The 55,122-nt window shown below is 70.3% G+C and carries 52 protein-coding genes, 3 pseudogenes and 1 riboswitch (2 of these 56 only partly in view); of the genes and pseudogenes, 24 read left to right on the top strand and 31 right to left on the bottom strand.

Annotation, left to right across the window (positions count from 1 at the left end; genetic code table 11):
* Positions 1 to 516, top strand: partial view of an inositol monophosphatase family protein gene (locus tag LDO11_RS05105; RefSeq protein ID WP_100322360.1) — the 3' portion only. Its footprint begins 345 nt before the window's first position; only the last 516 of its 861 coding nucleotides appear in the window; the start codon falls outside the window, past its left edge; the stop codon is at positions 514 to 516.
* A gap of 933 nt (positions 517 to 1,449) precedes the next feature.
* On the opposite strand, the gene secF is transcribed toward LDO11_RS05105, so the two are convergent.
* The 6 genes from secF to LDO11_RS05075 form a co-directional block, all read right to left on the bottom strand.
* Positions 1,450 to 2,415, bottom strand: a complete 966-nt coding sequence (gene secF / locus LDO11_RS05100) for a protein translocase subunit SecF (RefSeq protein ID WP_129136213.1) — start codon at positions 2,413 to 2,415, stop codon at positions 1,450 to 1,452.
* Positions 2,416 to 2,430: 15 nt separating this feature from the next.
* Positions 2,431 to 4,281, bottom strand: coding sequence for a protein translocase subunit SecD (secD, locus tag LDO11_RS05095; protein WP_232140591.1), 1,851 nt, complete (start codon positions 4,279 to 4,281; stop codon positions 2,431 to 2,433).
* Between the two features lie 143 nt (positions 4,282 to 4,424).
* Positions 4,425 to 4,763, bottom strand: a complete 339-nt coding sequence (gene yajC / locus LDO11_RS05090; RefSeq protein ID WP_232140590.1) for a preprotein translocase subunit YajC — start codon at positions 4,761 to 4,763, stop codon at positions 4,425 to 4,427.
* 105 nt (positions 4,764 to 4,868) lie between these two features.
* Positions 4,869 to 6,002: a tRNA guanosine(34) transglycosylase Tgt gene (gene tgt / locus LDO11_RS05085; protein ID WP_232140589.1), complete on the bottom strand. Its 1,134-nt coding sequence runs from the start codon at positions 6,000 to 6,002 to the stop codon at positions 4,869 to 4,871.
* 65 nt (positions 6,003 to 6,067) lie between these two features.
* Positions 6,068 to 7,132, bottom strand: coding sequence for a tRNA preQ1(34) S-adenosylmethionine ribosyltransferase-isomerase QueA (gene queA, locus LDO11_RS05080; RefSeq protein WP_232140588.1), 1,065 nt, complete (start codon positions 7,130 to 7,132; stop codon positions 6,068 to 6,070).
* A 270-nt stretch (positions 7,133 to 7,402) separates the two neighbouring features.
* Entirely contained in the window at positions 7,403 to 7,834 is a 432-nt protein-coding gene (locus LDO11_RS05075) for an Lrp/AsnC family transcriptional regulator (protein WP_232140587.1), read from the bottom strand.
* A gap of 117 nt (positions 7,835 to 7,951) precedes the next feature.
* Between LDO11_RS05075 and LDO11_RS05070 the strand changes: the two genes are divergently transcribed.
* Positions 7,952 to 9,448, top strand: coding sequence for an aminotransferase class III-fold pyridoxal phosphate-dependent enzyme (locus LDO11_RS05070; RefSeq protein ID WP_232140586.1), 1,497 nt, complete (start codon positions 7,952 to 7,954; stop codon positions 9,446 to 9,448).
* A gap of 40 nt (positions 9,449 to 9,488) precedes the next feature.
* On the opposite strand, the gene rlmKL is transcribed toward LDO11_RS05070, so the two are convergent.
* The 3 genes from rlmKL to LDO11_RS05055 all read right to left on the bottom strand — a co-directional run bounded on the left by rlmKL (position 9,489) and on the right by LDO11_RS05055 (position 12,757).
* A complete protein-coding gene (gene rlmKL / locus LDO11_RS05065; RefSeq protein WP_232140585.1) occupies positions 9,489 to 11,657 on the bottom strand; it encodes a bifunctional 23S rRNA (guanine(2069)-N(7))-methyltransferase RlmK/23S rRNA (guanine(2445)-N(2))-methyltransferase RlmL in 2,169 nt (722 codons plus the stop codon).
* 69 nt (positions 11,658 to 11,726) lie between these two features.
* Positions 11,727 to 12,257 (bottom strand): alpha/beta hydrolase, encoded by a 531-nt coding sequence (locus LDO11_RS05060; protein ID WP_129136221.1) that lies wholly within the window; start codon positions 12,255 to 12,257, stop codon positions 11,727 to 11,729.
* The gene (locus tag LDO11_RS05055; RefSeq protein WP_232140584.1) at positions 12,254 to 12,757 is read right to left on the bottom strand and encodes an MOSC domain-containing protein; all 504 of its coding nucleotides are present in this window, start codon (positions 12,755 to 12,757) and stop codon (positions 12,254 to 12,256) included. The genes LDO11_RS05060 and LDO11_RS05055 overlap by 4 nt, the downstream gene beginning before the upstream one ends.
* A 92-nt stretch (positions 12,758 to 12,849) precedes the next feature.
* On the opposite strand from LDO11_RS05055, the gene LDO11_RS05050 reads away from it, so the two are divergent.
* The 4 genes from LDO11_RS05050 (at position 12,850) to LDO11_RS05035 (ending at position 16,054) form a co-directional block, all read left to right on the top strand.
* Positions 12,850 to 13,428, top strand: coding sequence for an N-acetylmuramoyl-L-alanine amidase (locus LDO11_RS05050; RefSeq protein ID WP_232140583.1), 579 nt, complete (start codon positions 12,850 to 12,852; stop codon positions 13,426 to 13,428).
* Positions 13,429 to 13,498: 70 nt separating this feature from the next.
* Positions 13,499 to 14,398 carry an acyl-CoA thioesterase II gene (gene tesB / locus LDO11_RS05045; RefSeq protein WP_129136224.1) on the top strand — a complete coding sequence of 300 codons (900 nt, stop codon included), beginning with the start codon at positions 13,499 to 13,501 and terminating at the stop codon, positions 14,396 to 14,398.
* A 16-nt stretch (positions 14,399 to 14,414) separates the two neighbouring features.
* Positions 14,415 to 14,819: a DUF2007 domain-containing protein gene (locus tag LDO11_RS05040; protein ID WP_129136225.1), complete on the top strand. Its 405-nt coding sequence runs from the start codon at positions 14,415 to 14,417 to the stop codon at positions 14,817 to 14,819.
* Positions 14,820 to 14,917: 98 nt separating this feature from the next.
* On the top strand, positions 14,918 to 16,054 hold the full coding sequence (locus LDO11_RS05035) for an RNA polymerase sigma factor (RefSeq protein WP_129137301.1): 1,137 nt from the start codon (positions 14,918 to 14,920) through the stop codon (positions 16,052 to 16,054).
* Between the two features lie 106 nt (positions 16,055 to 16,160).
* On the opposite strand, the gene LDO11_RS05030 is transcribed toward LDO11_RS05035, so the two are convergent.
* Positions 16,161 to 16,871 carry an EF-hand domain-containing protein gene (locus tag LDO11_RS05030; protein WP_232140581.1) on the bottom strand — a complete coding sequence of 237 codons (711 nt, stop codon included), beginning with the start codon at positions 16,869 to 16,871 and terminating at the stop codon, positions 16,161 to 16,163.
* Between the two features lie 145 nt (positions 16,872 to 17,016).
* Between LDO11_RS05030 and LDO11_RS05025 the strand changes: the two genes are divergently transcribed.
* From LDO11_RS05025 to LDO11_RS05015, 3 genes are read left to right on the top strand one after another with little or no spacing between them, the layout of a single operon-like run.
* Positions 17,017 to 17,586, top strand: a complete 570-nt coding sequence (locus LDO11_RS05025) for a hypothetical protein (RefSeq protein ID WP_232140580.1) — start codon at positions 17,017 to 17,019, stop codon at positions 17,584 to 17,586.
* On the top strand, positions 17,571 to 18,311 hold the full coding sequence (locus LDO11_RS05020) for an arginyltransferase (RefSeq protein ID WP_129136227.1): 741 nt from the start codon (positions 17,571 to 17,573) through the stop codon (positions 18,309 to 18,311). The genes LDO11_RS05025 and LDO11_RS05020 overlap by 16 nt, the downstream gene beginning before the upstream one ends.
* Positions 18,308 to 19,522, top strand: a complete 1,215-nt coding sequence (locus LDO11_RS05015) for an endonuclease/exonuclease/phosphatase family protein (RefSeq protein WP_232140578.1) — start codon at positions 18,308 to 18,310, stop codon at positions 19,520 to 19,522. Before LDO11_RS05020 ends, LDO11_RS05015 begins: the two co-directional genes overlap by 4 nt.
* A gap of 58 nt (positions 19,523 to 19,580) precedes the next feature.
* Here LDO11_RS05015 and LDO11_RS05010 read toward each other — a convergent pair whose 3' ends face one another.
* From LDO11_RS05010 to purT, 3 genes are all read right to left on the bottom strand, one after another.
* A complete protein-coding gene (locus LDO11_RS05010; protein ID WP_232140577.1) occupies positions 19,581 to 20,057 on the bottom strand; it encodes a hypothetical protein in 477 nt (158 codons plus the stop codon).
* Position 20,058: 1 nt separating this feature from the next.
* Entirely contained in the window at positions 20,059 to 21,147 is a 1,089-nt protein-coding gene (locus LDO11_RS05005) for a VgrG-related protein (protein ID WP_232140576.1), read from the bottom strand.
* A 143-nt stretch (positions 21,148 to 21,290) separates the two neighbouring features.
* Positions 21,291 to 22,505 carry a formate-dependent phosphoribosylglycinamide formyltransferase gene (gene purT, locus LDO11_RS05000; protein WP_232140575.1) on the bottom strand — a complete coding sequence of 405 codons (1,215 nt, stop codon included), beginning with the start codon at positions 22,503 to 22,505 and terminating at the stop codon, positions 21,291 to 21,293.
* 113 nt (positions 22,506 to 22,618) lie between these two features.
* Here purT and LDO11_RS04995 point away from each other — a divergent pair, with 113 nt between their 5' ends.
* From LDO11_RS04995 to LDO11_RS04970, 6 genes are all read left to right on the top strand, one after another.
* Complete coding sequence (locus LDO11_RS04995; RefSeq protein WP_129136232.1) at positions 22,619 to 23,485, top strand: SPFH domain-containing protein; 867 nt, start codon at positions 22,619 to 22,621, stop codon at positions 23,483 to 23,485.
* A complete protein-coding gene (locus LDO11_RS04990; RefSeq protein ID WP_232140574.1) occupies positions 23,485 to 23,757 on the top strand; it encodes a hypothetical protein in 273 nt (90 codons plus the stop codon). The genes LDO11_RS04995 and LDO11_RS04990 overlap by 1 nt, the downstream gene beginning before the upstream one ends.
* The gene (locus LDO11_RS04985; RefSeq protein WP_129136234.1) at positions 23,754 to 23,942 is read left to right on the top strand and encodes a type II toxin-antitoxin system antitoxin; all 189 of its coding nucleotides are present in this window, start codon (positions 23,754 to 23,756) and stop codon (positions 23,940 to 23,942) included. The genes LDO11_RS04990 and LDO11_RS04985 overlap by 4 nt, the downstream gene beginning before the upstream one ends.
* The gene (locus tag LDO11_RS04980) at positions 23,935 to 24,078 is read left to right on the top strand and encodes a DUF4177 domain-containing protein (protein WP_232140573.1); all 144 of its coding nucleotides are present in this window, start codon (positions 23,935 to 23,937) and stop codon (positions 24,076 to 24,078) included. The genes LDO11_RS04985 and LDO11_RS04980 overlap by 8 nt, the downstream gene beginning before the upstream one ends.
* A 162-nt stretch (positions 24,079 to 24,240) precedes the next feature.
* A complete protein-coding gene (locus LDO11_RS04975; protein WP_232140572.1) occupies positions 24,241 to 24,627 on the top strand; it encodes a DUF3887 domain-containing protein in 387 nt (128 codons plus the stop codon).
* Between the two features lie 106 nt (positions 24,628 to 24,733).
* Entirely contained in the window at positions 24,734 to 25,540 is an 807-nt protein-coding gene (locus LDO11_RS04970; RefSeq protein WP_232140571.1) for a M15 family metallopeptidase, read from the top strand.
* Positions 25,541 to 25,615: 75 nt separating this feature from the next.
* On the opposite strand, the gene LDO11_RS04965 is transcribed toward LDO11_RS04970, so the two are convergent.
* From LDO11_RS04965 to LDO11_RS04940, 6 genes and pseudogenes are all read right to left on the bottom strand, one after another.
* Positions 25,616 to 26,290, bottom strand: a complete 675-nt coding sequence (locus tag LDO11_RS04965; RefSeq protein ID WP_232140570.1) for a DNA-3-methyladenine glycosylase family protein — start codon at positions 26,288 to 26,290, stop codon at positions 25,616 to 25,618.
* A 77-nt stretch (positions 26,291 to 26,367) separates the two neighbouring features.
* Positions 26,368 to 26,736, bottom strand: a complete 369-nt coding sequence (locus tag LDO11_RS04960) for a DUF423 domain-containing protein (RefSeq protein ID WP_232140569.1) — start codon at positions 26,734 to 26,736, stop codon at positions 26,368 to 26,370.
* A gap of 100 nt (positions 26,737 to 26,836) precedes the next feature.
* Complete coding sequence (locus tag LDO11_RS04955; protein ID WP_232140568.1) at positions 26,837 to 27,970, bottom strand: polyketide cyclase; 1,134 nt, start codon at positions 27,968 to 27,970, stop codon at positions 26,837 to 26,839.
* A gap of 148 nt (positions 27,971 to 28,118) precedes the next feature.
* Positions 28,119 to 28,187 (bottom strand): annotated as a pseudogene (locus tag LDO11_RS04950) (DNA-binding response regulator); the annotation flags it as partial.
* A gap of 84 nt (positions 28,188 to 28,271) precedes the next feature.
* A complete protein-coding gene (locus tag LDO11_RS04945) occupies positions 28,272 to 28,913 on the bottom strand; it encodes a response regulator (RefSeq protein WP_129136242.1) in 642 nt (213 codons plus the stop codon).
* Between the two features lie 88 nt (positions 28,914 to 29,001).
* Positions 29,002 to 30,201, bottom strand: a pseudogene (locus LDO11_RS04940) (sensor histidine kinase); the annotation flags it as partial.
* A gap of 140 nt (positions 30,202 to 30,341) precedes the next feature.
* Here LDO11_RS04940 and LDO11_RS04935 point away from each other — a divergent pair.
* The 7 genes from LDO11_RS04935 to LDO11_RS04905 all read left to right on the top strand — a co-directional run bounded on the left by LDO11_RS04935 (position 30,342) and on the right by LDO11_RS04905 (position 36,212).
* Positions 30,342 to 30,941, top strand: a complete 600-nt coding sequence (locus LDO11_RS04935; RefSeq protein WP_129136244.1) for a GNAT family N-acetyltransferase — start codon at positions 30,342 to 30,344, stop codon at positions 30,939 to 30,941.
* Between the two features lie 2 nt (positions 30,942 to 30,943).
* On the top strand, positions 30,944 to 31,714 hold the full coding sequence (minC, locus tag LDO11_RS04930; RefSeq protein ID WP_232140567.1) for a septum site-determining protein MinC: 771 nt from the start codon (positions 30,944 to 30,946) through the stop codon (positions 31,712 to 31,714).
* A 167-nt stretch (positions 31,715 to 31,881) separates the two neighbouring features.
* On the top strand, positions 31,882 to 32,691 hold the full coding sequence (gene minD, locus LDO11_RS04925; protein WP_129136246.1) for a septum site-determining protein MinD: 810 nt from the start codon (positions 31,882 to 31,884) through the stop codon (positions 32,689 to 32,691).
* Positions 32,692 to 32,693: 2 nt separating this feature from the next.
* The gene (gene minE / locus LDO11_RS04920; protein ID WP_100322326.1) at positions 32,694 to 32,957 is read left to right on the top strand and encodes a cell division topological specificity factor MinE; all 264 of its coding nucleotides are present in this window, start codon (positions 32,694 to 32,696) and stop codon (positions 32,955 to 32,957) included.
* 19 nt (positions 32,958 to 32,976) lie between these two features.
* Positions 32,977 to 33,492, top strand: a complete 516-nt coding sequence (locus LDO11_RS04915; RefSeq protein ID WP_232140566.1) for a hypothetical protein — start codon at positions 32,977 to 32,979, stop codon at positions 33,490 to 33,492.
* A 7-nt stretch (positions 33,493 to 33,499) separates the two neighbouring features.
* Positions 33,500 to 34,225 carry a YrbL family protein gene (locus tag LDO11_RS04910; RefSeq protein ID WP_206733304.1) on the top strand — a complete coding sequence of 242 codons (726 nt, stop codon included), beginning with the start codon at positions 33,500 to 33,502 and terminating at the stop codon, positions 34,223 to 34,225.
* Between the two features lie 34 nt (positions 34,226 to 34,259).
* Positions 34,260 to 36,212 carry a M2 family metallopeptidase gene (locus LDO11_RS04905; protein ID WP_232140565.1) on the top strand — a complete coding sequence of 651 codons (1,953 nt, stop codon included), beginning with the start codon at positions 34,260 to 34,262 and terminating at the stop codon, positions 36,210 to 36,212.
* A gap of 56 nt (positions 36,213 to 36,268) precedes the next feature.
* Here the strand turns inward: LDO11_RS04905 and LDO11_RS04900 are convergent, their stop codons facing one another.
* On the bottom strand, positions 36,269 to 37,525 hold the full coding sequence (locus LDO11_RS04900) for a multidrug effflux MFS transporter (RefSeq protein ID WP_232140564.1): 1,257 nt from the start codon (positions 37,523 to 37,525) through the stop codon (positions 36,269 to 36,271).
* A 248-nt stretch (positions 37,526 to 37,773) separates the two neighbouring features.
* Positions 37,774 to 37,875, top strand: a riboswitch (glycine riboswitch).
* A gap of 100 nt (positions 37,876 to 37,975) precedes the next feature.
* Between LDO11_RS04900 and gcvP the strand changes: the two genes are divergently transcribed.
* Complete coding sequence (gcvP, locus tag LDO11_RS04895) at positions 37,976 to 40,846, top strand: aminomethyl-transferring glycine dehydrogenase (RefSeq protein ID WP_232140563.1); 2,871 nt, start codon at positions 37,976 to 37,978, stop codon at positions 40,844 to 40,846.
* Between the two features lie 891 nt (positions 40,847 to 41,737).
* Complete coding sequence (locus tag LDO11_RS04890) at positions 41,738 to 42,286, top strand: NADPH-dependent FMN reductase (RefSeq protein ID WP_232140562.1); 549 nt, start codon at positions 41,738 to 41,740, stop codon at positions 42,284 to 42,286.
* A 263-nt stretch (positions 42,287 to 42,549) separates the two neighbouring features.
* Here LDO11_RS04890 and LDO11_RS04885 read toward each other — a convergent pair whose 3' ends face one another.
* The 11 genes and pseudogenes from LDO11_RS04885 to LDO11_RS04835 form a co-directional block, all read right to left on the bottom strand.
* Positions 42,550 to 43,122 (bottom strand): alpha-ketoglutarate-dependent dioxygenase AlkB, encoded by a 573-nt coding sequence (locus LDO11_RS04885; protein ID WP_232140561.1) that lies wholly within the window; start codon positions 43,120 to 43,122, stop codon positions 42,550 to 42,552.
* 3 nt (positions 43,123 to 43,125) lie between these two features.
* Positions 43,126 to 46,368, bottom strand: coding sequence for an error-prone DNA polymerase (locus tag LDO11_RS04880; protein ID WP_232140560.1), 3,243 nt, complete (start codon positions 46,366 to 46,368; stop codon positions 43,126 to 43,128).
* Positions 46,369 to 46,380: 12 nt separating this feature from the next.
* The gene (locus tag LDO11_RS04875) at positions 46,381 to 47,799 is read right to left on the bottom strand and encodes a Y-family DNA polymerase (RefSeq protein ID WP_232140559.1); all 1,419 of its coding nucleotides are present in this window, start codon (positions 47,797 to 47,799) and stop codon (positions 46,381 to 46,383) included.
* A gap of 9 nt (positions 47,800 to 47,808) precedes the next feature.
* Positions 47,809 to 48,441 (bottom strand): translesion DNA synthesis-associated protein ImuA, encoded by a 633-nt coding sequence (gene imuA, locus LDO11_RS04870; RefSeq protein ID WP_232140558.1) that lies wholly within the window; start codon positions 48,439 to 48,441, stop codon positions 47,809 to 47,811.
* 4 nt (positions 48,442 to 48,445) lie between these two features.
* The gene (lexA, locus tag LDO11_RS04865; RefSeq protein WP_129136255.1) at positions 48,446 to 49,051 is read right to left on the bottom strand and encodes a transcriptional repressor LexA; all 606 of its coding nucleotides are present in this window, start codon (positions 49,049 to 49,051) and stop codon (positions 48,446 to 48,448) included.
* A 254-nt stretch (positions 49,052 to 49,305) separates the two neighbouring features.
* A complete protein-coding gene (locus LDO11_RS04860; RefSeq protein WP_232140557.1) occupies positions 49,306 to 49,809 on the bottom strand; it encodes a DNA-binding protein in 504 nt (167 codons plus the stop codon).
* Between the two features lie 64 nt (positions 49,810 to 49,873).
* Positions 49,874 to 50,463 (bottom strand): annotated as a pseudogene (locus LDO11_RS04855) (GIY-YIG nuclease family protein).
* Positions 50,464 to 50,475: 12 nt separating this feature from the next.
* Positions 50,476 to 51,879 carry a DUF763 domain-containing protein gene (locus LDO11_RS04850; RefSeq protein ID WP_232140556.1) on the bottom strand — a complete coding sequence of 468 codons (1,404 nt, stop codon included), beginning with the start codon at positions 51,877 to 51,879 and terminating at the stop codon, positions 50,476 to 50,478.
* A 172-nt stretch (positions 51,880 to 52,051) separates the two neighbouring features.
* The gene (locus LDO11_RS04845; RefSeq protein ID WP_232140555.1) at positions 52,052 to 53,206 is read right to left on the bottom strand and encodes an amidohydrolase; all 1,155 of its coding nucleotides are present in this window, start codon (positions 53,204 to 53,206) and stop codon (positions 52,052 to 52,054) included.
* A gap of 189 nt (positions 53,207 to 53,395) precedes the next feature.
* On the bottom strand, positions 53,396 to 54,529 hold the full coding sequence (locus tag LDO11_RS04840) for a fatty acid desaturase family protein (RefSeq protein ID WP_129136260.1): 1,134 nt from the start codon (positions 54,527 to 54,529) through the stop codon (positions 53,396 to 53,398).
* Positions 54,530 to 54,542: 13 nt separating this feature from the next.
* A protein-coding gene (locus tag LDO11_RS04835) for a ferredoxin reductase (protein ID WP_232140554.1) crosses the window boundary here: on the bottom strand, positions 54,543 to 55,122 show its 3' portion. The gene runs 527 nt beyond the window's last position; 580 of the gene's 1,107 nt are visible here — the last part of the coding sequence; its start codon lies beyond the right edge, outside the window; it ends in the stop codon at positions 54,543 to 54,545.

The raw sequence follows: 55,122 nt of genomic DNA, 5'->3' as shown, positions 1-55,122 counted from the left end.
CACGCGGTGATCTTCGACCCGCTGCGCAACGAGCTGTTCACCGCGAGTCGCGGCTCCGGTACCCAGCTCAACGAGCGCCGCGTGCGCGTCGCCGAGCGCCGTGAACTTGCCGGGGCGATGCTCGCCACCGGATTCGCGCCGCGCGAGCGCGCGCGTGCAGGCGCGCAGCTGGAATGCATCCGCGAGCTGCTGCGCGACGCCGAGGACATCCGCCGCGGCGGTTCTGCGGCCCTCGATCTTGCCTACACCGCGGTGGGCCGTGTGGACGGTTACTTCGAGGCCGGGGTGAAGCCCTGGGATATCGCCGCCGGCGTCCTGCTGGTGCGCGAGGCCGGCGGCCGCGTGTCCGACTTCAAGGGCGCCCCCACCGGCCCGATGGACGCCCGCGGTACCGCCAGCCGGCAGATCCTGGCCTCGAACGTGCGCCTGATCGAGCCGCTGCAGAAGGCCATCGTCGCCTCGGGTTATGCCGCCACCTTCGGGTTGACCAGCGCATCGAGCGCGGCGTCCGGCTGACCGGCCGCCCCTTCCAGCAGCGAAGACCGATACGAAAGATCGCGCCGAAGCGCGGTCTTTTTGTTGTTTGGTCCATCTCCCAGCATCGGGGGAGGTCGTACGGCTGAAGTGCCCCGTGCGGCGCGGTGCCCGTCGTGCACACGAGCGCGTTGTCCTCGGTCTTCACGTGGCGGCGGTGGCGTAAAGCCGGAGTGCCGGTGCCGGTGCCAGTCCGGAGTTGGGGTGCCGGGGAGGCGCTTTCGTTCTGGGCTGCGCCGCCCGTCGCGCGCACCGGGGGTGTGCTCCCCCGGCCGGAGTCCGCGTCCAGCTACCACGGCCGGCCGCCGGCCATCCATGGCCGGCTGGGAGCACACCCCCCCGGTGCACGCCACGGGCACAGGCATTCGCTGGCTCCGGCACGGAAATCAACAGTGGTGGTGCAGGCGTCGCCTGCCGCTGACACGCCCGCCTCGTGCGTTCGGCAGTTCCGCTTGGAGGTCGGCAGGTGCGACATGGCCTCAACGCCGGTAGCGGCGGCAGCGGCGGCAATGGCGGCAATGGCGGCAATGGCGGTAGAAGCGGCAGGCCGAAAGTCGCCGCCACGACGGCCCTGGTTCTTCGCCGCTGAACTCTTCCGCAAACGCGACGACGGTTCGAAGCACGCTGCGGACGCAGGGGGATGTCCAGAGCCGGCCATGGATGGCCGGCGGCCGGATGTGGGAGCAGGACGCGGAGATATCCGGCTGGGCATCCCCCTGTGGCCGCGGCGGGCTGCCCGCGCCGCCGCCACCCGTGCTCCGGCTCCGGCTCCTGCTCCGGGTCGGCGCCTCGCTCGCAGACTTCGAGCTTGCTGGCTCAAGGCTCCGCTCTCGGACGGAACTCCCTCGACCGGCATAGGAACCAAAAAAAAGACCGCGCCGGAGCGCGGTCTCTTCATTTGGAGCCGACCACCAGTCAGGGCCGACGCGCGAGCGCCGCCTCGTCGCGCGCCTTGGGCAGCAGGTCCTGCTTGGTGACCCTGAGGAATCCGACGGTCAGCAGCGGGCAGGCCAGCAGGATCGACGACAGCGTGCCGACCACCGCACCACCCATCTGCGTCAACGCCAGCCCTTCCAGCGAGCCGCCGCCATACAGATACAGCGCGGCAACCGACAGGAAGAACACCGTCGAGGTGATGATCGTACGCGACAGCGTCTGGTTGATCGATCGGTTGAAGATCTCCAGCGGGTCGGCGCGCATGCTGCGGAAATTCTCGCGCACGCGGTCGAACACGATGATCTTGTCGTTGATCGAGAATCCCATCACCGACAGCAGGCCGGCCAGCACGGTGAGGTCGAATTCGCGCCCGGTCAGCGAGAAGAACGCCGCCACCACCAGCACGTCGAAGAGCGTGGTCGCGCTGGCCACCACCGCGAACTTCCACTCGAAGCGGAAGCCGATGTAAATGAGGAACCCGACGAGCACGAAGATCGCCGCCTCGACCGCACGTTCGGCGAGCTCGGCGGAAACCTGCGAACCGATCGACTCGCTGCTGAGCACGGCGGCCGGGTTGCCGGGCATGCTGGCGGTCTCGCGGACCTCCTGCACCAGGCCGGTGTTCTCGTCGACCGACAGCTGCTCACCCTCGGCCTGCAGGCGCACCAGCACGTCGGTGCCGGCACCGAAGGCCTGCACCTGCGCGTTGGCGTGCCCGCTGTCGGCCAGCCGCGAACGCACCGCCTCGATGTCGGCCGGCTGCTCGTAGCGCAGCGTGATGGCGGTACCGCCGGTGAAGTCCAGCGCGAAGTTGTAACCGTTGAGCGCGATGACCGCGATCGAGGACAGCAGCATCACGGCGCCGATCATGACCGCGACCAGGCGCACGCGCATGAAGTCGATGCGGGTGTCGTAGGGGATCAGCGAGAGCGGGAAGATTTTCATGGTCATGGTGTCCCGTCAGATCGCCAGGGTCTTCAGCTTCTTGCGGCGCGCGTAGATCAGCGTGGTGATGCCGCGGGTCACGGTGAGCGCGGTGAACATCGACGCGATGATGCCGACCACCAGGGTGATCGCGAAGCCGCGCAGCGGGCCGGTGCCGAAGGCGTAGAGCGCCACGCCGGCGAGGATGCCGGTCACGTTGGCGTCGAAGATCGATGTGGAGGCCTTGTCGTAACCGACCGCGATCGCCGCCCTGGGCGGCACCCCCAGCCGCAACTCCTCGCGTATGCGCTCGTTGATCAGCACGTTGGCGTCCACCGACAGACCGATCGAGAGTGCCAGGCCGGCGAAGCCGGGCAGCGTCATGGTGGCGCCGAAGATCGACATCACCGCCAGCACGATGACCAGGTTCAACAGCAGCGCGACCGAGGTGACCAGGCCGAACATGCGGTAGTACAGCATGAAGAACAACAGGGTGAACAGGAACGCGTAGGCCACCGCGGTGACGCCGCGCTCGACGTTCTCCTTGCCCAGGCTCGGGCCGATGATGCGTTCCTCGACGAAGTCCATCGGCGCCGCCAGCGAGCCGGAGCGCAGCAGGCGCGCGAGGTCGTCGGCTTCCTGCTTCTCCAGCCCGGTGGTCTGGAACTGGCGGCCGAACACCCCGTTGACGTTGGCCACCGAGATCACTTCCTCGCTGACCCGGAAGCTGCGCACTTCTTCGCCGTCGACCATGCGCACCTGCGGCACGCGCTCGACGTAGACCACCGCCATCGGCTTGCCGACGTTGGCGCTGGTGAAATCGAACATGCGCTTGCCGGCCGAGGCATTGAGGGTGACGCTCACCGCCGGCAGCCCGTTCTCGTCGTATGCGGACTGCGCGCTGACCATTTCCTCGCCGGTGGCGATGACGCGGCGGCTCAGCAGCACCGGGCCGCCGGTGCGGCGGTCGGTGTACAGGCGCGAGCCCGGCGGCACGATGCCGGTGCGCTGGGCCTCGACGGCATCGCCTTCGACCACCGCGTAATAGGCCAGCGTCGCGGTGGCGCCGATCATGCGCTTGGCCTCGGCGGTGTCCTGCACGCCGGGCAGCTGCACGACCACGCGGTCGGTGCCCTGGCGCTGGATCACCGGCTCGGACACGCCGATCTCGTCGATGCGGTTGCGCAGCGTGGTGATGTTCTGCTCGATCGCGTCGGCCGAGATCTGCTGCAGCTCGGAATCCGGCACGCGCACGGTGATGCGCGAACCGTCGACATTGCGGATCAGCGTCGGCTGGTCGGCAGCCAGCAGGGTGTTGGCGCGCGCGGCATCGGCTTCGGATTCCAGCACCGCGACGATCGCGCCGTCGGCGCGGCGGTCGACCGACTGGTAGCGGATGCGGTTGTCGCGCAGGATCGCGCGCGCTTCCTCGGCGTAGGCGTCCAGGCGCCGCTCCAGTGCGGCCTGCTGGTCGACCTGCATGACGAAGTGCACGCCGCCCTGGAGGTCGAGACCCAGCTGCATCGGCTTGGCGTTGAAGCGCGTCAGCCAGTCGGGCACAGTCGAGGCGAGATTGAGGGCGACCACGTAGTCCTCGCCCAGCGCGCTGCGCAGCGCGTCGGATGCGCGGGTCTGCGCGTCGAGGTCATCCAGGCGCACCAGCATGTTGCCGGCCTGCGCGTCGAGCTCGACTTCCTTCGCATCCACCCCGGCATCGGCGAGCACGGATTCCACCCGGCCGCGCAGGGCCTCGTCCACCACCACGCCACGGGTGGCGTTGACCTGGACCGACGGGTCCTGCGGATAGATGTTGGGCAGCGCGTACAGCGTCGCCACGAACACCACGAGAAGGATGAGTGCGTATTTCCAGCGGGGAAATTCGAGCATTGCGGGTGCCGTATGTGGTCGAGGCAGGGCGTGCTGCTGCCCTCACCCCTTGCCCTCTCCGCGGATGGGGAGAGGGGGAGTGGGTGCCGTGCGGGTATGTCGTCCGGGACTGCGTCAGCCCCGGCAGGTCCTGCAGCGTCGGATCAGGCGGACTTCAGCGTGCCCTTGGGCAGCACGGTACCGATCGAACCCTTCTGCACGCGGATCTCGACGCCGTTGGAGATCTCCACGGTGACGAAGCTCTCACCGATCGAGCGCACGGTGCCGGCGATGCCGCCGCCGGTGATGACCTCGTCGCCCACCGACAGCTTCTCCAGCATGTTGCGGTGTTCCTTCGCGCGCTTCATCTGCGGGCGGATCATCAGGAAGTACATGATCGCGATCAGGATGATCGGGAACATCAGCGTCTGCAGCATGCTCGGCGCGGCCGGCGCCGGGGCGGCGGCGTAGGCGGGAGCGATCACGAAATCCAGCAGGTTCATCGTCGGGTCCGTAAGGGGTTGTGCGAAAGACAGCGGGCGATTATGCCACGCGGCCGGAGCCGGCGCGGCGCGCTGCCCGCCGGGCGGCGGCTGACGGCAGCCGCGTCAGGGTGCTCCGCCCGCGAGGCGTGCGTGGAAGGACTCGCGGAACGCGCTGAAGGTTCCCGCCTCGATCGCCGCGCGCATGCCCGCCATCAGCTGCTGGTAGTGCCAGAGGTTGTGCAGGGTGCCGAGGATCGGACCCAGCATCTCGTTGCAGCGGTCGAGGTGGCGCAGGTAGGCGCGGCTGTAGCCGCCGGCGCAGGCCGGGCACCCGCAACCTTCCTCGATCGGGCGCAGGTCGTGTTCGTATTTCGCATTGCGGATGCGCACCGCGCCGCTGGCGGTGAAGTAATGGCCGTTGCGCGCGTTGCGGGTGGGCATGACGCAATCGAACATGTCGACGCCGCGGGCCACCGCCTCGACAAGGTCCTCCGGGCGGCCGACGCCCATCAGGTAGCGCGGGCGGTCCCCGGGCAGCTGCGGGCAGGTGTGGTCGAGCATCGCGTTGCGCTCGTCCTCGGTTTCGCCGACGGCAAGCCCGCCGATCGCGTAGCCGTCGAAACCGATCGCCTTGAGGCCATCCGCCGAGCGGCTGCGCAGGTCGTGGTGCACCCCGCCCTGGACGATGCCGAACAGCGCGGCGTCGTTGCCCTCGTGGGCGCGCTTCGAGCGCTCGGCCCAGCGCAGCGACAGTTCCATCGAGCGATCCACCACGTCCTTGTCGACCGGCCGCCCGTCGACCTGCACCGGCGGGCACTCGTCGAAGATCATCACGATGTCCGAACCCAGCACCTTCTGGATGTGCATCGACTCCTCCGGCCCGAGGAACACCTTCGAGCCGTCGGTGGGCGCGGCGAAGGTCACCCCCGCCTCGGTGATCCTGCGCTTGTGGGCCAGCGAGAACACCTGGAAGCCGCCGGAGTCGGTGAGGATCGGGCCATCCCAGCGTGCGAAGCCGTGCAGGCCGCCATGCGCCTCGATCACCTCGAGCCCGGGCCGCAGGTACAGGTGGAAGGTGTTGCCGAGGATGATTTCCGCACCGAGTGCGCGCACCTGGTCGGGCAGCATGCCCTTGACCGTGCCGTAGGTGCCGACCGGCATGAACGCCGGGGTTTCCACCGTGCCGCGCGGGAACGCGAGCCGGCCGCGGCGGGCGGCGCCATCGCGGGTGAGGAGGTCGAAGCGGAGTCGGGACATGGAACGGCACGGGGCGAGCGGCCGCGCATTGTAGACGCCACCGGCACGTCGCCCGGCGCGTGCGTTCAGTCGCCGGCCTGTCCTGACGGGATGCCCGCCGTCCCCGCGGATGGGAACAGCAGCATGGCGTCGCCGTAGGAGAAGAAGCGGTAGCGCGCCCGCACCGCGTGGTCGTACGCGGCGAGGATGCGTTCGCGGCCGCTGAAGGCCGAGACCAGCATCAGCAGGGTGGATTCGGGGAGATGGAAGTTGGTGACCAGCGCATCGACGCTGCGGATGCGGTAGCCGGGATAGATGAAGATGCGCGTCTCGCCGGCAAAGGGTTGCAGCTCGCCTTCGGGCATGGCGCTCTCGAGCGCACGCACCACTGTCGTCCCCACCGCGATCACCCGTCCGCCGGCCGCGCGCGTGGCCTGCACCTGTGCGACCAGATCGGCGCCGACGTCGAGCCATTCGCTGTGCATCAGGTGCGCGTGGATGTCGTCGACACGCATCGGCTGGAAGGTGCCCGCGCCCACGTGCAGGGTGACGTGGCCGAAACCGACGCCGCGTGCGCGCAGGCGCTGCAGCAGCGCCTCGTCGAAATGCAGGCCGGCGGTGGGCGCGGCCACCGCGCCGGTGTTGCGCGCGAACACGGTCTGGTAGCGGGCGCTGTCGCCGGCGCCGGGCTGACGACGGATATAGGGTGGCAGCGGCAGCTGCCCCGCCCGCTCCAGCCACGCATCGAGCGGCCCATCCACGTCGAAGCGCAGCAGGTAGAACGCCCCTTCGCGGCCGAGCACCCCGGCCTCGCCGCCGCCCTCGAGGATGATGCGGGTGCCGGGGCGCGAGGGCTTGCTGGCACCCAGTTGCGCGCGCGCCTCGTTGCCGGGCAGCAGCCGCTCGATGAGGATCTCCACCCGCCCGCCGCTGGCCTTGTGTCCGAAGACCCGCGCCGGGATCACCCGGGTGTCGTTGAACACCAGCAGGTCGCCCGGCTGCAACAGCTCGGGCAGATCGGCGATGCCGCGATCCTCGAACGCGCCCTCGCCCGGCGGCACCACCAGCAGCCGGCTGGCGGAGCGCTCGGCCAGCGGCGCCTGCGCGATCAGTTCCGGTGGCAGTTCGAAGTGGAAGTCGGACTTCTTCAAGGCAGGCACGGCGGGAAACGGGGCGTCATTGTAGGTGCGCGTGCGGGCGCACTCACGGGTTGGGGCGCGCCGGTTCGTGCACGGCGCGCCGGGGTGACAGGCGGGGTGGTCCGGATGCGGGCAGCAGCTCACGTCGGCCGGCGCTGCGACTGACGTCGTGGCGTGCAGGCGCCTGGTGCCCTCGCCCCAGCACCTGCTAGCGCAGGTGGTTCCCCCCGCTCCCGCGGGCGGGAGGGGCGGTGCTGTCCCGCGCCTGCGACGTGGGACGGTTTATCTTTCGAACTTGGCCGACAGCACGATCGACGAGGTGGTGCGCTCGACGCCGTCCAGCGCGCCGATGCGGTCGGTGAGCGCATCCATGGCCTCCACGCCCGGCGCCATCGCCAGCGCGACCAGGTCGAACGGCCCGCTGACCGAATGCAGGGCGCGCAGCTCCGGCATCGCGTGCAATGCATCCACCACCGCCGGCATCTGCTTCGGCGCCACGGTGATCATGATGTGGGCGCGGATATGGCCGCGCTCGGCCGCGCTGCCCATCCGCACGGTGTAGCCGGCGATCACGCCCTGGCGCTCCAGCCGCTCGATGCGGCTGTGCACCGTGGTCCGCGACATCCCGAGCCGTCGCGCGATCTCCGCCGTGGACGCGCGCGCGTTCTCGCGCAGTACCGACAACAGGCCGCGGTCGGCCTCGGAAAGCTTCATATGTCACCGGGTTACGTCGATATGACGATGATCGCCTGATTTTCGTACAAATCCGGTCTGTCGATCGACGATCGAGTCGCCAATAATGAAGGTGACGTTCACGACAGGAGGCCGCCCATGGCCAGCATCACCCAGATCCTCGCCCCGCTGCGCGCGCATGGCGGCCATTGCCGCACCCCGGGCCTGGACGACGCCGCGCTCGCCCGCTTCGCGGAAGACGCCGGCCTGCAGCAGGCCGCGGTGAACGCGGTCGAGGCCTACCTGCGCATCCGCGAGGAGTTCTCCGACCTGCTCGATCTCGACGAGGACGCGCAGATCCAGGCCGTGCAGGCCGGCTTCGTGAATTTCTATCCGGTGGATGGCGTGAACCCGTACGTGGCGCTCGCCGCGCACGGCCCGTGGATCATCACCCTCAAGGGTGCGGTGATCCACGATTCCGGTGGCTACGGGATGCTCGGCCTCGGCCATACGCCGGAAGCGGTGCTGGACGCGATGGCCCGCCCGCAGACGATGGCCAACATCATGACGCCGAGCCTGGCGCAGCTGCGCTTCGAACGCGCGGTGCGCGCCGAGATCGGCCATACCCGTGGTGGCTGCCCGTTCGCGGCGTTCCTGTGCCTGAACTCCGGCTCCGAGTCGGTCGGCCTGGCGGCACGCATCGCCGACATCAACACCAAGCTGCAGACCGATCCCGGCGCGCGCCATGCCGGCGCCACCGTCAAACGCATCGTGGTCAAGGGCAGCTTCCACGGCCGCACCGAACGCCCGGCGCTGTATTCCGACTCCACCCGCAAGACCTACCTGCAGCACCTGGCGAGCTTCCGTGGCGAGGATTCGCTGATCGCGGTCGAGCCGTACGATGCCGCCGCGCTGGAACAGGTGTTCGCCGACGCCGCCGCCAACGGCTGGTTCATCGAGGCGGTGTTCCTGGAGCCGGTGATGGGCGAAGGCGACCCGGGCCGTGCCCTGCCCCGCGATTTCTACGACACCGCGCGCCGCCTGACCCGCGAGCACGGCGGGCTGCTGCTGGTGGATTCGATCCAGGCCGGCCTGCGCGCGCACGGCGTGCTGTCGATCGTCGACTATCCCGGCTTCGGTGATGCCGACATCCCGGACATGGAGACCTATTCCAAGGCCCTCAACGCCGGTCAGTACCCGCTCTCGGTGCTGGCGGTGAACGCGGCCTCGGCGGAGCTCTATCGCAGCGGCGTCTATGGCAACACCATGACCGCGAACCCGCGCGCGCTCGACGTCGCCAGCGCCATGCTCGGCGCGATCACCCCCGAGCTGCGCGCCAATATCCGCAATGCGGGCGAGCAGTCGGTGGCGAAGCTGGAGGCACTGAAGGAGGAGCTCGGCGGCCTGATCACCAGGGTCCAGGGCACCGGCCTGCTCTTCTCCTGCGAACTGGCGCCCGAGTTCAAGTGCTACGGCGCGGGTTCCACCGAGGAGTGGCTGCGCGAGCGCGGTATCGGCGTGATCCACGGCGGCGCCAACTCGCTGCGCTTCACTCCGCATTTCGCCATCGGCGACGACGAGCTCGACCTGCTGGTGTCGATGGTCGGCCGTGCACTGCGCGAAGGCCCGCGCCGCAGCGAGGCCAGGGCGGCCTGAGGCCTCTACGCCCGTCTCCCGTTACGCGGGAGACGGGCTGCTATCGCCGCCGCTGCAACCGCCACGCGCGATGGATGCGCGGGTTGCGTGCGAAGTCCGGCGGGATCGTCCCCGCACTGATCTCCTCGCAGCCGGCGAATGCGGCTATCGCGTCGACATCCAGCCGGAAGCGGCGGAAGTTGTTGCTGAAATAGAGGACACCGTCCAGCGACAGCCGTGCGACCGCCGCCTTCAGCAGGCGCACGTGCTCGCGCTGGATATCGAAATCATCGGCACGCGCGGAATTGGAGAACGTCGGCGGGTCGCAGAACACCAGGTCGTACTCGCCGCGCTCGGCTTCAAGCCACGCCAGCGCATCGGCCTGCACCAGGCGATGCAACCGGCCGCCGATCCCGTTGGTCTCCAGGTTGTCCGCCAGCCACTGCAGGTAGGTGCCGGACAGGTCGACGCTGGTGGTCTGCGCCGCGCCGCCCACCGCCGCCTGCACGGTCGCCGCGCCGGTGTAGCAGAACAGGTTGAGGAAGCGCATGCCGTCGGCTTCGGCCGCGATGCGCGCGCGCAGCGGGCGGTGGTCGAGGAACAGCCCGGTATCGAGGTAGTCGAACAGGTTCACCCGCAGCAGCGCATCGCCCTCGCGCACGGTGAGGAACTCGCCGCGCGCATCGAAGCGGCCGTACTTGCTGCCGCCCTTGCCTTTCGCGCGTGTCTTCACCGCCACCCGTTCACGCGGCACCCCGAACACCTCGCGCGCGGCCGCGAGCAGGTCCGCGAGCCGGCGCCGGGTGATGTCCTCGGGAATTTCCGACGGTGCCGCGTACTCCTGCACGTGCAGCCACGGCGCGTCCGGCGCATCCACCGGGGTGTAGACATCGATCGCCGCGGCGTACTCCGGCAGGTCGGCGTCATAGGCGCGGTAGCAGCTGATGCCCTCCTGCGCGCGCCAGCGCTTCGTCGCACGCAGGGTCTTGCGCAGGCGGTTGGCGACCATCTGCGCCCCGTCCGACAGCGGCCGTGCGATCTCCTCGCGCGGCGCCTGCGCCAGCGGCTCGACCACGATCAGGCTGCACTCGAGTGCGCCGTTGAACATCCGGTAGCGCTTGCGCGCGCGCAGGCCGGTGACGTGCGCGAGGTCGTCGTCGCCGCACAGCAGGCTCGCCCGCCACTCCGGTGCGATGCGCTGCAGGGTCTGCCCCAGCGCGCGGTACAGCGCCGGATCCGCGGCCAGGCGCGCATCGTAGGGCGGATTGGCGACCACCAGCCCCGGCGGTGCATCACCTTCGCGCGGGCCCGGCGGCAGGTCGGCCGGCTGCAGCGAGCGCAGGTCGGCCACGCGCAGGTCGACTGCATGGGCGACGCCGGCGCGCCCGGCGTTCTCCTTCGCGGCGGCAATCGCCTCCGGATCGACATCGGTGCCGAGGAAGCGCGGCGCCAGCGCGGCCAGCCCGGCTTCGGCACGCCGGGTGGCATCGTCATGCAGCTCGCGCCAGGTGTCGCGGTCGAAGCCGGCCCAGCGCGACGGCGCGCGGCCCGGCACGTCGCCGCGATGCAGCCCGGGGGCGACATCGGCAGCGACCAGCGCGCCCTCGATCAGCAACGTGCCGCTGCCGCACATCGGGTCCAGCAGGGCCGCACCCTGCGCATGCAGGCGATCCCAGCCCCCGCGCGCCAGCACCGCCGCCGCCAGCGTTTCCTTGAGCGGCGCCTCGTGGTGCGCCTGGCGCCAGCCGCGGCGATGCAGCGGCCCGCCGCCGAGATCCACCGACAGGATCGCGCGCCCCTTGCGCACGACCAGGTTGAGCCGCAGGTCGGGGTCGTCGAGGTCGACATCCGGACGGGTGCCGTCGTGTTCGCGCATCGCGTCGACCACGGCGTCCTTGATCCGCTGCGCGGCGAAACGGGCATGGGTGATCGCCTCGCCGGAGACATGTGCATCGACCGCGACCGTCATCCCCGCCTCCAGGTGTTCGTGCCACGGCAGTGCACGCGCGCCGGCGTACAGCGCGGCCTCGTCGGGGCAGTCGTAGTCGGTCAGCGGCCACAGCACCCGGCTGGCCAGCCGCGACCACAGCACGGCGCGCTGCGCGTCCACCAGTTCCCCCTCGACGTTCACGCCGGCCATGGCCGCGGTCGCGCGTGCGCAACCCAGGGCGACAAGCTCGTCGGCAAGCAGGTATTCCAGGCCCTTGGCGCAACTGGCGAAGAACTTCATCGGCGATCCGGACACGAAGGGCCGGCCATTGTCGCGCGGATGCGCGGCCGGCGCCCGTGGACGATGACCTCAGAGCCCGGCCAGCAGTTCCGCGAAGGCTTTCGCCGACGCATCCACGTGCGCCGCGAGGCGGTGGCTGTCGTCGACCAGCAGCAGGCGCGCGCGCCGCGGCTGCGCCCAGGCCACCACATCGGCGGCGGTGATGAGCTCGTCGTCCCAGCCGTGGATGACGGCGGTCGGCACCGCGGCGGCTTCCAGCGCCGGCGCCTCGCCCATCCGCACCGGCGGCGCCATCAGGAACAGGCCGGCCACCGGCACCTCCAGCGAGACCCGGCCGGAAATCCATGCGCCGAGGCTGGATCCGGCCAGCACCAGCGGTCCGCCCGCGGCCGCGGCATGCGCGCGTGCCCGCAGCCGGTCGAGCCTTGCGGCGACATCGCCGAGCCGGCTCACTTCGTGACGCGCATCGAGGTCGGTGTAGTCCGGACGCTCGTGGCTCCAGCCAAGGCGCTCGGCGACGTCCGCGAGCGCGGTGACCTTGGTCGCCTCGGGGCCGCTCTCGAAGCCGTGCGAGAGGATGCAGTGGCCGCGCACGCTCATGCGCCGATCCACTCCACGGGGTCGCCGACACGCAGCACGCCGCCCTCGATGATGCGCGCGCACAGCCCACCCATGCCGCGCATCGCGTTGTAGCCGCCCGGGCCGAGCGTGGCTTCCATCTGCGAGCAGGGGTCGCAGGGCGCGGTGCCTTCCAGCACCACCTCGCCGACGCGGAACCGCCAGCCCTTGAGCGCGATCACCGGGATCCCCGAGACCACCAGGTTACGCCGCAGCACGGCCGGAGTGAGTGCCGGCACCCGCGCAAGCGCGGCGATCGCGGGCAGGTGCTCGGCCTGGATCAGGGTGACACCACGCTTGCCGCTGCCACCGGTGTACCGGTCGCCCTCGAGGCCGCCGCCGGCCTGCGCGAGGGTGTCGTCGAGCTCGACCACCGGCGCACCGCGCGACGGGCGCACGCCGATCCACTCGACCCGGCCACTGGCCGGAAAGCGGCTCATCAACCGGTAAAGGTCGGATTCCGGGGGCGGCAGTCGGCTCATCCCGCGAAATGCTAGCAGGCGCCGCAGCGGTCACGGTCGCATCGCGCGACATGCCGGCGTATCGCCCCACGCCGCTGCTAGCATCCGCCGGCATGAGGACACCGCTTCCCGCGATCCAGATCGATCACCTGCCCTACGTGGCGCGGCTGCAGGCGCGCGATATCGCCGACATCGATCTCGTGGTCATCCACTGCACGGAACTCCCCGACATGGCGATGGCGCGCGAATACGGCGAGCGCGTGCTGTATCCGCAGGCCGGCACCGGCGCCGCCGGGCACTGGTATGTGGACCGCGACGGCAGCCTCCACGAATACGTGCCCGCCGGGCGCATGGCGCACCACGTGCGTGGTTGGAACCCGCGCTCGGTGGGCATCGAGCTGGTCAACACCGGGCGGTATCCGCACTGGTACGACAGCCGCCACCAGGCGATGACCGAGCCCTATCCGGATGCGCAGGTCGATGCGCTGCTGGGCCTGCTCGCCCACCTGCGCGCCGCCCTGCCCGGCCTGCGCTTCATCGCCGGCCACGAGGACCTCGACACCGACCGCATGCCCGCCAGCGACGATCCGGCCCGCAGCGTGGCACGCAAGGTCGACCCGGGCCCGCTGTTCCCGTGGCCGCGGGTGCTCGCGGGGTGCGGGCTCGAGCGCCTGTCGCCGCCTGCGTCCTAGCCCCCGCGCCGTTGCCGGCGATGCAGGGCGCGCCGCCTATAATCCGCGGTCCTCCTGCGCTGCCCTCCAAATGAACCCGCACGTTGCCGAACTGGTCGAACTGCTGACGCTCGAACGCCTGGAAAACGACCTGTTCCGCGGCCAGAGCCGCGACATCGGCACCAAGTACGTATTCGGCGGGCAGGTGCTGGGCCAGGCGCTGTCCGCCGCCCAGGCCACGCTGGCGCAGCCGCGCACCGCGCATTCGCTGCATGCCTACTTCCTGCGTGCCGGCGATGTCGACCATCCGATCGTCTACGAGGTCGACCGCACCCGCGAGGGCGGCAGCTTCTCGGTCCGCCGGGTCACCGCCATCCAGCACGGCCGGGTGATCTTCTTCTGCGCGGCCTCGTTCCAGGCCGACGAGGGCGGCGCGGCCACCCACCAGCTGTCGATGCCGGAAGTGCCGGCGCCGGAGGACATCGCGCCGTCGCCGTCGGTGCCCGACGCGGTGCTGGCGACGCTGCCGACCAAGGTGCAGCGCTGGCTGAGCCGCAGCGGCCCGTTCGAGTTCCGCCACGTCTATCCGCGCGACGAGCTCAACCCGCCCAAGCGCCCGCCCTACCAGCAGGTGTGGTTCCGCCTGGCCGAAGCGGTCGGCGATGCGCCGGAGCTGCACCGCGCCCTGCTCGCCTACGCATCGGACTTCCACCTGCTGGGTACGGCCACCTTCCCGCACGGGATCAGCTACTACCAGCCCAACGTGCAGATGGCCTCGCTCGACCATGCACTGTGGTTCCACCGCCCGTTCCGCGTCGACGACTGGCTGCTGTACTCCATCGACAGCCCCAGCGCGCAGGATTCGCGCGGCCTGGCGCGCGGCATGATCTACGACCGCAATGGCCGCCTGGTGGCCAGCACCGCGCAGGAAGGGTTGATCCGCGTCGTCCGTGACGCCCAGGCCGCGGCCCAGGTGCCGTCGCACGAATGACAGAGGTTGCAGCAACGTGAGAGAGGTCTTCAGCAGTCCGCGGCTCGAGAACGTGGAAAAGGTCGCGCAGTGGCTCGAGGAACAGGGCATCCCGGTGCGCATCACCAACGGCCGTTCCTACCACGGCAACCGCCGCCGCCACTTCAACTACCGCACCGCCGGCAACACCCCGCAGGCGGCGGTGTGGGTGATCCACTCCGAGGACCAGCCGCGCGCGCGCGCGCTGATGCGCGAGGCGGGGCTGTCCGGGCCCACCACGCGCCCGGTCGCACAGTCCCCGGTGGGGACCGGCAACGCACTGCCGCAGGTTCCGGCCGAACCGGTGCTGCCGCCTTCGGCGCTGCAGCGGATCAGCCGCTTCCGCCGCGTGCTGCTGATCGTCATCGCGGTGATCGCGGCCATGGCCATCTGGGCGGTCTGAGCGCGTCATCGCATGGTTGGCGGGTGGCGCGGCGCGCGTCACACTTGGCCCGGCCCTGCGTCAGGGAATGACCTCCCGAACCGGACACCGCCATGGACATGGCCTGCGCGCTTCCCATCGACGAGCTGATCTCGCGTGAGCTGCCGGCCGCGGCGCGCGGCGATGCGCACGCCTACGGCCGCATCGTGGCTGCCAGCCAGAACACGGTGACCGCGGTGGCGCTGGCGATCACCCGCGACGTGGCCACCAGCGAGGACATCGCCCAGGAAGCCTTCCTCTCGGCATGGCGGCACCTGCCGCGGCTGCAGAACCCCTCGAGCTTCCTGCCCTGGTTGCGGCAGATCACCCGCAACCTCGCCCGCGACCACCTGCGCGCGAACCGCAACCGCCCGCTGGATGGCGAGGCCGCGGAACTGGCGATCGCCCGCGCCGCCGATCCGGAGCAGTGCCCGGCCGGGCGCCTGCTCGACCAGGAACGCGATGCGATCGCCGCCGAACTGATCTCCGAACTGCCCGAGGACAGCCGCGAGGTGCTGCTGCTGTATTACCGCGAGGGCCAGAACTCGAAGCAGGTGGCGGCGCTGCTGGGGCTGTCGGATGCGGCCGTGCGCAAGCGGCTGTCGCGTGCACGGCGCTGCCTGCGCACCGAACTGCTGGAGCGCTTCCGCGATTTCGCCAACGGCAGCGCGCCGGCGACGACGTTCGCGGTGGCGGTGACCGCGGCACTGGGCGGGATCAGCAAGCCGGCGGCAGCGGCCGGCATGGCGACCACCGGCAGCACCATCGCCGGTGGCCTCGCCGGCAAGCTGGTCTTCGGTACCGCCGGCGCGGTGGCGTCGGGCATGCTCAGCGGAGTGCTCACCGCGTGGCTGTTCCGCCGCGTGCTGACCCGCTATGCCGACAACGCAACCGAGCGCCGCGCGATCCTGCGCGCCTACGACACCTACCTGCTGACCGCGCTCGCGTGCGGGTTCCTCGTCGGTGTCACCTGGCTGGCGGAAACGCGCATCCTCATGTACGCGGCGATCGGCGCCAGTTTCGTGGTGCTCAACTACATCATGCTGGTGCCGGTGCCGCGGGTCATGAACCCGCTGGTGCAGCGCGATGCGCAACGCAACCCGCGCAATGCCTACTGGCGCACGCTCGGCTACCGGCTGTCGATGGGGCCCAGCGGCTTGCTGATCAGCAACCTGGTCGTCGCCGGCATCCTGGCGATGTATTACATGCAGGGCTGATCCGCACCCGCGCCGCATGCCGGCAATCCCCCTGGGGCAAATGACGACGCCCGCGCAGTTGCCTGCGCGGGCGTCCGGTCACGTGCGTGGACCGTTGGATGGGTGCTCAGCGGCCGCGCTGCGGACGCAGTTCGTTGCGCTCGAGGACGCCGTCGCCGTTCTCGTCCAACCAGGCGAAGCGGCTGGCGATACGCGGCATCTTCTCGTCGACCTCGACCCGGCTCAGCCGGCCATCGCCGTTGAGGTCGGCGGCGCTGAAGCGCTCGTCGAAGCGGCGCTGCATTTCCGCCTCGCGCTGCGGCCGCTGGGCCTCGGACCAGCTGCGCAGTTCGCCGCGGCTCAGCAGTGAATCGCGGTTGCGGTCGATGGCGTCGAACTGCGCCAGCAGGTCGGGGCGTGCGCGGTGTCCGGTGCGCGCGGCGCGCTTCGGGTCCGCACCGGCACGTGCCTCGCGTGCGGCGTTGGCCGCCTCGAGCTCGCCACGGCTGATGCGGCCGTCGCCATCGGTATCCAGTCGCGCCAGTGCGTCGATGCCGGCGTGGCGGTGGCCGCCGCGATGGCCGCCACGGGGCCCGTGGCCCTTGCGTGCGCCGCGCAGTTCCCCGCGCTGCAGGCGGCCGTCGCCATTGGCATCGAGGTCGTCGAAGCGCGCGGCCAGCCGCGTGGATGCCGCGGCTTCGGTGCGGTCGATGACGCCGTCGCTGTTGCTGTCGAGCTGCAGCACGCGGGCGTGGGGGGCCTGTTCCGGCGGGGCAGCGTGGACACCGGCTGCGGCGAGCATCGCCAGGGTGGCGGCGGCGAGCATGTGGATCTTCATCGTGCCTATCTCCAGTAGGCGGCGTGATTGGCCGCTGGTGAGCACATCAACGCCCGCTGCGCCGTGCACGTTGACCGCCGGCCAGCCGCGTTCAGGCGGGCGACAGTCGCAGGCCGCGCGACCCGCTCCGGTATCCTTCGCGGCGATGCCGTCCTTCCCCACCCTGCCGGCCCGGCTCGTGTCGATCCTCGGCCACCCGCTGCTGGTGTTGCCGCTCGCGCTGCTGTTGCCGATGGCCACGATCGATGCCGCAGGCACCGCGCGCGCCGCCGCCGGCATCGCGGTATGCGCGGCGCTGGTGCTGGGATGGTCGTGGTGGCGCGTGCGCCGCGGACACTGGCGGCATGTCGACGCCAGCAACGTGCACGAACGTCGCAGCCTCAATGTGTTCCTGCTGCCGCTGTTCGTGCTTGGCGCACTGCTGGCGTCGCCGCAGCCCGGGCTGTCGCTGCGCCTCGCGCTGGCCGCGGCGATCATCGCCGTGGCGCTGCTGGCGACGCGCTGGTGCAAGCTGTCGCTGCACGCCGCGTTCGCCGTGTATGCCGCGCTGCTGCTGGGCGCATGGCAGCCTGCGGCGGGCGTTGCGATGCTGCTGTTCGCGATCGCCATCATCGCCTCGCGGCTGGCGCTGGCTCGCCACGGCATGCGCGACGTCGTCGCCGGAGGCGTGGTCGGCGGGCTCGCAGGCCTGCTGGCGGGATGGAGCACCGCGTGAGCGCCGTCAGCGACAACCTGCGCCTGTTCCACACCGGCACCCATGCCTGCGGCTACTGGCCCGAGCGCGAGGCACGCGACCTGGTGCTCGACCCACGCGACGCGCGACTGCCGGCGTTCTACGGCCAGGCCCTGCAGTGGGGCTTCCGCCGCTCCGGCGACATCGTCTACCGCCCGCATTGCGCCGGCTGCCGCGCCTGCGTGCCGGTGCGCATCCCGCTGGACCGTTACCGGCCCGACCGCAGCCAGCGCCGCTGCCTGGCCCGCAATGGCGATGTCGAGGCACGCGTGCGCCCGGCCAGCCGTGACGACGAGCGGCTGGCGCTGTACCGCCGCTACCTGCAGGCGCGCCATCCGGGCGGCGGCATGGACAGCCACGGCGCTGTCGAGTTCGACCAGTTCCTGCTCGGCCGCTGGGCGGATGCCCGCTTCCTGGAACTGCGCGCCGGTGGCCGGCTGCTGGCGGTGGCGGTGACCGACCTGGTCGAAGGCGCACTGTCGGCGGTCTACACCTTCTACGAGCCCGACGAGGCTGCGCGTGGCCTCGGCACGCTGGCGATCCTGCGGCAGATCGAATGGGCCCGGCGCGATGGCCGCCAGCACCTGTATCTGGGCTACTGGATCGACGGCCACGGCAAGATGGACTACAAACGCCGGTTCCGCCCGCTGGAACGGTTCGATGGCCGCGGCTGGCGCGACATGTGCGAGGACGACCCCACCCGATGATGCGACTCCTGCTGCTGCCTGTTGCGCTCGTGCTGCTTGCCGGCTGCGTGCGCGTCAACGTCCACGGCGACCCCGCCGCCTACCGCCGTGCCATGTCCGATTCCGATCTGCGCGTCGCCACCTACAACGCCTCGCTGTATGCCGACACCGCCGGCGGGCTGGTCGCGCGGCTGGCCAATGGCGACGCCGATGCCCGCAAGGTGGCGGCGGTGCTGCAGCGCGTGCGCCCGGACGTGGTGCTCATCAACGAATTCGACTTCGATCCCGACGGGCGCGCGGCCGACCTGTTCCAGCGCGACTACCTCGAGGTCGCACAGCCCGGGGGCGGTGCCGCGCTGCGCTATCCCTACCGCTACTTCGCGCCGGTCAACACCGGCGTGGCCAGCGGGCTGGACCTCGACGGCGATGGCCAGGTGGGCGCTGAAGGCCGCGCGTACGGCAACGATGCCTGGGGCTACGGCCTGCACCCGGGCCAGTACGGCATGCTGCTGCTGTCGCGCCACCCGATCGACGGCGCACGCGCGCGCACCTTCCAGCACCTGCGCTGGAGCGCGCTGCCGGATGCACGCCGGCCGGTGCTTCCGGACGGCCGCCCGTTCCATGCCGATGCGGTGTGGTCGCAGTTGCGGCTGTCGTCGAAGTCGCACTGGGACGTGCCGGTGCGCACGCCGCTGGGCACCGTGCACATGCTGGCCTCGCACCCCACGCCGCCGGTGTTCGATGGCCCGGAGGACCGCAACGGCCGCCGCAACGCCGACGAGATCCGCCTGTGGCGCGAATACATCTCGCCCGGCGCGAAGCCATGGCTGTGCGACGACGCCGGCGCCTGCGGCGGGCTGCCCGGGGACGCGCGCTTCGTGATCCTCGGCGACCTCAACAACGATCCGGCCGATGGCGACGGGCTGCACGAGGCGGTGAACGCGCTGCTCGGGCATCCGCGCGTGGTGCGCCATCCCACGCCATCGAGCGCCGGTGCCCTCGCCGCCGCGCGCGCCGCGCCCGCGGTGCACGCCGGCAGGGGCGGCAACCCCGCCCATGGCACCGGTGACTTTGGTGGCCGTGTCGGCGTGCTGCGGCTGGACTATGCGTTGCCGTCCACCGGCATGCGCCTGGCCGGCACCGGCGTGTACTGGCCGGCACCGGGCGAACCGGGCGCGGACCTCGTCGACGGTTCGGACCATCGGCTGGTATGGGTCGACCTCGCACCCTGAAAAGGGGTCCGTTGCGGAGCGTGCTGCCCGGCCACGGGACACAGCGGATCGGCGCGGCTCAGGATCCGTCGCGGCGATAGCTTCCGTCGACCCCGCCGCGGAGCCCGCAGCCGCGGTAATCGCTGCTGACCCGGGCGACATCGCCGTCGAATTCGACGCGCACCTGCGCCGGCTCGGCCTCGAGATCCGCAGCGCTGACGCTGATGGTGTCGCCTTCGAACGGCACCACCGGTGCCTCGATGCGCCCGTCACGCAGTGGCCCACGCGCGTGGATTTCACAGTCGGCAGCGACGCCGGGGCCATCGGCAGGGTCGCCCCCGGCGACAACCGCGACCTCCCACTCGCCGCCCTGCTGTTCGAGTCTCAGCGTGCCGGTGCGCGTGCCCTCCAGGTGCCAGAGACCGGCGGGGTCCGGGGCGGCCGGCGCCTGGCCGGCGGGCGCCTCCTGCGCGCAGGCCGCAAGCAACGGCGCTGCGCCCAGCGCCATCGCCAGCACCCCCGCATCGCGGCGTCGACGTGTGGGCGTACCGCGCATGTCAGCGGCCCTCCAGCATGGCGAGCGCGTCGGCACGTTCGCTGGCGAAGCGGTTGGCGACGCTCTGCTGGGTGGATGCCGGCGAACTGCTGAAATAGACCAGATTGCCGTTGGCGTCGCGGCGCCCGCGCTCGTCGTAGATCGCATCGATCAGCGCGCGGTCGTAGGTCTCGCCATCGGCGGGCCGGATGCCGCGCGCCTCGACGTTCGCGATCGCGCGGTTGACCACCGCCGACTGCGGCCCGTGCTGCACGGCGGTCGACCACACCGCGTCGCGCACCGCCGGCGAGCGGGTGGTGAGGTCGATGCCGCTGTTGCGCCTGACGTGGACCATCTGCACGTCGTAGTGCGTGCGTTCGATAAAGGCGTGCTGCGCGGCGCCGAAGGCATCGGGCTCGCGCGCGGCGATCGCACGCCAGGTCGCGCTGAAGCCCGCGCTGCCCGGCGCTGCGCCCGCGAATTCCGCCGCCCACCGCGCGCCCTCGTTGGCGAGGAATTCCTGCGGCCTGCCACGGTTGGTGGCCAGCTGGTAGCTGCCGTAGGACACGCCACCCGGGTCGCCCTGCCCGGTCGATACCGTGCCGGGGCCGCGGCCGCCGGTCTCGTAGCGTTCCGACAGCCGACCGGGCACGTGGCCGTCGCCGGCACCATTGCCGGCAGGCGGTGACGCATCCGGAGCCGACACCGGTGCCGAGGTTGCAGGCGCGGGGGCCGGCGCGGGCGCGGTGGCGCTCGCCCCCGGCAGGGCCAGCCACTGACCCGGGTGGATCAGGTCCGGGTTTCGGATCGCCGGATTGGCCGCGACGAGATCGCGTAGCGCGAGGCCCTCGCGTGCCGCGATCCCCGACAGCGTGTCGCCGGCGCGCACTTCCAGGCCGCGGCTGCCCTGGGGGAGTTCGATCACCTCGCCGGGATAGATGACATCCGGATTGAGCACGCGCGGGTTGGCCGCCAGCAGCGACTCCAGCGGCACGCCGTAGCGCACGGCGATCGCCGACAGGGTGTCGCCGCGGGCGATCTCATGGCGGTCGCGGGCCGGCTGCGGGATGCCCGGATCAGACACGCGGTCGCTGACAGGGGAAATGGCCATGGCAGGGGTCTCCGGTGGATGCCCCGAGTGTCGCGGGCGCGCCACGCACGGGCATCCCCGGGCCGACCCTAGCCGGCGCGCAGGTGCGACCGGGTTCGCAGCCTGCTGCCGGTGCCGGCGCGCGAAGCCGCAGGACCGACGGCTCAGTCCAGCGAGATCGTCAGCGCGGCCGCCGCCTCGCGTGCCACCGTACGTGCGGCATCGACATCGGCAGCGCGCGCCAGGGTCACGCCGACCCGGCGCTGCCCTTCCACGCGCGGCTTGCCGAACAGCCGCAGCGCGGTATCGGGTGCGCGCAGCGCCGCTTCGACCCCGGCGAACGCCGGCACGCCGTGGCCCTCGGCCAGCAGTGCGCACGAGGCCGACGCACCGAGCGCCGTCACGGTGCCGTCGGCATCCACCGGCACCGGCAAGCCGAGGATCGCGCGCGCATGCAGTGCGAATTCGCTCAGTTCCTGCGAGACCAGGGTGACCAGGCCAGTGTCGTGCGGGCGCGGCGAGACCTCGGAGAACCACACCTCGTCGCCCTTCACGAACAGTTCCACCCCGAACACGCCCCAGCCGCCGAGGTCGTCCGTGATCGCGCGCGCGATATCGCGCGAACGCGCAAGCGCGCCCGGCGACATCGGCTGCGGCTGCCAGCTCTCGCGGTAGTCGCCATCACGCTGCAGGTGGCCGATGGGCGCGCAGAACGCGGTGCCGCCGGCATGGCGCACGGTCAGCAGGGTGATCTCGTAATCGAAATCGACGAAGCCCTCGACGATCACCCGTCCGGCGCCGGCGCGGCCGCCGGTCTGTGCGTACTCCCATGCGCGCTGCACGTCGGCGTCCCCACGCACCAGCGACTGTCCCTTGCCCGACGACGACATCACCGGCTTGACCACGCACGGCAGGCCGATTCCAGCGACCGCCGCGCGGTAGTCCTCGACGGTGTCGACGAAGCGGTACGGCGAGGTCGGCAGGCCCAGCGTCTCGGCCGCCAGCCGGCGGATGCCCTCGCGATCCATGGTCAGCCGCGCCGCCCGGGCGGTGGGGATCACCCGCATGCCGCTGCCGTCCTGCACGGCCTCGCGCTCCAGCGCCTCGAGGGTCTGCGTGTGGATGGCCTCGATCTCGGGAACGATCAGGTGGGGGCGCTCGCGTGCGACCAGCGCGCGGATCGCGGCGCCGTCGAGCATGTCCAGCACATGGCTGCGATGGGCGACCTGCATCGCCGGTGCATCGGCATAGCGGTCGGCGGCGATCACCTCCACGCCCAGGCGCTGCAGCTCGATCGCCACCTCCTTGCCGAGTTCTCCCGAGCCCAGCAGCAACACGCGGGTGGCGGACGGGGACAGCGGCGTGCCGAGACGGAGCATGGTGGTTCCTGGCCGGGAGGGGGCGCCATTGTAGGCGGCGGCAACCGAGTTGACAGATAGATATCATTTCGATATCAATCACCGCAGGCCACCCCGGCCCTGCGGAGACCGCCATGAAGGAAAACCCGACCCGTTCCCTGCCCGGCATTCCGATCCTGCTGGGCCTGTTGCTGCTCCTGGCCGCTGCCGGCTGGGCGTTCTTCGACGCCGCACTCGGCGGCGGCCCCGGCCTGCAGCTGGTGGCCGCGATCGGCGTCGGCGTCCTCGCGCTGCTGCTGATGGTCGGCCTGTACATGGTGGAGCCCAACCAGTCGGCGGTGGTGAGCCTGTTCGGCAAGTACGTCGGCACCGTCCACGACAACGGCCTGCGCTGGAACAACCCGTTCTTCAGCAAGCGCAAGGTCTCGCTGCGGGTGCGCAACTTCGAAAGCGGACGGCTCAAGGTCAACGAGCTCGAAGGCAGCCCGATCGAGATCGCCGCGGTGATCGTGTGGAAGGTGGTGGATTCCGCCGAGGCCGTGTTCAACGTCGACGACTACGAGAGCTTCGTGCACATCCAGTCCGAGGCGGCGTTGCGCGCGATGGCCACCAGCTATCCCTACGACCAGCACGAGGAAGGCCAGATCTCGCTGCGCAGCCACCCCAACGAGATCTCCGAGCACCTCAAGGTCCAGCTCGACGAGCGCCTGGCCAAGGCCGGCGTCGACGTGCTCGAGGCACGCATCAGCCACCTCGCCTACGCGCCGGAAATCGCCCAGGCGATGCTGCAGCGCCAGCAGGCGAATGCGGTGGTCGCGGCACGGGCGCGCATCGTCGCCGGCGCCTGCGGCATGGTCGAGATGGCGCTGGCCGAACTGCAGAAGTCCGGCGTGGTCCAGCTCGACGAGGAGCGCAAGGCGGCGATGGTCAGCAACCTGCTGGTCGTGCTGTGCGGTGACCGCGGCACCCAGCCGGTGGTCAACGCGGGTTCGCTGTACTGATGGCCGACGGCATGTTCGCGGCGGCGCTGATCGCGCTCACCAGCGTGCCGGCGTTCCTGCTGGCACGCAGCTTCCGCCACGACCGCCCGCGCATGGCGACCGTGCTGCGCCTGGTCGGCCTGGCGATGCTGGCCGGCGCCCTGGGCCTGGCCTGGGCCGGCGGCGACCGCACCCGCACGCTGGCCGTCGCGGTGGCGATGGCGCTCGCGGTCAACGGGCTGGCGGTGGCGGTCCTGGTGGATGTCATCCGCCGGCGACGTGGCGGGACATGACCGCGAAGAAGGCCTACCCGCTGCGCATCAACGCCGAGATCCTCGCGGCGGTGCAGCGCTGGGCCGACGACGAGCTCCGCAGCGTCAACGCGCAGATCGAATACGTATTGCGCGACGCGCTGCGCAGGGCGGGCCGGCTCGACGGCCCGCGTGGCTCCACAGACGAAGGACACGACGATGAGTGATCGCTGGCAGTACAAGGTCGAAGAGGTCAAGGGCAACGTGTGGGGCACGATCAGGCCCGCCGACATCGAGGAGCGGTTGCGCGTACTCGGCGCGCAGGGTTGGGAGTTGGTGAACGCGGCGCATCCCGGCCAGTAGGCCCCGACCCTGCTGTTCCTGAAGCGCCGCGGCTGAGGCCGGCGCCGCGGCGCGGGCGAGTGCGCTCCGGGCGGCGGCCTGCAACTCTGTGGCAGCCTGCGCATGCGATCCACCGGGATCGCCCACCGCAACCCAGGGAGATTGATGATGAGGAGATCGACGATGAGGAACCGCCTTGCCTGCTGGATGACCGCGCTGCTGCTCGCCTTCGCGACCTGCGTGGCGACAGCCCGGGACACCCCGCAGGCCGGCGCCGCGGCCGCCATCGACCAGCTCGAGGCCGGCGAGTTCGAGACCCTGCACGCTCGCTTCAACACCACGATGGCCGCGCAGATCGATGCGGGGCAGCTGCGCCAGGTCTGGGACGGCCTGGTCGCGCAGGCCGGCGCGCTGCAGTCGCGTGGCGAGCCGGTCCAGCAGCAGCACGACGGCTACGAGGTGGTGGTGACGCCGCTGCAGTTCGAGCGCGCCAGCCTCAATGCGATCGTCAGCTTCGACGCCGACGGCCGCATCGCCGGCCTGCTGCTGCAGCCGGCCGGCCAGCCCTAGAGGCCGCACACACCGGGATGTCTCCCGGTGCCGCCACCCGGACGCCTCAAGGGCCGTGGCAGGCCAGCGCTACACTGGCCTGCCCCGTGCGCTTTCCGGAGCCGTCGTGCGCGCCCTGCCCCGCCTGCTGATCAACACCGCCGACATCGAACTGTGGCCGGCGGACCTGCTGCGCGCGCGCGACAGCCACGACCAGCGTGCGCTGGCGCTCGCCCGCTGGGTGCTGCGCCGCAAGAGTGACGGCCGCTATCTCGCCGCCGCGCTCGATCAGGGCCTGGTCGAACTGCTGCCGCGCTGGCAGGCCGGGCTGGCGGCCGATGCCGCCCTGCGCGCCCTGGCCAGCGCCCCCGTGCTGCGCGGCGAACGCCTGCCGCGCGCACATGCCCTGCCGGTCCACGGGCTGGAGGCACGCCTGGCGGGGCTCGGCCTCGATGCCGACGCCTATGCTGGACGGACCGGGCTTGCGCTGGTGGCCGAACCGGCCTGGCTGGCCTTTGCCGGCCACGACCGCCACGCCCGTCCGCTCTGGCTGGAACGCGATGCCGCGCTCGCCTGGCAGCGCATGCAGGCCGCGGCGCGCGATGACGACATCTGGCTGGAGTCGGTGTCGGGCTACCGCAGCCACGCCTACCAGCTGGGGATCTTCGCCCGCAAGCGTGCCCGCGGACTGCACGTGCAGGACATCCTCGCGGTCAACGCCGCGCCCGGCTTCAGCGAACACCACTCGGGCCAGGCGCTGGATATCTCCGCGCCGGGCGAACCGTCGGCGGAGGAAAGCTTCGAACACACCACCGCGTTCGCATGGCTGCAGGAACACGCTGCTACCCACGGCTTCGCGATGAGCTATCCGCGCGACAACCCCCACGGCATCGTCTACGAACCCTGGCACTGGCGTTACCGCGCTGCCGCGTGAGGCCGCGCGCCCGCGATATCGCCAGCACCACTGCGTAATAGGGCATCGCAGGCGCGAGCGCCTGCAAGCGGAGGGCTATTCCTGCGAGCGCGGGGTCGGTGCCTTCGCCGCCTGCGCCGCGTCGGCGATCCGCCACAGATAGAACGCCGCGTAGGTGCGGTACGGCCCCCAGCGCTCGCCCCGCAGCGCAAGTTCGCGCGGTGTCGGCATGGTCTCCAGGCGATCGACGATCTGCGCACCCTTGCGCACGCCCAGATCGTCTACCGGCAGCAGGTCGGGGCGGCCGAGGCGGAACATCAGCATCATTTCCACCGTCCAGCGGCCGATGCCGCGGATCGGCACCAGTGCCTCGATGATCGCCTCGTCGTCCATGCCGGCCATCCGCCGCAGGGAGGGGATCTCCCCGCCGGTTTCACGCGCGGCGAGGTCGCGCAGCGCCAGGGTCTTGTTGCCGGAGACGCCGCAGGCACGCAACGCGGCGTCGTCGACGCGCGCAAGGGTGTCGGCGTGCAGGCGGCTGGAACCGATCGCCACCTCGACCCGGCCGACGATGGTCGCCGCGGCCTTGCCCGACAGCTGCTGGAACAGGATCGCGCGGCCCAGCGCGTCGACCGGATCGAACGCGCGGCGCCAGCGTGGATCGGGCGCGATGGGCCCGATACGGCGCATCCAGGTGGCCAGCTTGCGGTCGCGCCGCGACAGCCACCCGTGCGCGGCAACCGTATCGAAACCCCTTGCGTGGCGTGGCATGCATGGTCCCGCGGCGGTTGGCCGGCCATGTTTGCCCACCGCCCCGCCGGCCGCCAGTGCCGGCACGTGGACGCTTCCTAGCGGCGCAGAGCGTCCACGGCCAGCAGCAGCCAGCCCAGCATCATCGACATGCCGCCCCACGGCGCGGCACGGGTCGGCCAGCCCGCCAGAGCGGCGCCGGCTAGACTGCCGGAGAACACCAGCACGCCAAACAGCAGCAGCGCGAGTGCGATGAGCGCCGCGCCCCGCAATGCCTGCCGCCCCAGCACGGCCAGGGCCACGCCATGGCCGAACGCGAACATGGCCGCCAGCATCATCCGCGACTGCGCTTCGCCCTCGAGCCCGTGCGACGCGTACGCGGCTGCCGCAACCGACAGGCCTGCGCACAGCGCCCCCATGGCGGCAAGCCAGCGTTGCGAAGGATGGACGCCATGGTCCCTGGTCATCGGCTCACTCACTCCCTGGGTGTTGCTGAACCTCGCGCCCAAAACGCGCGCGCCGCGCCCGGTGAGGGGCGCGGCGCGGCGGGACAGCGGTGCGTGGACCTTACTGCTTGACGGTCCAGAACACTTCGTATTCGCCGTCGGCGGTGAACGCCGCATCGACGCCGTTGACGTAGTTCTCGAACGGACGGCCGATCACCTCGTGGCCCTGGGTCATCGCCCAGGCGCGCAGCGCGTTGCGGACGTTGTCCAGCTCGGCCATGAAGCCGGTGTAGTTCGCCCGGGCGACGCGCACCGGCGGGCTGTGCACGTATTCCACCGGGCCCATCAGCTGCAGGCCGGTCAGCGGCTGGGTGGCATCGGCCACCGGTGCAGGCGCGGCTTCACCCTCGCCCTCGTCCGACGCGTCCGCCGACGCGGCAGCACCACCGGCACGCACCGGCACCGCGATGTCGAAGGTGTAGGTCTCGCGGCCCAGCTCGGAGGTGATGATGCGCATCGGACCCGCCGCCTGCAGCTTGTTGGCGGCCAGGGTGCGGTTGATCCACTCCATGTTGTCCTTCATCGAGGACATGATCGCGTCGTTGCTGCGCTCGATCGCACCGGCCTTGACGATCAGCAGGTGTTCGGCCGGCAGCTCGGTCGTGGTGAGGTCGCGCAGGCTGCTGCCTTCCACGGCGTAGTCGACGTTGGGCACCGACGCCAGCATGTTGGTCAGGCGCTTGAGGCCGATCTGCATGTTGTCGCCGACGTTGCGCGCGACGTACAGGCCGGCGTAACGGCCCAGCAGGTCCCAGCCGTAATCGACGTTGTAGGTCTGGGTGATCTCGATGTTGCGCCCGCTGCGGCCGGTCGGGCGCAGGGTGATCTCGCTGCGCTTGTTGTTGCCGCGCTGGTCGTTCTCGATCGCGTAGGCGACCTTCGTGCGCGGCTCGGACTCGACGATCTCCCAGCTGCCCGTGCCGATGTTCCCGACCGAAGACTCGTAGGACATCGTGGCACCGACGCCCGAATCGGGGCCGGAAAGCTGGATCTGGATGCGCGGATCCTGGACGGCATACGGGTGCCAGTCGTCGAAACGGCGGAAACTGTTGATGGTGTCGAACACGATCGACTGGCGGCGATTGGTTTCCACCTTCTCTTCCAGCGAACGGCTGGACGGAAGGAGCACGCCGATCACCAGGAACATCACGGCGGTGATCGCGAGGGCAATCAGGATCTCGAGCAAACGGGTCATTCAGGGTTCTCCAGGACCGGAACCGGGCAGTGCCGGGGCGCAGACCGGCAATCGTACAAGATGTTCCGGGTCCGGCGACAGCAAAACGGAAGCGATTTCATGTGCGTGATGCGGTCGTCGGCGGCGCGATGGCCGCGCGACGGCGCGCTCACACCAGCTTGAGCTCGAAGGCCTTGAGCACCGCCCGCGTGCGGTCGCGCACGCCGAGCTTCGAGAGGGCGAGCGGCCACCGCCTGCGAGGCACCGCCTCGCGTGGCCGCGAGCGCCAGCCGCACAAGCGGCGGGCCGGACATCCTCCGCCTCACACCAGCTTGAGCTCGAAGGCCTTGAGCACCGCCCGCGTGCGGTCGCGCACGCCGAGCTTCGAGAGGATGTTCGAGACGTGGTTCTTGATCGTGCCCTCGGCCACGCCCAGCGAGTTGGCGATCTCCTTGTTGGAGAAGCCGCCGGCCATCAGCCGCAGGATCTCGGTCTCGCGGTCGGTGAGCGGATCCGGGCGATCGAGGCTGACGAACTCGTTGCGCATGTGCTCGAGCCCCGACAGCAGCCGCTGGGTCATCGCCGGCTGCACCAGCGACCCGCCGTTGGCCACGGTGCGGATCGCCCCGACCAGCTGGTCGAGCGACACGTCCTTGAGCAGGTAGCCCTTGGCGCCGGCCTTGATCCCGGCCAGCACCAGCTGGTCGTCGTCGAACGTGGTGAGGATGATCGTCGGCGGCAGCCGCCCCTCGCGCGACAGCATCTGCAGCGCTTCCAGGCCCGACATCACCGGCATGCGCATGTCCATCAGCACGACGTCGGGCTGCACCTGCGGGATCAGTTCGACGGCCTGGCGGCCATCCCCGGCCTCGGCCACAACCTCGATGCCGCCATCCAGCGCGAGCAGCGAACGGATGCCCTGGCGCACCAGGGTTTGGTCATCGACCAGGCAGACGCGGATCATGCCGTTCTCCTTTGCTGGATGGCCCGGCCGCTTCGTTGCCGCCGGAGGTGTCCTGGGATTGCCGCTTGCGCCGCGGCTGCACGCGCGCGCCCTCGGCGGCGCGGGCCACGCGCTCCGCCGGCGCCGACAACGGCAGTTGCAGCTGCAGATGGAAGCCCTTTGCGGGCGCGGTCTCGATCGCGACACTGCCGCCATAGGCCGCCAGCCGCTCGCGCATGCCGCGCAGCCCGTTGCCGACATTGGCGACCTCGGCGCCACGACCGTCGTCGCGGGCGTCCAGGCGCACGCCATCGGCGGCCAGACTGTAGCGCAGCCACAGCTGCTCGGCCTGGGCGTGGCGCACCGCGTTGGTGATGATTTCCTGGGTACAGCGCAGCAGCACGTGGGCGCGCTCCGGGTCGTCGAGCAGGAACGGCTCGGGCATCTGCATGTGGATGCGCAACGCGGGCACGTTCTCGGCCAGCGGGCGCAGGGTGGCGCCGAGGTCGATGGCGTCGTCGTCGCGCAGCTGGCTGACCGCCTCGCGCACGTCGCTGAGCAGCAGCTTGGCCAGCGTGTGCGCCTGCTGCACGTGTTCCTGCGCGGTGCCGCTGGTCAGGTGGTTGGCCACCTCCAGGTTCAGGCTCAGCGCGGTCAGGTGGTGGCCCAGCAGGTCGTGCAGTTCGCGCGAGATCCGCGTGCGCTCGTTGACGCGGACGCTCTCGGCCAGCAGCGCACGGGTGGCCCGCAGCTCGGAATTGAGCCGCCGCTGCTCGTCACGCGCCCGCGCCTGCTGGCGCGCCACCAGCCCGGTCACGAAGGCGAAGCCGGTGAAACCCGCATACAGGCTGGCCTGCAGCAGCGCCTCCAGCCACGAGAAGTCCAGCCCGCGCAGGTACACCGGCACGATCACGAACTCGCAGGCCACCAGCAGGGCGATACCCAGCCAGACCGGCATCAGCCAGGGCAGCACGCAGGCCACCACCATCAGCAGGATGCTGCCCAGCCCGGACTGGCTGTAGTAGCTGATCGCGATGGCGCTGCCGGCCAGCAGCGCCGTCAGGACGTGATCGAGCGCGCCGATCCGGCGTTCGCCCAGCGCGCGGGTGAGCCAGGCGTAGGACAGCCCGAACACACCCCAGGCCAGCCACGCCCGCATGGCGCTGCTCAGGAAGGCCGCCTGCCCGGGGTCCGGAACCTCGAGATCGGCCTGGGTGACCGTGCGCACCAGCAACGGCAGGCCGATCACCCCCCAGGTGAACAGGCCGGCGTAGCGCAGCAGGCGATTGTTGTTGAGGTGCTGGATCATCGCGACGATCGTAGTGAAGACGGGCCGGTGGCGAGGTTGCCGGAAGTCATGGCGCCGCGCCCGCGGGGCGGCATGCGATAATCCGGCTTCCGCCCGCCGCGATGCGCGCGGCGTGCCTGCTGCAACCCAGGATGTCCCCAATGTCGATCGTCATCCGCGACGTGCGCGAGCACGAGCTGGATTCCATCCTTGCCCTCAACAACGCCGCCGGTCCTTCGATCCTGCCGCTGGATGCGGCCCGCCTCCGACGCTTCCACGACACCGCGGAATACTTCCGCGTCGCCGAGCGCGACGGCAACCTCGCCGGGTTCCTGGTCGGTTTCGGCTCGGGCTCCGGCCACGACAGCAGCAATTTCCACTGGTTCCGCGAGCACAGCGGCGACGCCTTCTTCTATATCGACCGCATCGTGGTCGCCAGCCGACGTCGCGGCGGTGGCGTCGGCCGGGCGTTCTATGCCGACGTGCAGTCGTACGCCGAGGTGCGCTACCCGGTACTGGCCTGCGAGGTGTTCGTCGAACACGACAGCGACCCGGCGCGCCTGTTCCACGGCAGCTTCGGCTTCCTCGAGGTCGGCCAGCACGTGATGCCCGGCAATGGCGTGCGCGCCTCGATGCTGGTCAAGCCGCTGTGCAGCCACGCCTGGGTGCGCCAGCGCTACGGCGGGGAACTCCCCGACGTGCCGTGGCTGCTGCGCCCGCGCGCCAGCGCGCCGCTCGTCCATCGACCGACGGGTACCTGACCATGGCCGCAACCAGCATGGATTTCGAACCCGCCGGCGAGCTCAAGTTCGGCCAGGTCGGCATCGCCAACCTGCGCGTGCGCAGGCTCGACCCGGAACGCCTCGCCGCGGAAATGCGCGACCGCGTGACCCGCGCACCGAACCTGTTCGCACGCGCGGCGGTGGTGCTCGATTTCGGCGGCCTGCCGGCCACGCCCGGCGTGGACGAGGCACGCGCACTGATCGATGCGCTGCATGGCGCCGGCGTGCTGCCGGTGGCCCTGGCCTGGGGCAGCAGCGACAACGCGCGGCTGTCCGAGCAGCTGGGGCTGCCGCTGCTGGCCAAGTTCCGCGCCCAGTACGAGCGTGGCGACGAGCCATCGCCGGCGCCCGCCGCCGAGACCACGCCGCTGCCGCCCGAGCCCGCACCTCCGCCGCCCCCGCCTCCGGCGGCCGTCGCCGGTGATCCGGGCCTGATGCAGACGCTGCCGGTGCGCTCCGGCCAGCAGATCTACGCCGAGAACCGCGACCTCACCGTGCTGGGCGCGGTCGGCGCCGGTGCCGAGGTGATCGCCGACGGCTCGATCCACATCTACGGCCCGTTGCGCGGCCGTGCGCTGGCCGGTGCCCAGGGCAATGCGGGCGCGCGGATCTTCTGCCGCGCCTTCCAGGCCGAACTGGTCGCCGTGGCCGGGCGCTACAAGGTGCTCGAGGAAATCCCGAAGGAACTGCACGGCAAGGCGGTACAGGTCTGGCTGGAAGGCGACGAGCTGCGCATCGCCGCGCTCGACTGACATGGCGGCGCGGTTTTCCCGCGCTGCCGCAACGATTACGCTAGCGGCCTGCATGCCAGGCGCCGGATGCGCGCATCCGGCGCGTGCCCGGGCCTTCCGCGGCACGCCTACCGGCGCAACCACATTCCGACCGCCCAACCGGTGCGGTCCATTCCAGGAGAACGACATTGGCCGAAATCATCGTAGTCACCTCGGGCAAGGGCGGCGTCGGCAAGACGACCTCCAGCGCCAGCCTTGCCAGTGGCCTCGCCCGGCGTGGCAAGAAGGTCGCGGTGATCGACTTCGACGTCGGCCTGCGCAACCTCGACCTGATCATGGGCTGCGAGCGCCGCGTGGTGTACGACTTCGTCAACGTCGTCAACGGCGAGGCCTCGCTGAAGCAGGCCATGATCAAGGACAAGCGCTTCGACACGCTGTACGTGCTGGCCGCCTCGCAGACCCGCGACAAGGACGCGCTCAGCCGTGACGGCGTCGAGCGCGTGCTCAAGGAACTGTCCGACGACGGCTTCGACTACATCGTGTGCGACTCGCCCGCCGGCATCGAGAAGGGCGCGTTCCTTGCGATGTACTTCGCCGACACCGCGGTGGTGGTGGTGAATCCGGAAGTGTCTTCGGTGCGCGACTCCGACCGCATCATCGGCCTGCTGCAGTCCAAGACCCGCCGCGCCGAGAACGGCGAGCGCGTCAACGAGCACCTGCTGCTGACCCGCTACAGCCCCTCGCGCGTGGAAACCGGCGAGATGCTGTCGATCGGCGACGTCGAGGAAGTGCTCGGCCTGAAGACCATCGGCGTGATCCCGGAATCCAGCGACGTGCTCAACGCGTCGAACAAGGGCGAGCCGGTGATCCTCGACATGGAATCCAACGCCGGCCAGGCCTACGACGACGCGGTGGCGCGCATCCTCGGCGAGAGCCGGCCGATGCGCTTCACCCATGCCGAAAAGAAAGGCTTCTTCAGCAAGTTGTTCGGAGGTTGACGATGGGCATCCTCGACTTCCTCAAGCCGAAGAAGAACACCGCCAACATCGCCAAGGAGCGCCTGCGCATCATCGTCGCGCAGGAACGCACCGGCCGTGACGCGCCCGACTACCTGCCGCTGCTGCAGCGCGAGCTGCTCGAGGTGATCCGCAAGTACGTCAGCATCGATGCCGATGCGGTCAAGGTGGACCTGGCCAAGGAAGGCGACCACGACGTGCTCGACATCTCGGTCGCGCTGCCCGATGGGCGCCCCGGCCCGGCCTGACCGGGACCACGGCAGGCAGATGTCCGCCGCCCCGCTCCCTGCGCCACCGTCGTCCACGGCGGGCGGCGAGGACAGCGTGCTGCGCGTTGCCGACGTGCCGTTGCCGGCAGCATCGATGCTGCTGGCCACGCACGGACTGGCGCTGCATCTGGTCGAGCCGGATGCGGACATCCCCGGCTCGTACTGGGGCGCGCCCGAGGCCGGCGTGATCGGCGCCAACGTGTACGTGCGCGCCGATACGCCGGTGCACTCGATGCTGCACGAGGCCTGCCACCTGATCGTGCTGCCACCCGAGCGCCGCGCCGCGGTGCACACCGACGCCACCGACTCGGTGGCCGAGGAAGACGCCACCTGCTACCTGCAGATCGTGCTCGCCGATGCATTGCCGGGGGTCGGCCGCGACCGTCTGATGGCGGACATGGATGCCTGGGGCTACAGCTTCCGGCTGGGCTCCGCGCGCGCGTGGTTCGAGCACGATGCCGCCGATGCGCGCGAGTGGCTGGTGGCGCGCGACCTGCTGCCGGCCGGCTGCTGACCGGCCCATGTCGCCCGCACCTGCGAGCCCGTTGCCCCGGGCATCCGCACAGGGCTTCTCCGCGGATGGGCGGCTCTGGCAGGGCATGCAGGTGGTGGCACGCGGCGCCAACCGTGTGTGTGTGGTCGATCCGGACCTGCCGGGCCACTGCCTGAAGTACCCGTTGCCGGCGGACCCGGCCCTGCACCGTCCGCTGCGCCACCGCGTGCGCGATGCATGGGCCGCGCATTGGCCATCGAAGCAGGCCAATGCGCTCGAACTCCGCGCGTGGCGGCAGTTGCACGCGCGCCTGGGCGGCCGCCTCGACGGCCAGGTGGCACCCTGTGTCGGGCTGGTCGACACGCCCGCGGGCCGTGCATTGCGCTGCGCACTGGTGACCGGCACCGACGGCAGCCCGGCCCCCAGCCTCTACGCGCTGCTGTTCGGCGCCGAGCGCGGCCGCCACCACGCCGACGCGCTGTGCGATGCGGTCACCCGCTTCGAAGCCTGGCTGCATGCCAACGCCATCCCGCTGTTCGACCTCAACAGCGGCAACCTCGTTGTGACCGGGGACGCCGGCCGCCCCGAGCTGGTCTGCGTCGACGTCAAGTCGGTGCTCGGCGGCAAGGAAGTGCTGCCGATCTCGCGCTGGTCGCGGCGCCTGATGCACCGCAAGATCGCGCGCCGCGCCGAACGCCTGCGCGCGCGCATCCGCGCCCATGCGCCCCTTGCGGGCGCGCCGGACGGCCACTAGCCTGCCGGGTTCAATACCGCCCCGTGGGTGCACCGTGAACCACCGCCTGACCCTGACCCTGCTTGCCGGTGCCTGCCTGGCGCTGTCGGCCTGCCAGCGCTCGCCCGACACGGCCGCGCACCCGGAAATCCCGAAGAACGAGACCGCCGACCAGTTCGTGGCCCGGGTCAACGAGGAATACCGCGCGCTGTACCCGGAAACCACCGCCGCGCAGTGGCTGTCGTCCACCCATATCAGCGACGACAGCCAGCTGCTGGCGGCCAAGGCCAGCGAGCGCTGGCTGACGAAACTCAATGGCTGGATCGAGCAGGCGCGCAGGTTCGAGGGGCAGGAGATGTCGCCGGAAACCGCGCGCGCGATCCACCTGCTGAAGCTCAAGACGGCGATGCCGGCCCCGCGCGACCCGGAGAAGCTTGGCGAGCTCACCCGCATCGCCACCCGCATGGAAGGCACCTACGGCGCCGGCACCTACTGCATCGGCGAAGGCGCGCAGCGCAACTGCCGCCAGCTCGGCGAACTGGAGGACGTGCTGCGCGGCAGCCGCGACTACGACCGCCAGCTCGATGCCTGGCAGGGCTGGCACGGCGTCGCCCGGCCGATGCGCCAGGACTACGTGCGCTTCGTCGATCTCGTCAACGAAGGCGCGCGCGAGATGGGCTATGCCGACGCCGGCGAGATGTGGCGCTCCGGCTATGACATGTCGCCGGTGGAGCTGTCGGCCGAGACCGACCGCCTCTGGAACCAGGTCAAGCCGCTGTACGACCAGCTGCACTGCTACGCGCGCACCCGGCTGCAGGCGCGCTATCCGGGCCAGGGCGACGTCAACGGCATGCTGCCGGCGCACCTGATGGGCAACATGTGGCAGCAGGACTGGAGCAACCTCTGGGACATCCTCGCGCCATACCCCAACGCGGGCAGCCTGGATGTCAGCGCCACCCTGGAGCGCCAGTACCGCGAAGGCTACGACCGCCGGCTGGCGGCGATGGACACCCTGCCCGACCCGACCGCCCTGGCCGAAGAGGAACGCGCCGCGCAGCTGGCGATCGCCACCACCATGACCCGCCGCGCCGAGGACTTCTACACCTCGCTGGGCATGCCGCAGCTGCCCGATGCGTTCTGGCAGAAGAGCCAGCTGATCAAGCCGCGCGATCGCGACGTGGTCTGCCATGCCAGCGCCTGGCCGATGGATCTCGACGACGACGTGCGCATCAAGATGTGCATCAAGCCGACCGAGGAGGACTTCACCACCGTCTACCACGAGCTCGGCCACATCTATTACTACCTCGCGCAGAAGGCGCAGCCGCCACTGTTCCAGGAAGGCGCGCACGACGGCTTCCACGAGGCCATCGGCGACACCATCGTGCTGGCCATGACCCCGGATTACCTCGCCTCGATCGGGCTGGTCGACACCCCGCAGCAGAGCCAGGCGGCGCTGATCAACTCGCAGATGCGCATGGCGCTGTCGAAGGTCGCGTTCCTGCCGTTCGGGCTGATGATCGACCGCTGGCGTTGGGGCGTGTTCGACGGTTCGATCACGCCGGAGAACTACAACAGCAGCTGGTGGGAGCTGAAGGCGCGCTACCAGGGCGTGGCACCGGTGAGCCCGCGCGGGGAGGAGTTCTTCGATGCGGGTGCGAAGTACCACGTACCCGGCAATACCCCGTACACCCGCTACTTCCTCGCCCACATCCTGCAGTTCCAGTTCTACAAGGCACTGTGCGAGACCGCCGGCCACGATGGCGCCCTCTACGACTGCAGCTTCTACGGCAATGCGCAGGCCGGCGAGAAGTTCTGGACCATGCTCGGCCGTGGCTCCAGCCAGCCGTGGCAGGCCACGCTGCAGGAAATGGCCGGCAGCGACCGCATGGACGCCGGCGCGGTACTGGAGTACTTCGCGCCGCTGCAGGACTGGCTGAAAGCCCAGAACGAGGGCCAGGCCTGCGGCTGGAGCGCCGGTGCGGTTCCGGAAGCGGCCGCGGCGCCCTGATAGCCGTATGACACGGGAAGGGCCCGCATTGCCGGGCCCTTCTGCATTCAGGCCTGCTAGAGCGGCTCCCCCGGCTCGATCACCGGCGGGCCGCTCACCGGGCGCGGCGGGGTGCGGTCACGGCGGCGCTCCCAGCGCCAGAACGCCCAGCCGATGGCGAGGAAGGCCGCCCCACCAAGCGCGAGCGACTGCGCGGAGTGGCTGAGCAGCGGTGACAGCAGGCCGGCGATCAGCGCGTTGAGGACCAGGCTGGTGAACGCCTGCAGCGAGGATGCGGCGCCGCGCTGGCGCGGATACATGTCGAGGATCGACAGCGTGATGATCGGAAACACCAGTGCGATGCCGAACGAGTTCAGCACCATCGGCAGCACCGCCCACGGCACCTGCGGCTGGTCGACGAACAGGTTGTAGGCGGTGTTGAGGGCGATCGCCACGCCGCTGCAGGCGAATCCGATGTCCACCAGTCGCCTGCCGCTGATGCGCCCGGCCGCGCGCCCGGACACCCACGCACCCGCCATCATCCCGCTGATCATCGGCACGAAGAACCAGCCGAACTGGCGTTCGTCGAGGCCGAGGATGTCCATCACGAACGCCGGGGCCGAGGCGATATAGAGAAACAGCGCCGAGAAGTTGAATGCCGATGCGGCCGCCAGCCGCTGGAAGCGCGGATTGACCAGGATCGCCCTGTAGTCGCGCGCCAGGCACGCGGGCACCAGCGACCCGCGCGCCTCGCGCGGATGGGTTTCGGGCAGCCAGCGCCAGGTCGCGAACAGCAGCAGCAGCGAGAACACCACGAGGAACCAGAAGATCATCGGCCAGCGCTGCCAGCCGAGGATCCAGCCACCGATGATCGGCGCGATCGCCGGTGCGACGCCGAAGATCATCGACACCTGGCTCATCAGGCGCTGGGCATCGTCGCCGTCGAACATGTCGCGGATCACCGCGCGCCCGACGACCAGCCCGACGCCGGCCGACAGCCCCTGCAACGCGCGGAAGACCAGCAGCGTGGGCAGGTCGCGCGACAGCGCGCAGCCGATGGAACCGACGATGAAGACCACCAGCCCTCCCAGGATCACCCTGCGCCGGCCCAGGGCATCCGACAGCGGCCCGTGCACGACGCTCATCACGGCGTAGGCGATGAGGTACACGGCGATGGTCTGCTGCATCGCCAGCTTGTCGGCACCGAACTCGGTGCCCATCTGCGCGAACGCAGGGAAGATGGTGTCGATCGAGAACGGGCCGAACATCGCCAGCCCCGCCAGCAGCAGGGCGATGCGGCGGGTGGACGGCACGGAAGACGCGGGGGCAGTCATTCGTGGACCTCGGCGCCCGGCAGAACCAGCACGTCGGGAACTGACGGTGCTGCCGGACGATGGTGAATGGGGGCGGCGTGCCGATTGGCGGCCACGGAATGCGTCATGTTAAGCCGGCACCCCGGTCGGGCCCGTGGTGGCGGGATATAATCGGCCGCAGCAACCGACGGTGGGAGAAGCGGCCCTTTCGAGGCAACCGCTGCCGAAGGCGCAACCGCCCGCAATCGCTCAGGCTCCCCAACCATCGCCGGCACAACTCTGGAGAGACCGGTTCATTCCGGCGCCGAAGGGGCACGAGACGCAGCACCACGCGGCTCCAAACTCTCAGGCAAAAGGACAGAGGGGCGCATCGACCGCCGGACGACCGGCGTGTCGCTCCCGTATGACGCCGGCGCAGCCGGCCACGCGGGCGACAGCGATGCCCCTCCGCCCGTCTGCCGGAATGCCGCCATGTCCCAGCCTGCCCCTTCCCTGCGCGCCCTCGAACACCACGACGCGTTCCTGGAACGCCACATCGGCCCCAACGAGGCCGAGATCGCCCACATGCTCGACGTGATCGGCCAGCCGTCGCTGGACGCGATGACCGATGCCATCGTGCCGGCGAGCATCCGCTCCGCCGATCCGCTCGATCTGCCCGCCCCCATCGACGAGCACGAGGCGCTGGCCAGGATCCGCGGCCTGGCGAAGAAGAACCAGGTCTTCCGCAGCTTCATCGGCCAGGGCTATTACGGCACCCGCACGCCGAACGTCATCCTGCGCAATATCCTCGAGAACCCGGCCTGGTACACCGCGTACACGCCCTACCAGGCGGAGATCTCGCAGGGCCGCATGGAAGCGCTGATCAACTTCCAGACCATGCTGTCCGACCTCACCGGCATGGACATCGCCAATGCCTCGCTGCTCGACGAGGGCACCGCGGCGGCCGAGGCGATGACTCTGGCCAAGCGCTCGGCGAAGTCGAAGTCGAACGTGTTCTTCGTGTCCGAGCGCGTGCATCCGCAGACGCTCGAAGTGCTGCACACCCGCGCCGATGGCCTGGGCATCGAACTGCGCGTGGGCCCGGATGCGGAAGCCGCGCAGGCCGACAGCTTCGGCGTGCTGCTGCAGTACCCCGATACCTTCGGCCAGGTGCATGACCACGCCGCGCTCGCCGATGCCGTGCACGCGCGCGGCGCGGTGGTGGCGGTGGCCGCCGACCTGCTGGCGCTGACGCTGATCAAAGCACCGGGCGAATGGGGTGCGGACATCGTGGTCGGCAACACCCAGCGCTTCGGCGTGCCGTTCGGCTTCGGCGGCCCGCATGCCGGCTACATGGCCTGCCGTGATGCCTACAAGCGCTCGATGCCCGGCCGCCTGATCGGCGTGTCGGTCGACGCCGAAGGCAACCATGCCTACCGCCTGACCCTGCAGACCCGCGAGCAGCACATCCGCCGCGAGAAGGCGACCTCCAACATCTGCACGGCGCAGGTGCTGCTGGCGGTGATGGCCGGCATGTACGCGGTCTACCACGGCCCCGAGGGGCTCAAGCGCATCGCCCTGCGCACCCATCGCCTGGCGGCCATCCTTGCCATTGCACTGGGCAAGGCCGGCATCACCGTGGGCCCGGACTTCTTCGACACCCTGCACGTGGTCGATGTCGACGCCGATGCGATCCACGCGCGTGCACGCGAGGCCGGCATCAACCTGCGCACGATCGACAGCAACAGCGTGGGCATCAGCCTGGACGAGACCACCAGCCGCGATGACGTCGTCGCGCTTGCGAAGCTGTTCGACGTCGCGATCGACGACATCGACGTGCTCGATGCCGCCGCCACCGACGCGCTGCCGGCCGGCCTGTTGCGCACCTCGGCCTATCTCCAGCACCCGGTGTTCAACACCCATCACAGCGAACACGAGCTGCTGCGTTACATGCGCGCGCTGGCCGACAAGGACCTGGCGATGGACCGCACGATGATCCCGCTGGGCTCGTGCACGATGAAGCTCAATGCCACCGCGGAGATGATCCCGATCACCTGGCCGGAGTTCGCCAACATCCATCCGCTGGCACCGGCCGAACAGACGCAGGGCTACCAGGAACTGATCGACGGGCTGGAGCGGATGCTGGCCGAGATCACCGGCTACGACGCGGTGAGCTTCCAGCCGAACTCCGGTGCGCAGGGTGAATTCGCCGGGCTGCTGGCGATCCGCGCCTACCACCAGTCGCGCGGTGAAGGCCATCGCGATGTCTGCCTGATCCCGGAATCGGCGCACGGCACCAACCCCGCCTCGGCGCAGATGGTGGGCATGCGCGTGGTGGTGGTGAAGTGCGACCGCGACGGCAACGTCGACGTCGACGACCTGCGCGCGCAGGCCGAGAAGCACGGCGAAAAGCTCGCTGCGCTGATGGTCACCTACCCGTCCACGCATGGCGTGTTCGAGGAGGCGATCGTCGAGATCTGCGAGATCGTCCACCAGCACGGCGGTCAGGTGTACACCGACGGCGCCAACATGAACGCGCTGGTCGGCGTGGCGCGCCCCGGCAAGTGGGGTTCGGACGTTTCCCACCTCAACCTGCACAAGACCTTCTGCATCCCGCACGGCGGCGGCGGCCCGGGTGTCGGCCCGTGTGCGGTGAAGTCGCACCTGGCGCCGTTCCTGCCGCGCGCGTTCGGCGGCGAGGGCGAGGTCGGCATGGTGTCCGCGGCCACCCACGGTTCGGCATCGATCCTGCCGATCAGCTGGATGTACATCGTGATGATGGGCGCCTCCGGCCTGAAGCGCGCCACCCAGGTCGCGCTGCTCAATGCCAACTACGTGGCGAAGCGGCTGGAGCCGCACTACCCCACCCTGTACAACGGCCGCAACGGGCTGGTGGCGCACGAGTGCATCCTCGACCTGCGGCCGATCAAGGACGCCACCGGCATCAGCGCCGAGGACGTCGCCAAGCGACTGATCGACTTCGGCTTCCACGCACCGACGCTGAGCTTCCCCGTGGCCGGCACGCTGATGGTGGAGCCGACCGAGAGCGAGGCCCTGCACGAACTCGACCGCTTCATCGACGCGATGATCCAGATCCGCGACGAGATCCGCGCGGTCGAGGAAGGCCGGCTGGAGCGCGAGGACAACCCGCTGAAGAACGCCCCGCATACCGCCACCATGGTGACCGGCAGCGAGTGGACGCACGCCTACCCGCGCGAACTGGCGGCGTTCCCGCTGGCCACGCTGCGGCGGCAGAAGTACTGGCCGCCGGTGGCGCGCGTGGACAACGTGCACGGCGACAAGAACGTGATGTGTTCCTGCATCCCGATCGAGGCCTACCGGGAAGAGGAAGCCGACGCCTGACGCGCCGCGCACCGTAGTAGAACCAGGCCCCCTCCCGTCGCCGGGAGGGGGTTTTCCTGGGCGCCTCCAACTCCGGGACGATGTCGTCGGTCTGAAGTGGCTCGGTACGCGTGTAGCCCCATTGGCCGCCGTGGGACGCTCGCCCCGTTCGGCGAACGGGCGTCGGCGCCGGCCGCGCTCAGGCGCCATTGCCCATCGTGCGCACCGGGGTGCCCTCGCTTGGCGGCGGCTTTGGAGCACGCCGGAGTGCCGGGCGTCGCTGAGGTGCTTCGTTGGGCTTCGCGCTGCCCGTCGCGCGCACCGGGGCGTGTACTCCCCCGGCCGGAGTCCGCGTCCAGCTACCACGGCCGGCCGCCGGCCATCCATGGCCGGCTGGGAGCACACACCCCGGTGCACGCGACGGGCCCGGGCAATCGTGGGCGTCGGCAGGGAGAGCAACAGCGGGTGCCTCCGCTCTTGCGTGCCGTTGGCGATCTGCAGACTTCGGCACTGAGATCAGGAGCGGTTGCCGCGAGAGCCGAATGCCACCGACCAAGGGGCTGGTTCCTGTCTTTGACTTTGATCTTCGACCAGACGCGACGACAGCTCGGTGCCCGCCGCGGACGCAGGGGGATGTCCAGAGCCGGTCATGGATGGCCGGCGGCCGGATGTGGGAGCAGGACGCGGAGATATCCGGCTGGGCATCCCCCTGTGGCCGCGGCGGGCTGCACGCGCCCCGCCCAGCCGGTGCTCTGGCTCTGGCCCAGGCTTTCCGGGCGCGAAGCTCCGCGCTCGGTGGAAACCCCTAATCGCGAGTTGAACCTTTTTGTCGGGGGAGCTGGCGTCACCAACGGGCAACGGCGGTTTAACAGCGGCGGGCACAGCATGGAGCGCCCGACCCGGAGCCCCGCCATGTCAGATCTCACCATTGCCTTGCTTGTCGGCAGCCTGCGCAAGGACTCGTTCAACCGGAAGCTCGCCGACGCGCTGCCGGCACTCGCGCCCGATGGCGTGCGCTTCCAAATCCAGCGCATCGACGACCTTCCGCTCTACAACCAGGACGACGACGACAACCCGCCCGAAGCGGCGACGCGCCTGAAACAGGCGATCACTTCCGCCGATGGCGTGCTGTTCGTGACCCCGGAATACAACCGTTCGGTTCCGGGCGTGCTCAAGAACGCGATTGACCATGCCTCGCGCCCCTCTGGCCAGAGTGCATTCGCAGGCAAGCCCGCCGGCATCCTCGGCGTCTCGATCGGCGCCATCGGCACCGCGTGCGCGCAACAGCACCTGCGCACCATCCTCGCCTACCTCGACATGCCGACGCTGGGCCAGCCCGAGATGTTCCTTGCCGCGGACAAGGTACTCGACGAAGGTGGCCACATCGCCGCCGGCAGCCGCGACTTCATCGAGGGCTGGCTTGACGCCTACCTCGATTTCGTGCGCCGCCATTCCAGCTGAGCGCTGCCCCTGCACGGCGTGGTGATAATTTCGCCACGCCGTGGGGGATCATCACCCTGGTCACAATTTCGCCACATCGGGAAATCGCCCCGTGCGATGCCGCCGGGTGACGGGTGTCCCGCGCGCTTCCACAGACTTGCCCACAGGCCAGGTGGATAACTCCACAGCCGCTAATGGCCAATTTATCGCCATCCCCGGCGTGGCATCAGGCCTGCAGATCCAGGCATGAAACAGTTGACTTGCGCAGCCGGGGCCGGATCGCGCTATTCGTCCAGGGCCGTTCGCACCCGGAACACCACGCTCATGCGTGGACCCGGATCGCGCCTGGTTTTGGGGATGCCGTGTTCGTGGGTGAGCTGCGAGGCATGGCTCATGCTCAACACGCTGCCCGGCTGCAGATCGATGCGCACCAGCCTGCCATTGGCGCGCGCGCGGATGTTCATCTGTCGCGGCGCGCCGAGCGACACCAGCGTGATCGGATGCCCGGGGATGAGCGTATGCAGCTTGTCGTTGTGCATCGCCACCGAGTCGCGGCCATCGCGGTAGAGGTTCAGCCCGACCGCGTTGTAGGGCGCCGGCGCCACGCCCTGCACATGGGCAAGCAGTTCCGGCAACGGCAGGCCTGCAGGTGCCGATGCCAGCCGCCACGACGCCAGCAGCCGCGGCACTTCCACCACCCGGTCGTACATCGGCCGTGACATCTGCCGCCAGGCGATGCCATCGCGCAGCGCCTCGAACCACGCCTGCGCCAGCTCCGCCGGAATCACATCCGGCCAGTAGCGGATGCCGCCCTCGGCGTCATCGACCAGCTGCAGCACCGGGGAAAACAGGTCCATGGGTCAGTGGAAATCGCGCGATGGCAGCGACAGCCCGCCCAGCAGGTCGCTGAGGTCCTCCAGGTCGCCAGCGACCAGGTGCTCCACGCCATCCACCCGTTCCCAGCGACCGCGCACCGCCAGCAGGCGCGATTCCAGCAGCGCGCGACGGCGACGCAGCGCCAGCGTCGGCCAGACGATCACGTTGATCATCCCGTCCTCGTCCTCGAGGGTGACGAAGATCGTGCCCTTGGCGGTGCCGGGCCGCTGGCGCTGGGTGACCAGCCCGGCCACGTGCACGCCACTGCCGTGACGGCGCTCGCGCAGCGCACGCAGACCCAGGATGCGCCGCTGGGTCATCTGCGCACGCAGCAGGGCCATCGGATGTTCGCGCAGGGTCAGGCCGACGCTGTGGTAGTCGGCCAGCAGTTCCTCGCCACGTCGCGGCGCCGGCAGTTCCACGGTAGCTTCTTCCGGGCTGCCCGGCAGCAAGGGCAGGCGGCGTTCGATGCCGGCCACCGCCCAGCGCGCGGCATTGCGATGGCCCGACAGCGACCGCAGCGCATCCGCTTCGGCCAGTGCGGTGCGCGCCTTCTCGTCCAGCCCGGCGCGCAGGCACAGATCGGCGATATCGAAAAACGGCCGCTGCGCGCGCGCCTCGACGATGCGCCGCGCCACCGCTTCCGGCAGCCCGGCCACCTGGCGCAGGCCGAGGCGGATCGCCGGCTGCTCGCCGCAATCGTCGTCGTCACGCCACGGCGTACCACCGACCAGGGTGCTGTCCCAGTCGCTGTGCATCACGTCCACCGGCAGCACTTCTACCGCCTCACGTTCCGCGCTGCCTCGACGTGCGTCCTGCACGATCTGGCTGGGCGAGTAGAACCCCATCGGTTGCGAATTGAGCAGGCCGCAGGCGAAGGCCGCCGGCTCGTGGCGCTTGAGCCAGCAGCTGGCATAGACCAGCTTGGCGAACGAGGCCGAATGGCTCTGCGGGAAACCGTAGGAACCGAAGCCCTTGATCTGTTCGAAGATCTGGTCGATGAACTCCGGCGCATAACCTTTGCCTTCCATCAGTTCGCGGATGCGCACACGGTGCGGCTCCATGTCGCCGCCACGCCGCCACGCCGCCATCGAGCGCCGCATGCGGTCGGCCTCCTCGGGCGTGTAGCCGGCCAGGATCACCAGTTCCATCACCTGTTCCTGGAACAGCGGCACGCCGAGCGTTTCGCCGAGGATCGCCTGCACGTCCGGCGACGGGTACAGGATCGGCTCCTTGCCCTGCCGGCGGCGCAGGTAGGGATGCACCATCTGCCCCTGGATCGGCCCGGGCCGCACGATCGCCACCTCGATCACCAGGTCGTAGAAACGCGCAGGCTTGAGCCGCGGCAGCATCGCCATCTGCGCGCGCGATTCGATCTGGAACACGCCGACCGTATCGGCGATCTGGATCATCGCGTAGGTGTCCTTGTCATCGCCGGGAATCGTGGCGATGTCGTAGTCGCGGCCACGACGCCCGCGCACCAGGTCCAGCGTTTTGCGGATGCAGGTCAGCATGCCCAGCGCCAGGCAATCGACCTTGAGCAGCTTCATCGTCTCCAGGTCGTCCTTGTCCCACTGGATGATGGTGCGCTCGGCCATCGCCGCGTTCTCCACCGGCACCAGGTTCCACAACGGCTCGTCGGAGATGACGAAACCGCCCACGTGCTGCGACAGGTGCCGCGGATGGTCGCGCAGCTGCTCGGTGACGTAGAGCACGCGCTGGATCAGCGGATTGGCGAGATCGAAGCCGGCTTCGGTGATGCGCTGCTCCATCGGCGTGGCCCCGTTGCCCCAGCCGTAGCAGTTGGCCAGCAGGGTGATCTGGTCGGGCGGCAGGCCGAACACGCGCGCCACGTCGCGCACCGCGCTCTTGCCCCGGTAGCTGATCACCGTGGCCGCCAGCGCGGCGCGCTCACGGCCGTACTTCGCGTACACGTACTGGATGACTTCCTCGCGCCGCTCGTGCTCGAAGTCGACGTCGATATCCGGCGGCTCGTTGCGCTCCTTCGACAGGAAACGCGCCATCAGCAGGCGGGTCTCGTCGGGATTGACCGCGGTGATGCCGAGCGCGTAGCAGACCGCCGAATTCGCCGACGAGCCGCGGCCCTGGCAGAGGATCCCGCGGCCGCGCGCGAAGCGGACCACGTCGTGCACGGTGAGGAAGAACGCCTCGTAGCCGAGGCCCGCGATCAGTTCCAGTTCCTCCTCGATCGTCGCCCACACCTTCTTCGGCGTGCCTTCCGGCCAGCGCTCGCGCGCGCCTTCTTCCACCAGCTGGCGCAACCAGGTGGTGGCGGTGTGCCCTTCGGGCACCAGTTCCTTCGGGTACCGGTAGGCCAGCGTGCGCAGGTCGAACCTGCAGCGCCGGGCCAGTGCGACCGCGCAATCGAGCAGGTGATGCGGATGGATGTTGCCCAGTGCGCGCCGCGTACGCAGGTGGCGCTCGCCGTTTCGGAACAGGTGCGCGCCGCACTCGGCCAGCGGCAGGTTGTGGCGGATCGCGGTCAGCGTGTCCTGCACAATGCGCTCGCGACGCGTGGCCATGTGCACGTCGCCGCTGGCCAGCGCCGGCATGCCGAGCACATCCGACAACGCCAGCAGGTCCTGCAGGCGCCGTGCATCGTCGCGTTCGCGGTGCAGTTCCACCGCCAGATGCGTGCGCATGGTGCCGAACACCCGTTGCAGCCAGCGGCCCTCGTCCGCGTCCGGCTCGCCCCCCGGCAGCCACAGCGCGAACACGCCCGGCGCCGTGTCGGCGAATATCGTTTCCACGTCCGCGCGCGTCAGCCGGTAGGTGCCCTTGCCGCCGGCGCGGCGGCCGGTGGTGATCAGCCTGCACAGCTGCGTGTAGCCCTGCGCGTCCTCCACCAGCAGCACGAAGCGCAGGCCGTCGAGCAGCCTGAACTCGCTGCCCACGACCAGGCGGATGCCGGTCGCCTCGGAAGCTTCCAGCGCACGCACGATGCCGGCCAGCGAACATTCATCGGTGATCGCGAGTGCCTCGTAGCCGCACTGCGCGGCACGCGCGAACAGCTGCTCCGCACTGGAGGCGCCGCGCAGGAACGAGAAATCCGACAGGCAATGCAGTTCCACATAGGCCGGCAGGTTGCCGTCATCACCCACGGCGTCGTTGGCGGCCTGGCGCAGGCGCTGGCCGACCGCCCAGGCGCGGGGGATCTGCACTCCGGGTGTGTCGCGGCCGAGCCCGTCGAAGAGATCACCGGTCATCGCCAGCCGCCCTCATCCGAACCACCCGTGCAGCATCCAGCCGTCGCGCTGGCCGGCGGGCGTATAGGCCCAGGCGCGCTGGCCGAGTGACGTCCGCACCACGTAGTAATCGCGGCGCACGTCGTCGCCATCCCACCAGCCGCTTTCCAGCCGTTCCGGGCCGTGCAGGATGTCGATGCGGCTGTCGCGCAGCGGCAACGGCTGCGGCAGCAACCAGCCCGGGCGCGGCGGCCGCGGCGGCGCCGCGGGCGATGCGTCCGCCTCGCCATCGACCCGCCGCCAGGCGCGTTCCGGACGTGGATCGTCGGCAGGGGCCAGCCGGTACACCGCGGCATCGCCCAGCCGGCCACGCAGGCGCTCGCGCAACTGCGGCCACGGGGTGCCCTGCTGCAGGCGCTGGTCGAACAGGTCGCGGCTGGCGGGTACGAACGGCGGCAGCGACGCGGCGTGCAGGCGCAGTGCCACCACCGGGCGCGTCACCTCCACCCGCTCCAGCCGGCTGCGCGCCACCTCGAACAGCAGCGCGGGATCGCGCTCGGGGGCGAGCAGGCCGACGTCCACCGTGGTGTGGCCTTGCTCGTGCTCCAGCCGCAGTTCAAACCGCTGCACGCCGCCATCGCGGATCGACAGCGCGGTGCACAGGTCGCCGATCATCCGCCGCAGCGGAAACAGCAGCGCCATGTGGCTCTCGACCTCGTAGCCCATCTCGATGCGGGCATCGAAGCGGTCCGGTGGCGCATACCAGGGCAGCGGATCGTCCGCCTCGCCATACAACCGCTGCAGATGGTCGAGCACGCCGGCGCCGAAGCGGCGGCGCAGGGTGTCGGACGGCAATCCGCGCAGCGTGCCCAGCGTGCGCACGCCCATCCGGTGCAGGCGTTCGCCGTCATCGCCGGGCAGCGCCGCACGCCGCACCGGCACCGGGTCGAGCACGCGCGCCATCGCATCGGCATGGGTAACGGCGAACCCGTCGCGCAGGCCGGCCAGCACCCGTGCCGCACGCGGGGTGGGCGCCAGCGCGATGCGGTGGCGGAAACCGAGCGCGACGAGCTCCTCGCGCAAACGGCGCTCGAAGCGCGGCCACGGCCCGAACAGGCGGAAGCTGGCGCGGGCCTCGACCACGATCGCCCCCGGCCAGGCCGTACTGACCAGCGAGCTGTGGCGATAGGCCCAGCCGGCCAGGAACTGCTGCGCTGCGGCTTCGCGCGCGGGGGCGTGCTCGACCATGGCGAAGCCGGGCAACAGCGCCTGCGCGGCGACCAGCCGCTGGCCGGGACGGAGGCCGGCAGCGGCGGCGGTGGCATTCACCGCATGCAGGCTGCGCAGCTGCGCCGGGCCGGTGACCAGCGCCAGCGGTGCGTCCGGATCAGGGCAACGGCGAAGGACGGCGTCGAGCGCCAGTTGTGGCAGGAGGATGCAGGCCCAGAGCATGGTCGCGGCTCAATGCGGAAACGCGGCCAGTGGAGCCGACTGCAGTTGCAGGGGCCGGGACGGCAGCTGCCCGCCGCGGCATTTGCGTACATGCCAGGCGCCCTCGACCCATTCCAGCCGCAACGCCGCCGGCGACGGGTTGCCGGCATGGCGGCGGTCGCGCACCGCGAACGCACAGCAATCGCCGCTGTCGGCCGCCACCTGCAGCCGCCGCAGCGCACGCTCGTCGGCGCTGCGCGGCCAGCCCACCACCGCCGCGCAGGCGCCCGAACGCAGGCACTGTTCGAATGCCCACAGCGCATCGCGTGGCTCGGCCTCCACCACGTGCAACCAGGCCAGATCGACGCCTGCCGCCTGCCAGGCCGGCGCATACGGCACGTACGGCGGCGCCACCAGCACCACCGGGCTGGCAGCCGCGGTGAAACGCGCCAGCGCCGGCAGCAGCAGTTCCAGCTCCCCCACCCCATCGGCCGGCAGCAGCAGTTCGCTCAGCGCACGCCGCGGCCAGCCGCCCTGCGGCAGCACGGCATCGAGCGCGGCATGACCGGTGGACTCGCCATCGACCATGCGCACCGCGCCCTTGCCCGCCGGCCAGACGGTGCGGGCGGCGAGCAAGGCATCCAGGGCCAGTACTTCGCCCATGGCCTCAACCCTGCCGCAGCAGGCCGCAGAACAGCCCTTCGATGGCGAAATCCACACCCGCCAGCACGTTGATCGGCGCATGCGCCGGATTGCGTGGCAGCAGGCGCAGGCGGTCGCGCCGCTTCTCCAGCCGCTTGATGGTGATCTCGCCATCGAGCCGGGCGACCACGGTCTGGCCATCGCGGGCATCGGCACTGCGGTGCACGCCAACCAGGTCGCCATCGAGGATGCCGTCGTCGATCATCGAATCGCCCTGCACCCGCAGCAGGTAGTCCGGGCGCAGCGCGAACAGCCCGCGGTCCAGCCACAGCTGCTGGTCCAGGCCGATATCGGCGCCGATCGGCTGGCCGGCCGCCACCCGGCCCAGCACCGGCAGGGCCAGCAGGTCCGGGCGCTCGTTGGTGGCCAGGCGGATGCCGCGGGCATGGCCGGCGGCGTGTTCGATCAGCCCCGCTTCGGCCAGCGCATGCACGTGCTTCTGCGCGGCACTGCGCGAGGCGAAGCCGAACTGCGCGGCGATCTCGGCCAGGCTCGGCGGCCGGCCCTCGGCGGCCCGCTCACGCAGGAAGGCAAGGATGGCGGCACGGCGTGGAGACAATGGCGAGGACATCGGCAGGAGGGCTGAAAGCGGAACCCGAGTGTACAGATGTACACCCGTCCCTGCCTGACTTGGAAGGCAGCTTCGACGAAGCCGGTTTCGCCGACTGGCTGCGCCGCCGCCCGGTGATGCCGGCTGCGACTCCCCGGCTCAACGAAACGGGGCGCCGCCTGCCAGGACCCAGCGGCACGCACGTCAACCCCGGGTCGAAGCTCCCGTCGGCGACCGACGGGCGCAGACGCGCGGACCGCTGTCTGCCAGCGCTGTCAGTCCGACTTCCTGCGCGTACGCGCGGCCTTCTTTGCCGCGGCCTTGCGGCCCGTCGAGCCCTTGGTCTTCGCCGCCTTCCTGGCTGCGGCGGAACGGTCCGCGGCGGTGCGCTTGGAGGCCGCCTTCCTCGCCTGCGTCGACAACGCCTTCTTGCCGGCGACCTTCTTCGCGGTGGTCTTTTTGCTGGCGGTCTTGAGCGCCTTCTTCGCCGCGGTGGAACGCTTGGCCGAGGTTTTCTTCGTCGTCTTCGAAGCCTTCGTGTCCTGCGCCGCCTTCTTCTTCGTCGCCTTCGACGCGGTCTTCGACGGCTTGGCCTTGACGCCATCCCGGCGTGCCTTGGACAGGCCGATCGCGATCGCCTGCTTGGTGTTCTTCGCGCCGTGCTTGCCTCCGCGCACGTGCTCGATCTCTTCCTTCACGTATTCGCCGGCCTGGGTGTTGGCGGACTTGCCCTCGCGCTTGGCCTGCTTGGCGGCCTTGCGGGTCTTCTGTTCCGGCATGACGGTGGCTCCAATGGCGTGGAGCGTTCGATGTAGCAACCGCGGCGTGAAGCAGGTCGCAAGGTCAGCGGCGGTACCAGTCGCGCACAACTCCGGGAAGCACGTGGTCGATGTCGATCGACAGCGCGTCGAAGGCATCGAGCTGGTCGCGCAGGCGACGCTGTGCCGGCGTGTCGCCAACCAGGCCGTCGAGTTCGTCGACCGACAGCTGCAACAGCGTCCATTCGTGCAGGCCATCGCGCCGAGCCGAGAGTGCAGCGCGCAGCCACGCCTGCAGTGGCCGCACGCAGTAACCCTGCACGGCGAGGTCGCGCACCGCCGCATCGAGCAGCGTTTCGACGCCGCGGAACCATTCGGTGCCGCCACCGGCCTCCATCCGCACCGACAATGGCGCCGGTGCGTTGTGGTCACGCAACGGTGCGTGCAGCAGCAGTTCGAGACCGCGCGCATCGCGCACCGATTCGGCCTCCACCAGCACGCCGCGTTCGAGGTCGAAGAAGTCGTACCAGCGCGGATGCAGCGCAGCGATGCGCCCGAGCGGATCGCGCGAGAAGCCGATCTTGCAGTGGTCCTCCCAGCGGCACGGGAACACATAGGCGAAGCCGCGGCCGTCGATCGGCACGCCGGCATCGACGCCGGCGCCCGGACCGGCATCGACCGGATCCATCAGCCGGTACCGCGACGACGCGGGGCGACAGGGGCGGCCGACGCCGGTTCCCAGCCGAACACGCTGCGCCCGCCGTAGCGGTGCGACTGCGCACGCTCGTCGGCAAGGAAGGCATCCAGCGTCGGCCCGGTGGCGGTCGCTTCCAGCGTGCGCGACTGCGCATCCAGCCGGCGGATCGCCGCCAGCCGCTCCTCGTTGCCAAGCTTCGCCTGGCCGACCGCCTGCTTCATCACCGCGATGGTGTGGTCGAACACCTTCGTCGGCACCGGGAACGGATGCCGGTCCTTGCCGCCATGCGCCAGCGAGAACCGCGCCGGATCGGTGAACCGGCATGGGGTGCCATGCACCACCTCGGCCACCAGCGCCAGCGCACGCACCGTGCGCGCCCCCACGCCGGGCACCTGCAGCAGTCCGGTGAAGTCACGTGGGCCGGCTTCGGCAGCCGCGGCCAGATTGCCGTGCAGGCGCCGCAGCACGAGATCGCTGGCGCGCACCTCGTGGTGGTCGGGCAGCGACAGGTGCGGCAGGCCGGCGGGCCGTGATGCGGGCGCCGGTGCCGCGGGGGTGGTGTCGCCGAACAGGTCGCCGGTGACGACATCCGTGCGGCGCCGCCGGCGCACCGGCCCGGCAGCGGACGAGGCAGTCCGCGGCGAGGGATGTTCCTGCGCAGCAACCGGAGCGACGGTCGCCGCGTCCACACCCAGACGGGCGAACTCGCGGGCGATCGCATCCGGCCCCATCGCCGCCAGCAGCGTGACCTGCGCCTCGCGCGAGGCCGCCGCACGGCGGTCGGCGAGATTGACGATCCGCCCCTGCCCGGGGCCGTCGATCGCCGCATGCGGCGCATCGACGAAGCTCTCCAGTCCTTCCGACAGCCAGTGGTAACGCCGCGCCTGTCCACGCCCGCCGTGCATGCCCTGCTGCACCACCACCCACTTGCCATCGTCGGCAACGATGAAACCGTGCAGGTAGAGGTCGAAGCCGTCCTGCACCGCGGCGCTGTCCACCTTGGCCACCAGCCGGCTCGTGCGCGCCAGTGCGGCACCATCGACGCCGGTGCGCTCGCCCACCGCCATCAGTTCGGCAGGGGTGCTGCGCGAATGGCGTCCACGTCCGCCGCACACGTGGATGCCGAGCTCGCCCGACAGCGGCGCCAACCCACGCTTGAGCGCGCCGATAACGCTGGTGGTGATGCCGGACGAATGCCAGTCCATGCCCATCACCGCACCGAAGCTCTGGAACCAGAACGGATGGGCGAGCCTGCGCAGCAGCTCGTCGCGGCCGTACTCGATGACGATGGCCTCGCACAGCACCGCGCCCAGCCGCGTCATCCGCTGGCCCAGCCACGCGGGCACACGCCCGCCGTGGAGCGGAAGATCGGCGCTGCCGGTACGTCGTGACATGCGCCGGATTCTGCGGTGCCGGCGTCTCAGTCGATGAGATCGCCGGCCGCAGATGCCGGAGCCTGCGGGCGCCCGCGCGCCACAACCGCGATCGGCGCATGCAGGGCCACCCGCTCGCTTCGGCGGGCACCGCCGCGGTCGGCAACGGCCCGCACCCGGGCTGCTGTAAGCCTCAACCCAGCCGCTTGCGCACGATGCGGTCGAACACCGCCGCGGCCACCGGCAGCAGGTTGTCGTCGAAGCGATAGGTCGGGTGGTGGCACATCGCGCTTTCCATCCCGAGGAACAGGTACGCGCCCGGCCAGCGTTCGAGCATGTAGCTGAAGTCGTCGGAGAACGGGAACGCACGCAGGTCGGTTTTCACGTTGTCGGCGCCGAGCACCTCGCCCATCGCCTCGGCGGCAAGCGCGGCCTGCTCCTGCGCGTTGACGCACGGCGGGCAGTAATGCGGCAACTGCAGGTCGATGGTGCAGCCGGACATCGCCGCGAAGCCCTCGCACAGCGTACGCAGCCGCGCGAGCAGCTGGTCGTGCACCCCGGTCGACAGCGCGCGGATGGTGCCGGCAAGCGAGGCGCTGGCGGGGATGATGTTGTGGGTGGTGCCGGCCTGCAGGGTACCGACGTTGATCAGCGCCGCTTCCATCGGGTCGATGTGGCGGCCGACGATGCCGGAGATCTCCACCGCCAGCCGCGCTGCTACCTGCAACGGATCGGTGGCCCGATGCGGCGCCGCCGCGTGGCCGCCCACGCCCTCGATCTTGATCTCGAACACCCCCAGCGACTGCAGGGTCGCGCCCGTGCGCACGCTGCCCTCGCCGAAGCCCAGCAGCGGCATGTTGTGGAAGGCGTAGACCTCGTCGCAGTGGAAGCGCCCGAACAGGCCGTCGTCGATCATCCGGATCGCGCCGCGGCCGCCTTCTTCCGCCGGCTGGAACACCAGCACCACGCGGCCGGTCTTCGGCGGATGCGCGACCAGGTGGCGCGCGGTGCCCAGCAGCGCCGCGGTGTGGCCGTCGTGCCCGCAGGTGTGGGCGACGCCGGGCCGCTGCGAGCGGAACGGAAGATCGTTCTGCTCGTCCATCGGCAGCGCATCCATGTCCGCGCGCAGGCCGATCGATGGCCCGGGCACGCCGCTGTCGATCACCGCCACCATGCCGGTACCCCCGAGGCCGCGATGCACCTCGAGGCCAAGCGATTCCAGCACTTCGGCCACCAGCGCCGAGGTGCGCTCCTCCTCGAAGCCGAGCTCCGGCCAGGCATGGATACGCTGGCGCCACTGCGCCATCTCGGGCGCAAGCGCCTGCAATTCGGGGGAAATGGTCGACATCACGGCACCACGCAGAGGGGGCCCGCGATGGGACCAGAGCGGGCACGCACTGTCAAAGCCGCATGCCGCCATCACCGCGCGCCAGGGGAACCGCACGCGGCCGGAACGCCACGCGCCGGTCGAACGCCACCGTCAGAAACGACGAAGCCGCCTTGCGGCGGCTCCGGTCGTTCAACCCGCCTGATGGGGTCAGGCGCTCTGCGGCATGCCCTGCGGCGAGGACGCACGCTTCGGCCGGCTCGGGAACGCATGGCGGGTGATCCGCCACAGCACCTCGCCGAACTGCCGCGGCAGCGAACCGACGTCGTAGGGCTGGCCATAGCGCTTGCAGATCTCGCGCACTTCCTTGGACATCTCGCGATAGCGGTGCGCGGGCACGTCCGGGTAGAAGTGATGCTCGATCTGGTGGCTGAGGTTGCCGGTCAGCAGGTTCATCACCGGGCCGCCGCCGATGTTCGACGAACCGCGCAGCTGGCGCAGGTACCAGTGGCCACGCGATTCGTTGCGCAGCACCTGCTTGGGGAAGGTCTCCATGTCGGCGGTGAAGTGGCCGCAGAAGATCACCACGAAGGTCCACACGTTGCGGATGCCGTTGGCGACCAGGTTGCCCAGCAGCACCGGCAGGAAGAACGGACCGGCCAGCGCCGGGAACAGCACGTAGTCCTTGAGCAGCTGGCGGCCCATCTTGCGGCCGACCGGCTTGAATTCGCGCCGGATCTTGGCGCGCGCGCCCTTGCCACCGAACAGGCGGCCGACCTTCAGCTCCTGGATCGCCACGCCCCACTGGAACAGCAGCGCGAACACCGGAACGATCAGCGGCTGGAACAGGTGGTACGGCTTCCAGCGCTGTTCCGGGAACACGCGCAGCAGGCCGTAGCCGATGTCGTCGTCCATGCCGCGCACGTTGGTATAGGTGTGGTGGCGGTAGTTGTGCGAATGCCGCCAGTTGTCCGACGTCGCCACGATGTCCCACTCGTAGGTGCGGCTGTCGAACTGCGGGTCGTTCATGAAGTCGTACTGGCCGTGGATCACGTTGTGGCCGACTTCCATGTTCTCCATGATCTTCGACAGCGCCAGCAGCAGCACGCCGACGATGCACGCCGGCCACAGCAGCCACGGCACGAACGCCCCGCCGATCGCACCCACCATCAGCAGCGCGCGACCACCGAAGCCGGTGTAGCGCACCCAGCGCACCACCTTGCGGATGTAGTCGGCGTCCACCTTGCCGACGTCGGCCATGGTGCGGGTATGGAGCGCGTCGAGCTCGGCACCGAAGGCGTCGAGCTGCTGTTCGCTGAGGCGTACTGCTTTGGTCTTGGACATGTCGTTCCGCATTTCAGAGATCGAGGACGAGGTCGGTCAGCGCACTGTTCACGCACAGCTTCAACGCGTGCGTCGGCTCTTCGCCGGCGCTGCCGGTGCGCAGGTCGCGCACGGCGCCGGCGGACTTGCCGCAGGCGCAGGTGTTGCAGATGCCCATCCGGCAGCCGGAGCGTGGCTTGAGGCCTTCGGCTTCCAGCGCGTCGAGCAGGGCCACGCCACGCGGCAGCTGCAGTTCGCGCCCGCTGCGCGCCAGGCGCACCGACACCGTGCCGGTATCGTCGGCAGGCGGGCGCGGCAGGGGCGTAAACGCCTCGGTGCGCAGCAGCGGCACGCGGCCGTCCAGCAGCGTCTCCACGGTGGCGATGAAACCGCCGGGGCCGCAGGCATAGGTCTGGCGGCTGCCGTGGTCAGCTGCCAGGGCGTCCAGCAGCGCGGCGTCGATGCGCCCGCCGGCCTCGTCGTCGGCCGCCGGCATTTCACCGGTGAGCACGAAACGCACGTCGAAGCCGGCATGGCGGGCGGCCAGTGCACGCAGTTCGTCGGCAAAGCAGAACTCGGCGCGGGTACGCGCCCAGTACAGCAGGGTCACCGGG

The organism is Alterluteimonas muca, from assembly GCF_021191595.1.
In the GTDB taxonomy this organism is placed as follows: Bacteria; Pseudomonadota; Gammaproteobacteria; order Xanthomonadales; family Xanthomonadaceae; genus Luteimonas; species Luteimonas muca.
This window is presented reverse-complemented; position numbering and strand designations above follow the sequence as displayed.

What these genes read in the sequence shown, in the direction of transcription:
- tesB (WP_129136224.1), top strand. Translation starts at nt 13,499, where the DNA reads ATGAACCCGCACGTTGCCGAACTGGTCGAACTGCTGACGCTCGAACGC.
- yajC (WP_232140590.1), bottom strand. Translation starts at nt 4,763, where the DNA reads ATGAACCTGCTGGATTTCGTGATCGCTCCCGCCTACGCCGCCGCCCCG.
- minE (WP_100322326.1), top strand. Translation starts at nt 32,694, where the DNA reads ATGGGCATCCTCGACTTCCTCAAGCCGAAGAAGAACACCGCCAACATC.
- minC (WP_232140567.1), top strand. Translation starts at nt 30,944, where the DNA reads ATGGCCGCAACCAGCATGGATTTCGAACCCGCCGGCGAGCTCAAGTTC.
- LDO11_RS04985 (WP_129136234.1), top strand. Translation starts at nt 23,754, where the DNA reads ATGACCGCGAAGAAGGCCTACCCGCTGCGCATCAACGCCGAGATCCTC.
- LDO11_RS05035 (WP_129137301.1), top strand. Translation starts at nt 14,918, where the DNA reads ATGGCCTGCGCGCTTCCCATCGACGAGCTGATCTCGCGTGAGCTGCCG.
- LDO11_RS04850 (WP_232140556.1), bottom strand. Translation starts at nt 51,879, where the DNA reads ATGTCACGACGTACCGGCAGCGCCGATCTTCCGCTCCACGGCGGGCGT.
- LDO11_RS04935 (WP_129136244.1), top strand. Translation starts at nt 30,342, where the DNA reads ATGTCGATCGTCATCCGCGACGTGCGCGAGCACGAGCTGGATTCCATC.
- imuA (WP_232140558.1), bottom strand. Translation starts at nt 48,441, where the DNA reads ATGGGCGAAGTACTGGCCCTGGATGCCTTGCTCGCCGCCCGCACCGTC.
- tgt (WP_232140589.1), bottom strand. Translation starts at nt 6,002, where the DNA reads ATGTCCCGACTCCGCTTCGACCTCCTCACCCGCGATGGCGCCGCCCGC.
- LDO11_RS04860 (WP_232140557.1), bottom strand. Translation starts at nt 49,809, where the DNA reads ATGCCGGAACAGAAGACCCGCAAGGCCGCCAAGCAGGCCAAGCGCGAG.
- LDO11_RS05020 (WP_129136227.1), top strand. Translation starts at nt 17,571, where the DNA reads ATGGAGCACCGCGTGAGCGCCGTCAGCGACAACCTGCGCCTGTTCCAC.
- LDO11_RS05070 (WP_232140586.1), top strand. Translation starts at nt 7,952, where the DNA reads ATGGCCAGCATCACCCAGATCCTCGCCCCGCTGCGCGCGCATGGCGGC.
- LDO11_RS04915 (WP_232140566.1), top strand. Translation starts at nt 32,977, where the DNA reads ATGTCCGCCGCCCCGCTCCCTGCGCCACCGTCGTCCACGGCGGGCGGC.
- LDO11_RS04845 (WP_232140555.1), bottom strand. Translation starts at nt 53,206, where the DNA reads ATGTCGACCATTTCCCCCGAATTGCAGGCGCTTGCGCCCGAGATGGCG.
- LDO11_RS04840 (WP_129136260.1), bottom strand. Translation starts at nt 54,529, where the DNA reads ATGTCCAAGACCAAAGCAGTACGCCTCAGCGAACAGCAGCTCGACGCC.
- purT (WP_232140575.1), bottom strand. Translation starts at nt 22,505, where the DNA reads ATGCTCCGTCTCGGCACGCCGCTGTCCCCGTCCGCCACCCGCGTGTTG.
- LDO11_RS05055 (WP_232140584.1), bottom strand. Translation starts at nt 12,757, where the DNA reads ATGAGCCGACTGCCGCCCCCGGAATCCGACCTTTACCGGTTGATGAGC.
- LDO11_RS04980 (WP_232140573.1), top strand. Translation starts at nt 23,935, where the DNA reads ATGAGTGATCGCTGGCAGTACAAGGTCGAAGAGGTCAAGGGCAACGTG.
- LDO11_RS04975 (WP_232140572.1), top strand. Translation starts at nt 24,241, where the DNA reads ATGAGGAACCGCCTTGCCTGCTGGATGACCGCGCTGCTGCTCGCCTTC.
- LDO11_RS05010 (WP_232140577.1), bottom strand. Translation starts at nt 20,057, where the DNA reads ATGCGCGGTACGCCCACACGTCGACGCCGCGATGCGGGGGTGCTGGCG.
- LDO11_RS04960 (WP_232140569.1), bottom strand. Translation starts at nt 26,736, where the DNA reads ATGACCAGGGACCATGGCGTCCATCCTTCGCAACGCTGGCTTGCCGCC.
- LDO11_RS04910 (WP_206733304.1), top strand. Translation starts at nt 33,500, where the DNA reads ATGTCGCCCGCACCTGCGAGCCCGTTGCCCCGGGCATCCGCACAGGGC.
- secD (WP_232140591.1), bottom strand. Translation starts at nt 4,281, where the DNA reads ATGCTCGAATTTCCCCGCTGGAAATACGCACTCATCCTTCTCGTGGTG.
- LDO11_RS05060 (WP_129136221.1), bottom strand. Translation starts at nt 12,257, where the DNA reads ATGAGCGTGCGCGGCCACTGCATCCTCTCGCACGGCTTCGAGAGCGGC.
- LDO11_RS04875 (WP_232140559.1), bottom strand. Translation starts at nt 47,799, where the DNA reads ATGCTCTGGGCCTGCATCCTCCTGCCACAACTGGCGCTCGACGCCGTC.
- LDO11_RS04890 (WP_232140562.1), top strand. Translation starts at nt 41,738, where the DNA reads ATGTCAGATCTCACCATTGCCTTGCTTGTCGGCAGCCTGCGCAAGGAC.
- LDO11_RS04885 (WP_232140561.1), bottom strand. Translation starts at nt 43,122, where the DNA reads ATGGACCTGTTTTCCCCGGTGCTGCAGCTGGTCGATGACGCCGAGGGC.
- LDO11_RS05015 (WP_232140578.1), top strand. Translation starts at nt 18,308, where the DNA reads ATGATGCGACTCCTGCTGCTGCCTGTTGCGCTCGTGCTGCTTGCCGGC.
- LDO11_RS04900 (WP_232140564.1), bottom strand. Translation starts at nt 37,525, where the DNA reads ATGACTGCCCCCGCGTCTTCCGTGCCGTCCACCCGCCGCATCGCCCTG.
- LDO11_RS04955 (WP_232140568.1), bottom strand. Translation starts at nt 27,970, where the DNA reads ATGACCCGTTTGCTCGAGATCCTGATTGCCCTCGCGATCACCGCCGTG.
- lexA (WP_129136255.1), bottom strand. Translation starts at nt 49,051, where the DNA reads ATGTCCTCGCCATTGTCTCCACGCCGTGCCGCCATCCTTGCCTTCCTG.
- rlmKL (WP_232140585.1), bottom strand. Translation starts at nt 11,657, where the DNA reads ATGAAGTTCTTCGCCAGTTGCGCCAAGGGCCTGGAATACCTGCTTGCC.
- LDO11_RS05005 (WP_232140576.1), bottom strand. Translation starts at nt 21,147, where the DNA reads ATGGCCATTTCCCCTGTCAGCGACCGCGTGTCTGATCCGGGCATCCCG.
- LDO11_RS04965 (WP_232140570.1), bottom strand. Translation starts at nt 26,290, where the DNA reads ATGCCACGCCACGCAAGGGGTTTCGATACGGTTGCCGCGCACGGGTGG.
- LDO11_RS05050 (WP_232140583.1), top strand. Translation starts at nt 12,850, where the DNA reads ATGAGGACACCGCTTCCCGCGATCCAGATCGATCACCTGCCCTACGTG.
- gcvP (WP_232140563.1), top strand. Translation starts at nt 37,976, where the DNA reads ATGTCCCAGCCTGCCCCTTCCCTGCGCGCCCTCGAACACCACGACGCG.
- secF (WP_129136213.1), bottom strand. Translation starts at nt 2,415, where the DNA reads ATGAAAATCTTCCCGCTCTCGCTGATCCCCTACGACACCCGCATCGAC.
- LDO11_RS04945 (WP_129136242.1), bottom strand. Translation starts at nt 28,913, where the DNA reads ATGATCCGCGTCTGCCTGGTCGATGACCAAACCCTGGTGCGCCAGGGC.
- LDO11_RS05030 (WP_232140581.1), bottom strand. Translation starts at nt 16,871, where the DNA reads ATGAAGATCCACATGCTCGCCGCCGCCACCCTGGCGATGCTCGCCGCA.
- LDO11_RS04880 (WP_232140560.1), bottom strand. Translation starts at nt 46,368, where the DNA reads ATGACCGGTGATCTCTTCGACGGGCTCGGCCGCGACACACCCGGAGTG.
- LDO11_RS04995 (WP_129136232.1), top strand. Translation starts at nt 22,619, where the DNA reads ATGAAGGAAAACCCGACCCGTTCCCTGCCCGGCATTCCGATCCTGCTG.
- LDO11_RS05075 (WP_232140587.1), bottom strand. Translation starts at nt 7,834, where the DNA reads ATGAAGCTTTCCGAGGCCGACCGCGGCCTGTTGTCGGTACTGCGCGAG.
- LDO11_RS05025 (WP_232140580.1), top strand. Translation starts at nt 17,017, where the DNA reads ATGCCGTCCTTCCCCACCCTGCCGGCCCGGCTCGTGTCGATCCTCGGC.
- LDO11_RS04990 (WP_232140574.1), top strand. Translation starts at nt 23,485, where the DNA reads ATGGCCGACGGCATGTTCGCGGCGGCGCTGATCGCGCTCACCAGCGTG.